This window comes from Gracilibacillus phocaeensis, from assembly GCF_900626275.1.
Lineage (GTDB): Bacteria > Bacillota > Bacilli > Bacillales > Amphibacillaceae > Gracilibacillus > Gracilibacillus timonensis.
In genome coordinates this window covers 1,095,373-1,153,043 of the sequence record NZ_LR131145.1, presented here as the reverse complement: position 1 = coordinate 1,153,043, position 57,671 = coordinate 1,095,373, and the positions used below count along the sequence as shown (strand labels likewise).

Genomic DNA, 57,671 nt, shown 5'->3' with positions numbered 1-57,671 from the left:
AAGTCTATGACTTTAATGCAAAATGATGATAATATTTTACCATTTTCTAAAGAAAATACTAAAAAAGTAGCTGTTATAGGAGAGTTAGGTAATAAAGGTAATATTGGTGACCATGGGTCCAGTAGAGTTTACCCTCCGTATATTTCTACACCTTTAGATGGTATGAAAGACGTGTTAGAAAAGTCTGAAGTCATTTATGATGATGGTAAAGACATAAATAAGGCAAAGAATTTAGCTAGTTCTGTCGATGCTGTTGTGTTTGTAGTAGGGTATGATCACGACGATGAAGGTGAGTCAATTGCAAACGAGGATGCAGACTTAACAGAAGGTGGAGATCGTAAGAATTCATTAGGTCTACATCGTGAAGATATAGAGTTAATTAAAAATGTAGGTCCATTGAATAAAAATTCCGCTGTTGTTTTAATTGGTGGAAACATGATCATGATAGATGAGTGGAAAAATTCCGTTCCTTCCATTTTAATGGCATATTATCCTGGTATGGAAGGTGGTAAAGCGATAGCTAAAACACTATTTGGTGATGTAAATCCAGGAGGAAAACTACCATTTGTTGTACCTACTAGTGAAAGCCATCTGCCACAGGTTGACTGGGATGCAGAAGAAATTCACTATAATTACTATCATGGGTATGCTAAATTAGAAAAGGAAGGAATCGAACCTTCATTACCTTATGGGTTTGGTTTATCTTATACAAACTTTAGAATAACTAAGCCAGAATGGCATGTAGATTCGGACAGCATCATTGCAACATGTGAAGTAGAGAACATAGGGAGCGTAAAAGGCGACGAGGTTGTTCAAATGTACATTGGATTTAATAATTCCAACATTGATAGACCTGTAAAGGTTCTTCGTGGTTTTGAGCGTGTTTCTCTTAAACCAGGGGAAAAATCGTCTGTTCAAATTTCTTGTCCGGTAGAAAAAATTAAGTGGTATAACCCAGATACAAACCTGTGGGAACTAGAGGATATGGAATACGATATTTATATTGGTAATAGTGGCTATGAGAAAGACTTGTTTAAGGGGACATTTACCTTATAAATTCAAAACAAACGGAATGTCCTAAAACCCTTTTAAACAAAAATGGAGTGAATCGGTTATAAATTGAATGTCACCATTTAAAAATGGTGACATTCAATTAACTTTATTAGAAAGTGCTTTCAAAATTGATGGGAGGAAAGAAAATGTCAAATGCAGACAATTATGAAACTAACCCTTCAAATAAAGTTGATTCAAGGGTTAAACAAGAGAATATTGGTTTAACAGAAAAAGTAGGTTATGGATTCGGTGATTTAGCCACAAATTTTGTTTGGGGGGCAATGGGGACCTATTTAGTATATTTCTATACTGATGTAGTAGGCATGGCAGCAGGGATAATCGGGACCATTATGTTATTTTCTCGTCTATTTGACGGTGTAACAGACATTATAATGGGTGCCATTATTGATAAAGTAAAATCAAAGCATGGAAAAGCACGACCTTGGCTCATGTGGCTAGCATTCCCATTTGCTATAGCAACAATTTTACTCTTTACTGTTCCTGATATAAGTACTACTGGTAAAATAATTTATATAGTTATTACTTATAACTTAATGACAATAATATATACTTCAATAAATATCCCATACGGAGTATTAAATGCTCTCATGACTCAACATCAATATCAGAGATCAGTATTAAATATTTTTAGAATGGTCAATGGACAAACAGGGAGTCTAATTGTAGGCGTTCTAACAATTCCTATGGTAGCATTTTTTGGTGGGGGACAGTCTGGCTGGGTATTTGCATTTGTTGTTTACGCATCTGTGGCTGTAATTCTATTCTTTATTACATTTTTTACTACAAAAGAAAGGGTAAAACCAGTTAAAAAGGAAAAGACAAAATTACCTGTTAAAGATAGTGTTAGAACTTTGATAAAAAACAAATATTGGTTTTTGTCATTGCTGTTGTTTATTTTAACTTTTATATATTTAGCACTAAGTACAGGAACTCCGGTATACTTTGCAGAATATATTTTAGAGGATGTTAATCTTGTAAGTTTATTATTGATGGCAAATACAATTCCAATTATTTTAGGAATGCTATTTTTCCTTGCGCCAATTGTGAAAAGGTTTGGAAAACGAAATGCTATCATTATGGGGTCGTTTGTAGCGATAGCTGGAGCCTTAATCATTATGATGAACCCAGAAAGTTTGTCTGTAGTTATTTTAGGCTTAGTACTAAGAGGAATTGGTCAAGCTACTGTAATAGGGACAATGTTTGCTTTATTAGCTGACACAATTGAATACGGTGAATGGAAGACTGGAATCAGAAATGAAGGGATGATATATGCTGGAGGGAGTATGGGGCTCAAGATCGGTACTGGTTTAGGAACAGCTGTAATTGGCTGGCTCTTAGCTATTGGTGGATATGTTGGAGGACTAGAAACCCAAACAAGCTCAGCATTATTTTCGATAGAATTTTTATTTATATATGCACCAATTATAGTTAATGTTTTGCAAATTATAGTAATGTACTTTTATAAATTAGACAAGGAATATCCTCAGATTATGAAGGATTTAAATGAGAGAAAACACTCACCGATATCACAATAACAGGAGTTCACTATTAACGGAATTCAGATTTAAAATGAATGGGAGGGGGAAACCCCTCCTTTCACTTGAAAAATGCCTTAAACATATCTCACTATTGTTTGGGGTGCCGACTATAAACAAGGAATGCCTGACTTTTCCTTTGCCGGTAGGCAATTTCAACCTCTTAAAAAGTCCATGATGACGTAAAATAGTTTGTGTAATAGATTGATATTATGTCAAGAAAATAGACACAGCGAATAGGGAGATTTTGCTCTTTCCCTACCGCGCTCCGCTTGCTGTCCTCTCTGTAAGTGTAAGGGCGACCCTTACACTTACAGAGAGGCTAATTTTATTCTACACAGCTTCATTTATGTTTAAACTTTTGAAATATTTCTTTTCATAAGCAATTGGAGACATATAGCCATTTGTTGAATGGATTCGTTTGTAATTATAAAAGCTGACAATATATTCAAACCTGAATTATTCATACCTCAAAGCGAGAACTTAATTGGATATCAAATCCAATGATTATTTGCTTGGGTTACTAAAATGTGAGGGTCATTCCAAGAATGATGAAAGGGTAAAGTCACCATCACCGTAAAATCCTGATTTTTGGACACACGTCTCCCTTGGTCTGTAAATAAGTTTTTGAAAATACGGTATATTTGAACGTCGTTTCTCACTCCAGCTTTAACGCTTGGATCCGCTGGAGAACTTTCCAGAAAAATGCTTGATAGACAAAACTGGACGATAGCTTGAAATAAAGGGAGCGCCCAGATTTGACCAATTTGCATGCAACCTTAATCACTCTGGTACGTATGGTCTGAATCTGCATGCTTTTCTGTTCCTCCGGAAAACATAGGCTACGCATCCAGTTGGTCAAGTTATACGCAAGCAGACTGAGCACCATCCTCGCTTCGTTGGCCTGGAAGGAATGACTGCTCATTCTATCCAGGTCGAATCCGTCTTTCGCTTCCTTGATAAAGTTTTCCATGGTGCCTCTTTTTTGGTAAGATCGGACAATTTCCTTAGGCGCAAAAGCGCTTGTAAGGTTTGTGACGAAGAACGAATGTGTAAAAAACAATTCGCCCGGCGGGCGAACGGATTGGATAATCACTTTCCTTGGTTTAGACCATGACTTCGCCTGATATTCCGTTTCTAAAAAGTGACATTCCGTCCTTGTCATATCGGACGGAAAAGTGGAAGGTTGAAGCTCATTGAGTATTGCGGACAGATTGAGCCAGTAGTGCGGAGTTTTGAGCCAGTCATTGCGGAAAAAGGAGCCACCTTTTGCGGAAGAGAGAGCCACTATAGAACAACCTCTTGTATAATATAAGTTACATGCAATATAAGCATGATACTTATATACAGGAGGTTTTTTTATGGTTAATTGTCGTAAGATTCTGGAATTATATTTTGAAGGAGTTAGCCAAAGAACTATAAGTTCCAGCACTGGTCATTCAAGAAATACGGTCTCTGAGGTTGTCCAACGTTCTAAGAAGCTTCATCTTGAAAATTTGAACGACACGATGACCAATCAATGGTTGGAAGAGCTTCTCTTTCCCGAGAAACAAGCTATTGAGAAAGGTTACTTCCCGGTTGATTGGGAAAAGGTGCATAAGGAATTACAAAAAAAGAATGTGACCTTGACTTTACTGCATCATGAATATGCAGCGGAAGCACGTGAGACAGGAAAGATTCCCTATGCTTATCGAACATTTGCCGAAAAATACGGAAAATATGCCAAAAAGTATAAATTGACCATGCCTATTCGCAGAAAACCAGGTGAAATTATAGAAGTAGATTGGGCTGGTTCTACATTGGAAATTATAGATCGTTCAAGCGGTGAAATACTCCCAGCATATATCTTTACTGCAACCCTGCCATACAGTCAATTCAGTTATGTGGAAGCTTTTCTGGATATGAAATCAGCTAATTGGCTTACCGCCCATATAAATGCATTCGAGTACTTTGGAGGTGTTTCAGAGACCTTAGTTCCTGATAACTTAAAAACAGGGGTTACAAAGACTCTTCGAGATGAACTTCTTCTTAATGAAGCCTATCGAGAACTAGCAGATTTCTACCATACAGTTATTGTTCCGACTCGTGTACGAAAACCAAAAGATAAGCCTAGTGTAGAAGGAACCGTTGGATATATTTCTCGACAGATTATTGCTTCACTAAGAAACTATCAATGTTTTCATATCGAAGATTTAAATCGGCAGATTTTTAAAAAATTGGAAGAAATTAATACGATTGATTTTCAAAAACGTCCTGGCTCACGTAAAAAGGTGTTTGAGGAAGAAGAGAAATCCTACCTTCAACAGCTTCCTCAAACGCGATACAAACTTACAGAATGGAAAACGGCAAAAGTTCAATTAAACTACCACATTCAAGTTGAACTGATGTATTATTCCGTTCCATATGACTACGTCCGTGAGTCTGTCGATGTTCGGTTAACCACGGATCTAATTGAAGTTTACTTCAATGAGGCAAGAATTGCATCCCATAAACGGTTAAAAGGTGAAATGGGTCAATTTTCTACAAATACAGATCATATGCCTGATAATCATCGATTATATCTGGAACATAACCCAGATAATAACCGAAAGTGGGCAGAAGAGGTTGGGCCTTACATGACGCAATTTGTTTCTTATATTTTGGAAATGAACGTGGAAAAGAAAGCACTAACTATTCTTAGCTCATTAAGGAATCTATCGACAAAGTATACACAGAAAGAACTGGAAAAAGCAACACAAACATTACTTGAAATAGCAACGAATCCAACGGTTTCTGTTTTAAAAGGCATACTAAAGAGAAAAAAGAAGAAAACACAAAATAGAAAGATAGATATAGATAATCATCAGACCAACAATGATAATTACGGATTTGTACGTGGAGCTGAATATTTTGGGAGGGTTAATAAATGATGAACGAAGAAACACTACGAAAATTAACTGAAATGAAAATGGGCGCAATGGCAGAACTGTACAAGTTACAGTGTCAAAACAAAGATTATCATAATATGGATTTCGATGACCGATTAAACCTCTTGATAGACTATGAATATGATCGTCGCAAATCAAATAAACTGGAACGATTAATTAAACAGGCGACATTCAATGACCCAACGGCGGCCATTGAAGATATAGAGTATCATTCTGACCGCAATCTGGATAAAAAGCTTATTCTAGAGTTAGCAACAGGGAATTATATTCAAAATCATCATAACATTATTTTAATGGGAGCTTCAGGGAACGGAAAGACGTGGATATCGAATGCCTTTGGAGTTCATGCATGTCGCCAATTTTACAAAGTAAAATATATTAGATTGCCTGAACTACTTGATGAATTAGCTATTGCGAAGTATGAAGCTGATGGCAGCTTTCGTAAATTAATTCAAAAATATAAAAAAATAGATTTATTGATTCTTGATGAGTGGTTATTAACCGAACTTTCTGAGGAAAACGTGCTTCATGTATTAGAAATTATTGAAGCAAGATTAAAGAGAACTTCTACTATATTCTGTTCGCAATTTTCACCAGAAGGATGGCATTCGAAATTAGGCCAAGCACAGATAGCAGATGCGATTCTTGATCGTATTGTCCATGATTCTTATAAAATCCTTTTAGATGGAACAATTTCGATGAGAGAACGCCATGGAATAGACAGGAAATCTTGATAGGACAACGAAAGGAGTTTAGAAATTGCGAAAACTTAAAGAAATGAGCAATGAAGAAATGGATAACCTGGATTTAATTATTAATCTAATAAGCTATTCAAAAAAGCTAGAAAGAATGATAATTCAACTAAGATCAGAAGTGAATGCATTAACACCGGAAGGTGAAAATCTTCCTTATTTTGAACTCCATAGCGATATTTACGAAAATTTCTTTGATTATCCAACTATAATAAGGTATCAGAAATATATTGAATTATATTTTGATATGGAAGATTTATAGAATAAGACAGCCCTAGAGCTATATCAATAAGCTTTAGGGCTTTTTTAGAAATAGAAAGCTAGTATAGGAAGAAAACCGGCTTTCATAAGACAGTGGCTCTCCTTTCCGCAATGACTGGCTCAATTGTCCGCAAACAGTGGCTCAAAACTCCGCACTACTGGCTCAATCTGTCCGCAATACTCAAAATGCTGCAGTTTAGTACTAACACAATAGGAAGCATTATTGATGAATATAACCTACCTTCTATTTCCTACAGAGGTGGAGTTAGGTTTAAAGAAAGTGATGTATTATTTCTATTAGAGACACAACAGAATCTATATAAAACTATTACAGCCAATTACTATACGGGAGAAGATTTAAAGAAGAAATTCAAAGTAACACCTAGTAAATTTCAATCATATTCAATTCCTTTATTAGCAAGAATAAAAAAGCTAAAAAAGATCACAGTTTACTATAAAAAAGATGAAGTAGATAAAATTTTGCATCTATCAAATGATTTTGCATCTTTAACTGAATTAAAAAAATTATTAGGTCTTCGTCAGGAAAATGTAACGTAAGCGTCAAATAATGTACACCTTCTATCATCATTCAAAGCGTGAGATAATGTCATTATAATAAATCTTGTAGGAGGTTATGCCATGACATTATCAGCTAAACGAATCGAATGGGATGCTCGTATGAAGGAATGGAAAGAGAGTGGGCTTAGCGCAGCCCAATGGTGCAGAGAACACGATGTCAATCTTCATCAAATGTATTACTGGAAGCGAAGATTCCAACAAGAAAGCATAGGTACAAAAGAAGCGGATTGGCTTCCTGTACAGGTTACAGAAAGTCCATCGACTATAAAAAACAGTTCTATTTTTATTCATGTACATGATTACGCAGTCGAAGTTCCTATTGGTGCTGATCCCGTTCAAGTAGCTGAAATCCTTCGTGTAATTTCATAATTATGATACATAATAGAAGTTACGATCGGGTTTACTTAGCAAAAGGAAATACCGATCTGCGGAAATCGATAGATGGACTAGCTGCCATTGTGCAAGAGAGTTTCGAACTCGACCCTTTCTCTCCTTGTTTATTTGTGTTCTGTAATCGCAAACGTGATAAATTGAAAGTCTTAGAATGGGAACATAATGGTTTTTGGTTGCATTACCGACGATTAGAACGCGGAAAATTTCATTGGCCTTCCGGTGAAAAAGCCGAGGCCATGTCCATTAGCCATCGCCAACTTCGTTGGCTATTAGATGGTTTACCCATTCATCAACAACATGCACATCGCGAAGTAAAAGCACGAACTATTTTATAAAATAATCGTAAATAAATATAAGAATCCGACTAGGCAATTCGGGTTCTTTTTCGTATACTTATCCTATGAAGAATTCATCCACTAACCCAGAATCAATTGAATACTTTAAAGAACGTGCCGAAAAGCTTGAAATGGAAAAGGAAGAGTTAGAGGCTAAATTAAAATGGTATGAAGAACAATTTCGCTTAAGCCAGCAACGTAGATTTGGTGCTTCTAGTGAGAAGTCCAATTCGGACCAACTATCCCTTTTCAATGAAGCAGAAGATACAGCTAATCAAGTAGCAGAGGAACCTACGGTTGAAACCATTACGTATCAACGAAAAAAGCAAAAAGGTCAACGTGACGCAAAGCTAGAAGACTTGCCTACGGAAACGATAGAGTATCGTTTATCCGAAGAAGAGCAGGTTTGTTCGTGTTGCGGTGGAAATTTACACGAAATGAGTCAACAAGTAAGAAAAGAATTAAAAGTGATTCCAGCTCAAGTAAAAGTAGTGGAACATGTTAATCACATTTATAGTTGTCGATATTGTGAAAGGCACGAGATAGAGACGCCGATCGTATCAGCGCCGATGCCACAATCGGTATTCCCTGGAAGTTTAGCTTCGCCATCGGCGATGGCCTATGTTATGTCGCAAAAGTATGTGGAAGGATTGCCACTCTATCGTCAAGAGAAAAATCTTGAGCGATTCGGCGTTTCTATTCCACGTCAGACACTAAGTAATTGGATTTTACATGGTGCTCATACATGGCTAGAACTCATCTATAATGAAATGCATGATCAACTTTTGCAGCTTGATATCGCTCATGCAGATGAGACTACCTTGCAGATTTTATCTGAACCAGGAAGACCAGCAAAATCCAATTCGTATATGTGGTTATACCGATCTGGTCATACCGATAATCCTATTATTTTATACGATTATCAACAAACCAGAGCCGCCAAACATCCACGACGTTTTCTGGATGGATTTCAAGGATTACTGCATGTTGACGGGTATCCAGGTTATAATGGATTACCCAATGTCACATTGATTGGATGCTGGTCGCATGCACGTCGCAATTTTCGGGAAGCTTTGACAGCTTTACCAGAAACAGCGACTACCATATATACAAAAGCACAAGAAGGTTTAACCTTCTGTAATAAACTTTTTGATATAGAACGTGAATTAAAGGACGCAAGTCCAGAAGAACGTTATGAAAAACGTTTAGAACGCAGTCAGCCAGTGCTGGATGCTTTTTCCGCATGGCTTCGTGAACAAACACCACGTGTGTTACCTAAAAGTGCACTAGGAAAAGCGATCAAATATTGTCGTAACCAATGGGAACAGTTAGAAGCCTTTCTCGTAGACGGGCGTTTGGAGATAGATAATAATCGTGCGGAGAGATCTATCAAACCATTCGTGATGGGCCGCAAGGCCTGGCTTTTCAGCAATACAATGAAAGGTGCAAAAGCTAGTGCCATTACATATAGCATTGTGGAGACAGCAAAAGAAAATGGATTAAATCCATTTCATTATCTATGTTATCTTTTTGAGGAGCTTCCCAATATGGATACGACAGATAAAGTAAAGTTAAATCAACTTCTGCCATGGTCACCAACAATTCCAGAAGAATGTCGTGTACCAAATAAATCTAAATAAAGCATAACATTAGTCCACATCTAGAAATAGGTGTGGACTATTTTACGCTTACAATGTAACTAAAGCTTTAGCAGAAAATCATATAAATGTTACAGGACATCCTTTCAAAAAACATGTCAAAGGTGTAACACTAACTGATTGTGATAAATTATTAAAAAAACAAGAAGTGCTATATTCTTCCTATGAAGAAATGTATTATCCAGCAAGTAAGAAAAGGGAGTTAGGGTTGTCTTATGATGATCTATCAAAAAGAGGCATTCCAATTCCTGCTCTGATCAAAATAAAAAAATTTACAGGTGAAACATTTGTTTATCCTAAGAAGGAAGTTGACGCTTTAGTAGAAGAAAGAATGCACGAACTAGCACAACAATTGCCTAATATAAGCGAAATACAGGACGCACACCAAAAACAATCGTTATCCGAATTAAAAAAAATTCGAGACAACCTACGAGTTAAAATGAAATCCATTTTTAAACATACTCATGACCCCTATCAAGCATACTTAGACCTATTAGATTTACAAAAAATCAAGTTTTCTTCAAATGGAAAACTAACAGAAAAATACTGGAATAAGTTTGTACGTGATAAATTATTCTCAACAAAAGCAAGCAACCAATCCGTAAATAATAAGGTAATTTCTTACGTTTCAATTACAGAGTTGTTAGTAGAATTCACAAAAACTAAAGAGCTATTTTCTTATACAGCGAGAGAATTAAATCTAGGGATATTTAATCATAATATCTATCAAACATATCAAGAGGTAATTTATGCCTTTATAAATAAGATCAACAGTAGTTTACCCCAGAGTTTTATAAAAATTGATAATATAAACAACCCACATGAAAGAGCAAGGAAAAAGAGAGAAAATAAAGAACAAAAAATATATTCACCTAGTCAGTACATTGATTTATTAAACTTTGTCACAGATATTCCTTTGCATAAGGAACAAGCCATTATAGATGTTGAAACAGCTATGAGTAATGCTGAGGCTTACAAATGCTATGATTCAGCATGGTTATATGTTTTACTTCATATGAACAACGGATGGAGAAGTGCTGACGTAATAGATTTTCCAAGAATAGATTTGAAGAATTTATCCATTAACGAGCTTAATGACTTTAAAAACAAAGAATTAAGTTATGAAGAAGCTAAGAAGATAATTCAAATGGTAAAGGTAAAGTCTTCTACCTTTATTCATTCAAAAAACAAGAAAAGACGACATTTTTTTTGTTCCGAAGAATTAACACTACCACTTGCAAACGCAATTGTAATATGTGAACTGAGGGTTAGAAAGACCAATCCTATTTCCGATTCTTTAATTGACTTTAATAGTGAAAGAAATACCATGAAGCCAATAACGCATAAAGCATTTTTCACACAATTCAATCCTAATTTTAAGTTCGGTTCTTTGATTATGAATAGAACATTCATAACATTAATGGAAGATGTCGTTAAAAAGAAATTCAACAGAAACTCATTAGAAATATTAAAACATATACGAAATCATTCAGATATATCCACGACAAATATTTATGTAGATATTCCTAGAGAATATCTCGACTTCATCTCAAAACAATTATTTGACCTTGGATATTTTGGTTACATGTACGACACAATGGCAACTCTACTTTTGCAGGGAAATGTTGATGACAGAGGAGGACGAATTCAAAATTCTCATCTTGTCAAAGAGGTATTTGGAGATATTTATAAACTTGAAAACCTAGCTAATTATATTAACTCAATAGAAAAAGAAAGACTTACTATAAAGCAATATATTGAAAGTTTGGACAAAATGGAATTACAAAAAAAATTTGATTTAGTAAACTTAGGACTTCTTCCTTCTAAAGAAGAAAATTATCAATGCATTTATGGGAAGTGTATATTTGAAGAAAGAGATTGTTATAAATGTCCTCTCTCTATACCCCATTTTTATGCCATAAGTCAAATTTGCAGGAGAGTGAGTAAGACGATTAAATCATATGAAAAACTCTTTAACAATACATCTTACGAGGGAGAAAAAACAAGGTTAGCCAATTTGTTATATTCAGACTTATTATTACTAAAACAAGCAAAAGATCGATTTGGTGAACAGGTTATTGATGACTTTATTGGTGAGGAGTTTAAAAATTATCAAACTTTAATTTCTGAGATTCGTTCCCTCCCTAATCCAAGTGACTATATAACAATTAGAAGGAGTGAGTAACATAAACTTATTTAATGTTGATTATAGCGATTTTGAAATATTAGAACCATTAAGTGATACAAATTACGATATCGAATATTCCGTAGAAAGAGCCGTCCAAATACTTGATGGTTTTACAAGCCGCCACCAATTAAACGATTGTGATTTTAATGAAAATCATTGGGTACTTCATGACAATACAGTAAAAAATAGAGTGCACTTGAATTTCAATGATATTCAACAACTATCGATTTTTAATTCCAATACTGATTTTGTCTCTATCGTAAAATGCTGGGTATCTACGTTTTTAGAAAAAGATTACGCTCCTAGAACTATATCTGATTATTTAAATAACCTTAAGAAAGTTTTAATAGTATCGAAAGGATTTAATGATGAGATTTTAGATGAAATAAAAGATTATTTCAAATTTGACATATCATCTAGAACCAGAATGGACTATTGTTTGGCTTCGTTAAATTTTTTAGACTATTTTCCTTTAATTGACACGAACGGTCATTATGCCGAATACTTTTGGGAAACAAAACACAATACCAATATTGAGGATAATGTTCGTATTCTTCCAAGCTCGCATGATGTATTAAAGTTTTCTATGATTATAGAAAACTATTTCAATTCTACCTTAAAGAATGAAGATTACCTACGGTATTTTCCGATATTTTTATGGTGGAACTTAACAAATATTATTCCTATTAGAATATCGGAGTTTTGCGGAATAGAAAGGAATTGCTTAATTGAAGAAGGGCAAAATGTATATATTAAACTACCAAGAAGTAAGCAACACCTATCAAGAAAAAAGGTCATAGACGAGATTTTGATTCCAAAATATCTGTCTGAAGAAATTAAACAATACATTAAGAAGTCAGAACTTTTTGGCGACACAAATACTTTAATTTCATATATATCCATACCTAAGTATAGTGAAGGATATAAATATTTAAAAACTGAACTAAATGTTTTTAACTCTACAAATATGAAAAGCCTTTTAGAATCATTTTACAATGAAGTAGTTTTTGATAAATATGGATTTGTGTCTTTAGAAAGTGATGCATTAACAACTAAACAAGAATCTTTAATTTCCAATAAAATAATTTATAGAAAAATTCGATTAAACGATACAAGGCATTTTGCTTTTTTAAATTTACTTATACAAGGTTATCATCCTGTAGAAATTGCAAGATTAGGTGGTCACAATTCAATACAATCCCAATATCATTACCACGCACATATGGAATATTGGGTAGATTCCGAGGTTATGAAATTAGCATTGAAATTTAATACCAAAACTAATACCACCCCAAGCGTTAACTCCATGAAAGAATATATTAATGATGATGACATAAATTTCAAAGAAAAATTTATATTAAGACCTCCTGCTACCGATGCAAAAATTGATTTAGACATTGGCTATTGTACTGATCCAAATCAATCTTGTTACGTTTATGAATGTTTTTATTGTGAAAATTGGCGAATTTCTTTTGATGAATACAAAATAAAATCAGAATATATTCAGGCTAAAATAAAAGAAATGCAAAATGAAACAACTGTTCTTCTTGACTCTTTAAGAAAATTGCATATCTTAGGAGTTCAACAATCTAAAAACAGTTCATACTCTGAAAATAGTACGATATATAATAAACAGCTTTCGGAAACTTCTAAGGAACTAAGAAAAGCATTGCGTGATCTCGCAAGGGTTAAGGAAAGGGTGATTGATTTTGAGCAATAAACGAGGCAGGAAAGCTAAAATATACCCACAAAAAGAAGTTGATAATATCATATATATGTACTCACAAGAAAATAAAGGGAATGGATTGATAAAATATCTAGATGTTTATCGGTACTCAGTACAATTATATGAGCAAAAATTAATTCCATACAAATTAAGCGAGGACTTTTGGAGAAAATCAGGTCGCCAAGGTCGAGAAGCGATTGATAAGGCAAATGAAATCTATGATTATTCACCTCTTCCAAATGATGAAACAAATACAGAAAAGATTATTGATTCTGTAGATGCCATAGATAAATTTTTCGAAGGTAGTAATTCTAATAAAGAAAAGCTACGAGGTGCCCTGTTAATAAATGAAAATAAACTAAAAAAGTACATTCAAAAGAATGGGTTACTTATAGAACGACTAAACAAACAGGAACATACCGTGAATGATTTAAAACTAAAAAATAAAGAACTTCAAGAACGACTCGTTGAATATGAAGAGATCTTTTTCAAATGGTTAGATGCAAGTAGTAACAAAAATGTACCCCTAATAAATTTAGTTACTACAGGTAAAACTCGAAATCCAATTGTTGATAAGTTGTTTCAATCTATGTTCTCAGACAATCCATTGAAGGGATATGAAGAGTTTGAAAACTATAGAAGTGATTTAAAACCACAGGCTACACAAAAGGATAACATTTACCAATTAACTCAAGTTTCGGAGTTTAAAAAATGACCTGACTCCTTGTTGCACTTAGTCTTGGAATGAAATAATTATCATTAAAATACAAAAAACACCCTATTCTTTGGTAAAATATAGGCACCACACCAACCAAAGAAAGGATGTTTTCCGTGTCTACTATTTTACCAAATTCTAATGAAAATGAAAAATCAAATTCCCGTATGCTGCAGTTTTTTACTCAAGCTAAGATTGGAACTTTTCTTAATCAGGCCCATGTTCACAAGGAAAAAGGATTTTCCCCACGTCTTATTATGCAATTTATTTTCGCACTTGTACTTCATGGAATGAGTTTTTCCAGGGCGCTTGAATCAGAACGTGTTTCAAAGGATTTTGAAAAGGATACGGTGTATGAGTTCTTGAAAAACCCAACTTATAACTGGCGTAAATTCCTTTCCAATGTTGGCTCTAATCTTGTTATGAAATTCTTGCTCCCTTTAACTTCCGAGGATCGTGACCGAGTTCTCATATTTGATGATTCTTTGTTCAGCCGCAATCGCAGTAAAGCGGTCGAACTGCTTGCCAGAGTGAAAGACCATACAACCGGAAGATACTTTAAGGGATTTCGTATGCTCACGCTTGGCTGGTCAGACGGAGCTTCTTTTATGCCACTTGCTTTTTCGCTTTTAAGTTCAAAAAATGAGAAAAATCGTTTTCAAGACGTCGATTCAAATATAGACAAGCGAACAGTCGGTTATAAAAGACGCCAAGAGGCAACGAAAAAAAGTACAGAGACGATGTTTGATCTTCTCGATTCCATTAACCCAAATAAGCTAGGTGCGAAAACGGTTCTTTTTGACAGTTGGTTCGCATATCCAGCTATCATATCGAAAATCATAAAAAACTATTCGCTAGATGTTGTTTGTATGATCAAACGTTCACCTAAAATTCACTACACCTATGAAGGTGAATCTTACACATTGAACCAGCTTTACAAGAAAGTTCGTAAAAAGCGTGGACGTGCTAAGATCCTTGCGAACATTGTAGTTGGACTTCGCCATGACGATAAAAATGGGAATGAAATTCAAGCACGCATTGTATTTGTTCGTGATAGAAATCGTTCCAAACAATGGCTTGCGCTTTTAACAACCAACCTCGAACACACGGAAGAAGATGCTATCCGTATTTATGGCAAGCGCTGGGAGATCGAGTGCTTTTTCAGGGTGGTCAAATCCAATTTGCGACTGGCAAAGGAATTTCAATGCCGTAGCTATGATTCCATGACTGCACACACTACAATTGTTTTCCTGCGTTACATGATGTTGTCACTTAGCGTACGGGAAGAAGAAGACCATAGAACAATTGGTCAACTTTTCTATGTGTGTTGTGATGAGATAGAAGATATCCGATTTGCACAAGCATTGATGACTATCCTAGAATTAATCGGTTCAACAATGGTAGAAGAATATCTACTAACTGATGAACAAATCAACGAGTTTTTTAATCGGTTCTTCCGCAAATTACCTGATTATTTGCGGAAATCGCTGCTTCATACTGATGTAGCCTGATAATAAAAACTATATTATCCCTTTAGTACCAAGTATTGAAGCTTATTTGTCTTGTCCGAAACTTGAGCAATTAAATAAAACTACTAGTAAAAATTCACTTGTTGATGATCTAGGGCTTTAAGATATTCAATATTCATGTTTCATAACCGAGCTCTGTTATATTAAACATATAAAGTAATTAAAGGAGATAGTAAAGTATGGAAAAAAGCCTGGTTTTAGCTGAAAAACCTTCAGTTGCTAGAGATATTGCAAAGGTATTAAAATGTACCAAAAATGGAAAAGGATTTTTAGAAGGGGATAAATATATTGTGACCTGGGCATTAGGTCACTTAGTGACATTAGCTGATCCGGAGATTTATGATGTGAAATATAAGACATGGAAACTGGAAGATTTGCCAATGCTTCCAGAACGGTTAAAGTTAACAGTCATTAAACAAACAGGTAAGCAATTTAATGCAGTGAAATCCCAAATGGTGCGTGGAGATGTTACGGAGATTATTATTGCAACTGATGCCGGACGTGAAGGAGAATTAGTAGCACGTTGGATTATTCAAAAAGCAAAAGTAAAGAAACCTATTAAACGTCTTTGGATCTCTTCTGTGACTGATAAAGCCATTAAAGATGGATTCAATCATTTAAAGCCAGGAAAGGCTTATGATGATCTTTATTATTCTGCTGTAGCTCGTTCAGAGGCAGATTGGTATATTGGACTTAATTCCAGCCGTGCTCTTTCTACAAAATTTAATGCGCAATTGAATTGTGGTCGCGTTCAGACACCAGTTGTAGCAATAATAGCTAAACGTGAAGATGAAATCAAAAACTTCAAACCACAGACTTACTACGGAATTGAAGCACAAACAGAAAATGAGCTAAAGCTAACATGGCAAGATGCTAAAGGAAATGATAGGAGTTTCGATAAAGATAAAGTTGAACGAATTGTGAAACAAATCGGCCATAGAAATGCCACAGTTTTTGATATCGATCGCAAATCTAAAAAAACATTTTCACCCGGCCTTTATGACTTAACAGAACTGCAACGAGATGCGAACAAGGTTTTTGGTTACTCCGCGAAAGAAACATTAAACATCATGCAAAAACTGTATGAGCAGCACAAAGTATTAACATATCCTCGTACAGATTCACGGCACCTCTCATCAGACATCGTAGAAACGCTGCCAGAACGTTTAAAGGCTTGTGGGGTAGATGAATATCGTTCACTAGTAAATAAGGTGCTTAAAAAGCCTATTAAGGCTTCTAAAGCATTTGTAGATGATAGCAAAGTAAGTGATCACCATGCTATCATCCCAACCGAAGGTTATGTGAACTTCTCAGCCTTCACCGATAAGGAACGTAAAATTTATGATTTAGTCGTAAAACGATTCCTAGCCGTACTATTCCCTGCGTTTGAATACGAGCAGTTAACGCTCCGCGCAAAAATAGAAAATGAATACTTCGTTGCACGCGGGAAAACAATCGTGAATGCCGGTTGGAAAGAGGTTTATAAAAACCAATTTGATGAGGTGGAATCTCCAGATGATTTAAAAGAACAAATATTACCTCACATTGAAAAGGGTGAAATATTAAACATTAAACTAATCTTACAGACATCAGGCCAAACAAAGCCACCTGCACGCTTTACAGAAGCGACATTGTTATCGGTAATGGAAAACCCTACGAAGTATATGGAGACTCATAACAAACGGCTTACAGACAAATTAAAATCGACTGGTGGCCTTGGAACTGTTGCAACTCGTGCAGATATTATCGATAAACTAATTAATTCCTTTTTAATCGAAAAACGAGGAAAAGAGATCCACATCACATCAAAAGGGGTACAATTATTAGACTTAGTACCCGAAGAATTACGTTCACCTTTTACAACGGCAGAATGGGAACAAAAGTTGGAATTAATTGCAAAAGGAAAGCTAAAAAAAGAAGTATTTATAAATGAAATGAAAATACATACGAAAGAAATCGTTGCTGAAATTAAAGCAAGTAACAAAAAGTTTAAACACGACAACATTTCCACAAAAAAATGTCCCGACTGCGGAAAACAAATGCTGGAAGTTAACGGAAAAAAGGGCAAAATGCTTGTTTGTCAAGACCGTGAATGTGGACATCGTAAAAACGTCTTAAAGGTCACGAATGCACGCTGCCCACAATGTCATAAAAAATTAGAACTCAGAGGTGAAGGTGAAGGTCAAATCTTCACATGTAAATGTGGCTATCGTGAAAAACTATCTGCCTTCCAAGCACGACGTAAAAAAGAATCTAACGGAAAAGTAGATAAACGTACTGTGCAGAAGTATTTGAAAAACCAAAACAAAGATGTTGAACCATTAAATAATTCCTTAGCAGAAGCATTAAAAAAATTAAAACTTGATTAAATTCATTAAAGGATTTCTTTATAATTAGTAATCCTTACCGCTACTTGTTATTAGAACTTTCATTAATATTGTTGATTTTTATAAAAAATGGACTTCCATAATATTGGAAGTCCTTAGAATTTTTATCCGCCTTGTTGCACTAACGCTCTCCGTTACTTTAAGTACATTCTTTCACAAAGTTAGTACGATAGATGTCGTTTGAATGCGTAGTATCGTTGTACTGCGCAGCAGAATGACTATGTTTTGTAAATCGTTCATTCTCGGCATAAAGCCACTTTTGAATAAGGAATATTTTAAACATAGAGAGAGAATACTATTTATAAAAGCACATTATTGGAGGAGCTATGGCATTTTCAATATTTTTTGCATTAACAGTGATAATAAATCTGACGTATGGTGTATCCAAAAAAACCTCCATTTATTTGAAATATTCTTCATTTGGATGATAATTAACATTATTCATCATAATTTTATGACTATCTTCATATTGAACATGGAGATGATCCATTTTAATAGCGATCCAACTAGTTATTGGACAATGGCACTTATTAGGGTCTTCCTTATTCCTATTTTTATTATTTGGTATATAGATAAAACTCAGGGGGCTAATAACAGGAATAATTGGATTATGCTATTTATTTTAATACCCCTTTTAATAGGGATTGAATATCTAGCCAACCTCCTTTGTGTATATGATTTTGTAAAATGGAATCTTTTTTATTCCACAATAGAGTGGGTTGTCATTTTACTTATTATAAGCTTCCTCTCAAACCGCTTTAGAAAAATACTTAGAAAAGAGATGAGCTAATTGTTACCATTACCAGAACAGTTTAACGAAAATGAATGGTTTATAATTTTTACCACTGTTTGTGGTTTCATATTGATTTTGTTACTCCCAAAAAGATATCCTCATGTAGTGTCTATCTTAATGGTTTTGTTCACTGTAACTATTGCTATTATTATGGACCATCTAATAGCAACGCCACCCTTGGATTTATATGACCTTAATGACCTTGAAAAATATGAGATAACAGACATCATAACATATTTGATGTATTCGCCCTATGCATTACTATGTGTATATTTATTTGACAAGTTTGATCAGATCCAAAGGGTAAATACATTACTACATATGTCGTCTTTTGGTCTTTTTTTGCTCTAGGCTTTGAATGGCTAGCTGTGTTTTTTAATGTTTTTAAGTTTAGTGGATGGACTTTCCTTAATTCATTTGCTTTCTATCTTCTTGCTACATCCATATACATACTTTTTTTTAGATTTATAAAGGACTTGTTTAAAAAGTAAAAGAGGTATGAAGATAAATTTTAATGAAGTCAGGAAGCTTACTGAAACTTGTAGAAGGAGCGTCGATCCACTCTGATCAAGATCAAGGATTTTATTATTACACATCCGATGTATCAAAAAATGGTTAGAACACATGGTTTAAGGTAATCCATGTCCACAAGAGGAAACTGTTGGGATAACGCTCCACAGGAATCATTCTTTGGATATTTTAAAGATAAGACATACTTAAAACCTTGTCACACATTAGATCAATTAAAAAAGACATCACATCATATATGACCTACTACAACAAGACTCCTGCAATACAGAAATCACCTTCTAAATGTAGCATAGTCTTTGAAAGTGGTTTTTTATAAAGAGTAGACATTAGGTTAACCTAGTTTTTCTTAGATTTTTTCTTTAGCGAGTATGTTCTTAATGATCGCAATATGAAAAGCTGCCCATGCTTTTTCACGAAAGTGAAGAATAACACTTGTACTCAGTAGTATTACAAAAAATAGAGTGAAAACAATAGCTCCAAACATACCATCTTTTAATAAGAATTTTTGTAATGGTTCTAAAAATAGAAACAATAGCCATGGTACAGTAGAAACAAAAATAGGAATGATTCCTGATCCATTTTTCTCTTTAATCATACGATAAAGGATTTTTTCTAATGTATCCGTATTAATGTTGGAGTAAAAACGTCTGATCTCAGTAACCTCTTTAATTTCTGCCATTTCATTTAAGGAGAGCTGTCCTTTCTTGTATGTTCTTTTTAATTTGAGATACAATTTATGGGCATCACCACGAATCAAAAGTTATCGATCCCTTCATTCGAATTGCCATTCAAAAACTAATCTTTAAGATAAGGTGTCAATTTTTGTATTGAACCTTCTATTTTTGTTGCGTTCTTTGCATAAAGACGTTTGGCGTTTTCGGATGCTGTTGCTAAGGCAAACAACTCTAAGTCGGCTTGACATTTTTTTAATTGAGCAAGCATTAAAGGTCTTTCTATGGGCTCTGGCACTTGAATCTTATCATCAAATAAGTCGACGGTAAGCGCACCATATGTATCAACCTGTCCAAGGAATACATTTTCAATCGTAATATTTTTCTTATCTAACTCTGTTTTTAACCATTCAAGGTTTTTCCCGGTGGCGGTTAGTGATTCTTTTAATATTTCACCGTCCATTATGACAGTTTGTGTTTCTTTTTCATTGACACTCGCTAAGCCAAGGTCTTTACGTGTTACCGGACGAAAATCTTTCTTTGGTAGGACGCTGACTGAACCTTTTGCTTCCAAAACGGCATATTCTACTTCGGAAAGGTCAAAAATATCTTTTCCTCGTAGTAATTGTAGTAACTCGTCCGTTGTATAGTGTTCTTTTTTCAGGTTTTCCTCCAGTACTTTTCCATCTTTAATAATGACGGTCCCAGACCCTTCCACAAAATCACGGAATTGTTTACTATGCACAGAAAAAATTTCCACAAGATAAATGAATAAAGAAAACACGCAGATTCCGATAATACCGTGCCAAATTTTATTGTCTGTATTTATAATAACTTCTGCTGCAATACTACCAATCGTAATGCCTGATACATATTCGAAATAGGAAAGTTCTGATAATTGTTTTTTTCCTAATAGCTTTGTTAGAAGAAACAGAGCTATTAAAAAGAGTATGACTCTGACAGCTACATCTAACCAATCTGGCATATTGATCACTCCTTTTGTTTAAAATCCTTTATATTGTTCCTCTTCTCGTTCTAACTCACTAATCCGTTTCATGATATCTTGTTTAACTTCTCCCATAACGAGCATTTGTTCATGAAAGAGACGCTTTGCCTCCTCATCACTTGAGTTGATGGCAAGTGTGGAAAGTCCAGCTTCTAGTGATTTTACTGTAGCAAGACATTGTTTCACATTAGAACTTACTGTCATAATAGTTACTCCTTATCCCTTTGGTTTAAAAACGATCGCTGCAATGGTTCCGAACACAATCGCTGCTGATATACCAGCACTAGTCACTTCGAACATTCCTGTTACGACCCCGATAATCCCGTGTTTTTCAGCTTCTTCCATGGCACCATGCACTAATGAATTCCCAAAGCTTGTAATAGGAATTGTCGCTCCAGCTCCGGCAAAATCAATCAAGGGCTCATATAATCCAAAACCATCTAAGATAGCTCCTGCTACCACCAAAGTACTTAACGTATGGGCAGGCGTCAGTTTGAAAACATCAAACATAATTTGGCCGCATAAACAAATGATTCCACCGATAACAAAGGCCCAGAAAAAAATCATGCTATTTCACCTCCATATTCAATGGAAACGGCATGTGCAATACAGGGTATAGTCTCATTTTGTTGGGTAGTTAAGGGAGACAGCAAGGCGCCAGTCGCTACAACAAGCATTCGTTTTATTTCTCCTTTTTTCATACGATTTAATAAATGACCATACACAACGACGGCTGAACATCCTGATCCACTAGCACCAGCCAAAACTGGTTGATCTTCACGATAAATCATTAACCCACAGTCTTGAAATTGTGCTTCGGTGATGTTCGTATGATGCTTCTCAAATAAGTCTAATGCACATTCTCTCCCAATATGGCCAAGGTCTCCTGTCACGATCAAGTCATAGTAAGAAGATTCAATGTTTCGTTCTTTCAGGTGTGTTTCGATTGTATCGACGGCTGCAGGAGCCATCGCACCACCCATATTAAACGGATCTGTCAGCCCCATATCGATCACTTTCCCAATTGTCGCTGAAGTAACACGGGGTCCTTCCCCTTCGTTCTTGAGTAATGCTACACCTGCACCTGTTACAGTCCACTGTGTGGTTGGCGGTTTTTGTACCCCATATTCTGTCGGATAACGAAATTGCTTTTCCACTGCTGCATTGTGACTAGATGAGCCGGTTAATACATAGTTAGCTCCGCCATGATTAACAAGAAAACCTGCTAAAGCTAGCCCTTCCATTGATGTCGAGCAAGCACCAAATAAACCTAAGTATGCAGCACCAATTGTTTTTGCTGAAAAACTAGTTGGCGTAATCTGGTTGATTAAATCACCACCAAGAAAAAATTGGACATGCTCTTTCGTAATTTCAGCTTTTTCTGTTGCTCTCAACAATGCTTCCTCTAGCATTACCTTGTGGGCTTTTTCATACGAATCTTCCTTAATCCACAGGTCTTGATGTAATATATCAAAATCATCAGCTATTTTTCCTTTGGCCTCGAACGGGCCGCCAACTGTACCCGTTGAAATGATCACTGGCTTGTTTTCAAAGATCCATGTACGCATCATAGTCCACCCCACTTGATTAATATCGTTTTAATTAAGGCGATAATAAAAGCAGCAAATACTCCAGACATGATAACTGATCCAGCCAGTTTAAACATATTTCCACCTACTCCAAGGATAAATCCCTCGGTACGGTGTTCAATAGCTGCTGATATGATAGCATTACCGAAACCTGAGACGGGTACTGCTGAACCTGCACCCGCAAATTGCGCAATCCGATCATAGACGCCAAACCCAGTTAATAGCATGGTAATAAAGATCACCACAGCTACGGTAGGATTGCCAGCGGTTTGCTCGGTAAAGTTGAAATTATATATGAAAAAGGTTTGGATCGCTTGTCCAATCAAACAAATCAATCCCCCGATTAAAAAGGCTTTTATGCAATTGGTGAAAATTGGTCTTTTCACTTCGCGTTGCTTTTGAAATTTTTGATATTCTTGTTGAACAGGGGAAAGATTCTTTTTCTGATTATTGGACATAAGAACACCTACTTTTATGTTTTTTCTTTAGAAAGTTTAATAATTCGATCAATTTCTTTCTTTAATTTCTTGTTAACGAGTTTACCTTTAGCTAATTGTTCCTTTAGATCTTTTATTTCTAAGTGGATTTTTTTATCGAGAGAAAGAGTGATCTCACGGTCAGGAAATTGTTTTTCAACTTGTTTGGTTAGTTTCTTCTCAATTTTTTTCATTTGGAAGCGATCATTATGTGGCAATTGTGCAGCTATCAGAAGCTTTTTGTCATCATTAATTGCTTGGACATCCATCAAATTGTTTTGCTTTTTCAAAACTTCTTCGGCATGTTTCGATGCGTTTTGACCTATTTCCCCAGAAGTAGAAAGTTGTAGTATGGGGTGAGAAGTTTCTGTTTTTTTAGTCTCATCTTCTAATTGACAACCTGTTGCCATTACCACTATTAAGATCATTATATTCAATAAAGATTTCATATGCATTTTCACCCCTTTAGTTAAAGCGGTTGATGAAGAAAAGGCTAACTTTTGTAGCCTTTTCAGTTCAATATTATTGTTCTTTGTATTGAGGCTCTTCTTGTTCAATTTCAGTGACACGAGATTCTAAGTTATTGATAATGGATTGTGTATCTTGCGCTGACTGTTGATAAAGTTGTTTCGCTTGTTGATTTTCAGTCCCAAGCGCAAAGGTTTCAAAGCTCGCTTGTGCACTTTTCAACCCTGCTAATGTTGTTTTCACATCATTTATAACGGTCATTTTTGTCTACCTCCTTCTATATTCTTCTCATACATTTTGTGCACATTTTCATTATTTATTCATTTAGGACAAAGAAACTGGTGCGGGAACTCTCCCCTCCGCATTTTCAGCGATGAATTAGGCTTTTGCTCTTCCACAAACGTGTCCGATGCTTCAAGAAAGTAGCCTGTTTCAGAAAACATACCCTTCAAAAATAAGGGAGAGATTAACTTTTCGAAACTACAGTTAGTTTGGTAACAATCCAAAATGTATATTCACTACAAAGTTAGTCAATGATAAGAGAAAAACAAGGGAGGAATTTTAAGTTGGAGTGGATTTTTTATCTATACCTATTCAATACAATCTTAATGTTAATCATAGCGATATGTGAGGTACGCCGACCTGCTAAGGCTTTGAATTGGCTTGCCTTAAGTCTCATTTTACCTATCATTGGTTTCGGTCTTTATCTCAGTACTACAAACCCACTAGGTATTCGTCGGAAAAGGCTAACATCTAATGGGAATGTATCGAACAAACTTCCTGATTCATTTAGCCGCTCAGCCTTAGTCATCGCTAATGCTTTAAACCAGTTCAGTGTACATGGGCTTCGTTCTGGTAGAGTCCAAGTCCTGATAAACGGAATTGAAACCTATGAAAAACTCATCAAATTCTTAGAGAACGCCAAAAACACGATTGATCTTGAATATTTCATATACAGGGATGACCAAATTGGCAGGCGCATAACGAATGTGCTGGTGGAACGGGCGTATGCGGGTGTGAAGGTCCGTTTTGTAAGAGATGGTTTTGGGAGTTGGAATTTCCCCCGAAGTCAAATCATTCGGATGATAGAGGCAGGGATTGAATGCCGGACGATTTTTCCCTTGCGATTCCCTTGGATCCTTTCGAATTGGAATTACCGGGACCATTGCAAGATTGTAACGATTGATGGAGATGAAGCATTTACAGGTGGAATCAACATCGGCTATGAGTATACAGGATTGAAGCCAAACGTAGGTTTCTGGCGTGACACCCATTTGCGTATAAAAGGCGAAGCTTCGGAGGATTTGCAAACCATTTTCGACGTTCATTGGAGAATGGCAACACCCGAACAAAGGAAAAGACACGGGGGTGAAAAAAACTCTCGAAGCAGGGTGCCTTCTGTCAAGGAAGCACATCCCAACTTGTTAACAGAATTGGGTACTGAGTTTCAAAGTGAAAAGGACACACATCGAAACAAAGAATCGTTGCACAAAGCTTATGTCCAGACGTTGGAAGGTAATCCAGGTCTTCCTACGCCAATCGTTCGAACGACCTACTTCATTTGCCTAAGTCAAGCGAACCAGACCGTTGATATAACCACCCCGTTCTTTATTCCAGATGAAGACATCCTGATGGCGATAAAGACAGCCGTGGCAAGAGGTGTACGCGTAAGGTTACTCGTCCCCCGACATGTAGCAAATAAAATCGTCGGGGCTGCCAAACGAACATATTATGGTGAATTGGTAGAGGCAGGTGTCCAAATTCACGAGTACGATAAAGGTATGCTCCATGCGAAACAAATGATCATAGATGATGAAATCGCAGTTACTGGTGCTGCAAACTGGGATATGAGAAGCTTCCGGCTGAATTATGAGACGTGTGAAGTCATTTACAGTGATGATGTTGTTAAAGAACTTACTAGTCAATTCGAGCGTGATCTTAGTGATTCATTGCCGGTGAAGGTCGACGATCTGGTGCAGCGCTCCATAACTCAGCGCATGATTGAACAAAGTGCACGTGTGTTTTCTCCTTTATTATAAGTTAAATGTATAAAACGGAATAACAAAAAGGCTGCTTAAAGAGTATGAATTCAAAAATAGCTGTTCCTTTTAATTTAAATTTAATGATGATATCAATAGATAATATATTTGAAAATCTTAAAGTAATACGTTTTTTAGAAGATATGCTGTATTATTTAGAATTAAATGGTTGGCTAAAAATGAGTTTTTAACTCGGGAATGGTGGATGTTAGTCAGTTTTTTAGTTATGCCTTGGGTTATATGGGTTGAACCTGTTAAACGAAACATTATTTTAGAAATTTTATTATTTGATACCATAATTATGATGATAACAACCTTATTAAATAGTTGGTGCACAATATAGTTTTTTGGATTACCTCATCGCACTCTACCAATTATTACCAGGGCCTTTCCTTTTGATTTTTCAATGGTACCTGTAGCTTACATGTTGTTATATCAATATTTTAGAACATGGAAATTTTATTTTACGCAGATTATTATGGCACTAACATATGCCTTTATTGGTGAACTTTTTTGTGAGTGATTCAATCTTGTTAATTATGTAGAGTGGAGTTACATATCTTCATTCATGTATCTCCCTACTACTAAAATAACTTGATACTTATCACCATCTAATCTGTATGGAATGTGTATCCTTTCATATGTTAGCAAAATTAATCTAGAGGATTCAAAAAAGTATAATTTAATGGGAGGAAAAGCACCTTGGAAGAAATTAATATTGGCGTCCTGACGATCAAAGTTATCGTAGGTTTTGTTGCTTTATTTTTTATTATTATCATAACAGGCAGAACATCTATCTCTCAGTTAACCCCGTTTCACTTAGTTTTTGTATTAGTACTTGGGGATTTTTTAGGAAACACCATTTATCAAGATAAGATAAGTACTTTTCATTTTTTATATGCCATTGGATTGTGGACGCTTCTCATGTTGGGGATAGAGTTTGTAACTCTAAAAAACAAATCGGCACGTTCTCTCTTTTTAGGCAATCCTAACATCATCATTCGAAATGGTGTCATCAATAGAAAGTTACTTAAAAAGAACAAACTAGATATAAATCAGGTACTGAGTTTGCTTCGACAAAATCATGTTTTTTCAGTTCGGGAAGTCAAATACGGTATACTAGAAGCTAATGGACAAATAAGTACATTATTAAAATCCAAGTATCAAAAACCAGAAAAGCAAGATCTTAATCTTCCAGAAAGTCCAGTTGATCTCCCAACATCGTTAATAATAGATGGAGAAATTTTATGGGATAATTTACATGAACTAGGCTTCGATAAACAGTGGTTACAGAACAAATTAGTTGCTAATGGGTATGAAAATGAAAAGTATATACTTTACGCAGATTGGCGAAAGAGTGAAGGTATACATATAAGTCCCAAATAATTTTTGGTGAATATAATGTGGATTTAAAAGAGATTCACTGTTTAAAACTAAATTGAACGTTTCCCATAGAATGGGTGTTAAGAATTTGTCTGATAGAGTGTTTGTTACTCTTGGGTCTTCCATAATCGGACGCTTTAATGTAACAACGAAAAAAGCCTAATTTCTCAATTTTTATGCTGAGAAATTAGGCTTTTTAATATTAGAATTTCCATAACGTTGTAAATCCGCATTTTCCTGACACTCCCCCATTCCCATCAAGCTACACATTAATGAATGGGTAGAATAGAGCCGTTTTTGCAAAGCAATGTCTTTGCTATTGAAAAAAGGCAAGGCACAATAATTGAAAAGGAACCGGTCCAGATAAATAGCCCTCATCTGGGCGGGTAGTTAATCGCGTTAGCGATTTTGTTCTTACTAGCCTATTTATTGTTTTCTTTTACTTCCTCTATATACACCAGAATGATAGGGAGAAACACAAGACAGGTCAAGCAAGCGTATAGAAAGAGCTTTGCAGCCAGTTCAACTAGAAAGAAAGTAGACAGGAAAAATAATACTAAAATAATCAAGGGGCTCAAGTATGCCACTAACATATATTCTTTTCTCCTCCATTTTTATTTATAAAATTCTAAAACTATCTTGCCCTATAAGGGTATAACTTATAATTCATGTGGCAAGAATGAAGACAGAAAACAGTCCTCTACAAGGAGATTTCATATGGGAAAATGGGAAAGAAGGGGAAGAAACCAACAACTTAATAAAGCAGGCACAATACAAACCCTTTATGAAAAATTGAAAGAATCAAAGGACTTTGTGGTCTATCATCATACAGGGCCAACCCCTTGTGTCATTTCTTATCTCAAAACTATGGCTGATCCCAAAATATTAAATGAATCTATTTTACCAGGCTTAAAAAACGCTGATTTACACTCTCTGGAGAAAATAAAAGAAGCCATTACTGTTGAAAACATTTCTATTACAGACCAAGCAGAGAAAATAAAAGAGAAAGTTTTACAAGGTTATGTCGTTATACAGATGACAGAGAATGACAATCAGGTACTTCTTATACCAGCAAGTACAAAGGTAGGTCGAAAGGTAAGCATTCCTGAAATAGAATTCAGTGTCGTCGGACCGAAAGAGGCATTTGTCGAGTCCTTGGATAAGAACATGAATTTAATACGTAAGCGTGTTCCATTACCTGAGCTTACAGTAAAAGAAATATCCATAGGTAAACTGACAAACACCCGTGTTGCAGTGGTTTATATAGACGGGATAGCTAATGAGATAAATATAAATACAGTGATGCAGCGCTTGAAAGAAATTGATTATGATCAAATGATTGATAGCTCTTATATCACGCAAATGATTGCAGACAACTCCAATTCTCCATTTCCTCAATTATTAGATACAGAACGGCCAGACAGAATGACAGAGGCTCTCGTGGAAGGGAAAATAGCCATACTTGTGGACGGTTCTCCTCATGCACTAACATGCCCAACGACTATTGTTGAATTTTTCTCTGCTTCAGATGACTACTTTATGCCGTGGCATTTGGCTACAGTTTTTCGGTTAATCCGATTGTTCGCTGTATTGTTTTCTGTTTTAAGTACATCACTTTATGTAGCTATACTCACACATCACCATGAGATGATTCCAGAAGAATTATTAGCTACCATCATATCTTCAAGGGCTGATATTCCATTCCCACCAATACTCGAAGTGATTATTTTAGAGCTCACCATCGAGTTACTAAGAGAAGCCGGGGCACGACTGCCTACAAAAATCGGCCAAACAATTGGTATCGTCGGTGGTATCGTTATTGGAACCGCCGCCGTAGACGCAGGGCTTACGAGTAATGTATTGCTAATCATCGTAGCATTAAGCGCTTTGGCGTCATTTACTACACCGGTCTATCAAATCAGTAACACGATACGCCTGGTTCGATTTCCATTCATTATTGGGGCGCAATTATGGGGATTGATTGGTGTTTCCATGGTGATGGCACTCTTTATCGGTCATTTAATAAAGCTACAATCGATAGGTACACCATTTTTTGCACCGATTTATCCATTAAGATTCACAGATTTGAAGGATGCATTCATTCGTTTGCCATTCAATAAACAAACACAACGGCCTATACAGACACGACCATTAAAATCAGAGCGGTTACAACCGTCTGATGCCAATAAGAAGAGGGATATCGATGAATAAAAAGAGGCAATCCAAGATCGATCTTCATGTTCCTGAAAACCTATTGGTTACCCCGTTTTTTGTTTTCTTCCTGATTCATGCTATGCAACTCGGGGTAGGAATACTTAGTTTTGAAACGTATATTGCCAGAGACGCTGGTTATGATGCCTGGATCAGTCTTTTGATTGCCGGGGCAGCTATTCATCTGCTGCTTTGGATAGTTTATAACATTCTTCAGAACAGCAAAGGTGATATCGTATCTATACATGAAGAGACGTTTGGCAAATATATCGGTGGATTTTTAAGCATTATTTTCTGTTTATATGTACTGCTATTGACATTAACGGTGCTTCGAACCTTTATTGAGGTCATCCAAACATGGGTTTTTCCTCAATTAAACGTATGGTTTTTCACATTGGCTTTCCTGTTGTTGATCTATTATTTGGTAGCTGGAGGCTTCCGTTTGATCACCGGTCTATGTCTGATCAGTGTCCTGTTGGCACTGCCCCTTCTATGGCTCAAATTTTTTCCTATTCAAGCTGGAGATATAAATAATGTATTTCCAATTATCGACCATACCTTAGTCGAGCTGCTTAGTTCAGCTAAAACGAGCATTTTAGGCTTTCTGGGGTTTGAGTTATTATTGGTCTTTTATCCTTTTATCAAAAACCCCGAGCAGTCTAAGAAATGGGCGCACTATGGCGTTTTTTTTACCACTATCATCTATGTGATCAGTGCTATCACAGCTTTCATTTATTTCAGTGAAAAACAATTGGATCGAGTGAATTGGGCAACAATATCGCTTTGGAAAATTGTAGAATTTCCTTTTGTTGAACGTTTTGAGTTCATCGGTATAGCCCTTTGGCTGTTTGTAGTCATACCAAACATATGTCTCGCCTTGTGGGCGGCAAGCCGTATCCCAAAAAGAATGTTTAATATAAGGCAAACCTATATGGTGGGGATTTATTGTCTCATTCTTTATGTGGCTACAATCATGTTGGACGAGCGCCAACAAATCAAGGAACTGAATGACATTGCAAATATGATAGGATTTTATGTCTTAATGTATATTCCTGTCCTCTTTCTTTTTAAAAAGGCAAGAGATAAAGTGAGGGATACAAATTGAAAAATAATATTAGTGTAATGGTGATAATTGGCATCATGTTCCTCACTGGTTGTGCCGAAACATATAGTGTAGAAGATCGGGTTATCATACGGGTTGCAGGGTATGATTTTGTGGACGAAGATCGGTTGAAAGCTACAGTAGCTGTTCCACAATACGGAAGGGGTGAATCTAGTGGAACACCTACTGAAAAATATCAGTCTGCTGTTGATCACTCTGTGAAAGAGGCCCATGAAAATATTCAAAGAAAGTTATCTAAACCGATATCTATTGGTAAATTAGAGCTTTCTTTATTCAATGAAGAGCTTGCTAAGAATGGGCTGAAAAATATGATCGATTTCTTAGGGAGGGACCCTATAATCGGCCGAAATATTTTACTCAGTGTCGTAAAAGGTGAGACACAAGGACTTATTGAGGCTAAGTACAGTGAAAGTGAAACAACCTCTAAATATATAACCGGCTTGATTAAACAAAATATAAATCAAAGTAACTTTCCTGAAACAAATTTGCATAAGTTTTTATATGCTTATTATGCTGACGGCATGGATCCCTTTCTCCCGCTCATTAAAAGAACAGACAGTCAAGTTGAAATAGATGGAATCGCTTTTTTCGATGGGGCAAAGATGGTCCACAGTTTACCTTATTCGGAAGCATTCAATTTTAAAATTATGAAACAAGATTTTAATAGAGGAACAAAAGGAATCAAATACAAGGAAGAACATATAGTTTTGGAGAACATCGGTTCCAGAGTGACTTATCATGTCATAGATGGGATAGAACATCCTAAGTTCCTGCTGGATATTAAAATTAAAGGATTTATAAATGAAGTGCAAAACATCAATTTAATGCTGAATGGACCCGTAATTAAAAGTATGGAAAAGGATTTTGAGAAATCGTTACAAGCTCAATGTATCGAAATGATCGAGCGGTTCCAGGAATTAAAAATCGATCCCCTGGGTTTGGGTAATGAGCTGAAAAATCGCAGGGGAAATTTTGATTTAAAAAAATGGGAAGGTGTTTATCCTACCGTTCCCGTAGACGTGAAAATTGACGTAGAAATAATTGAAACAGGAATTACTTCCTAAATGATGTCCTGGGAATAAATTTTTCTGGGACGCTTTTTTTGTGTACTTTACTTATTCATTTCTGGCTTTTTTTTATCCTGGTTAGTATTTCTTTTTTCTAAGGGATAACCTCTCTTTATTCGCAGTATAGTAACATTTACGATATTTTGCAGCTATTGCTTTGTGTTCCAAGTAATAACTCCAGACATGGAACACGCAACCTCTCAGACACATTTTAAGCGTTTTATTATAAACATTTAGTTTTGACACCGCCTAAAATGACTAAAACGGGCTTATAAGGAATGTTAAGTGATTTGCTTTCTTTTTTGTCATTCTTTTTCTATGAAGTGACCAGTAGTTTAAGTACAATATTTCATAAACTTGTTTTCTTGGATAGATATAATAACTTAATAAACACTGGGACATGTTCCAGCTGCTGGTTCATAATAACAATGATTTTTATATTGACCAGCAAAAGGCTGACCGTACCATGTTGGAGGACATGGACCATATGGATTGAAATACCAAAGAGAATATTTCGCCGGGTGTTGCCTCCAAAAATCCAAATTCTTTTTTGCTAATCTTTTTTCAACTGATCTCGCTCTTTGATAAAATACATTACCTTTTTGGACAGCTTCAAAAGAATAATTTCCTCCTTGTATTTGAAAAATAACTTGTCGAATTGTTCTTACATCTCTAAAATCTAAACAATCCGCTACGCCACGATTAACAATTACATTTCCGACATACAACATTCCTTGTTTCCCTTCTCCTACGGCTTCCGCTCTCATCATTCTTGCCATTAAGGCAACGTCGGTACTTGTGTATTTTATTCTCGGCATTTTTTCACCTCCAAAATATTGTATGAAAAAGTTCCCCTCCTCATTCTCCGGAAGACTTGATATCAAGATATAGGCCTTAATTAATGGCAATAAATACTGAACTGAGTCCTGGAGTCATCATCATTAAAAACGCCTGCCACATCTTCGAACCGGTATTCCTTCTTCATCTGTAATCGCGGTATCAACGATCGTTTCGTTAGTGTTGATTAATACCACTACCGTTCCGATAATAGGAAAAATGGTTTCAGTATCCACAATCTGGCCAATCCCCCTTCTGCCACTTAAATATACCAGCGTTGACATAGATTTTATTTACTACTAAGTGACAAGGTATGTACCAGTTAATGACAGGGCTTTTCCACTCGTAGGTTTAGGATTCTGTCGGTCTAAGGATCTTAAAGGGCTAAGTCCTGTCATTCTTTACACTGCTTACGACCCACAGTAGCACCATTGGCATTAATTGAGGGGACCAGACTCCAGGAAGTACAGAACATGCTCGGACACGCAAACATTAATACAACAATGGTCTATGCTCACAACTTAAGGTATACAGGTTACATATGGCTATAGGAGATGTTAATTAACTCTTAATAAGCTAAATAGCCTATGGTAGATATCAAACTTACAATTATCTCGAAAACAAGTCTTCCGCAATAGGGCTCAAATCTAGGCAGCAAAACGCAGAAAACGTACGCTAAGAGTTATGTTGCGTTAAATTTGTGACTTAACGATTAAATTGTGTTGCATAAGAGCACTAATAACGATGAAAATGGCTATTTAATACAACACAATTGTATTTATGTTGTATAGAACGAACGAAACTCATGACAGATAAAAAAGCCTATGTGATAAGTAAAGAGGGGGCGAAGTCGAAGACTTACTCCGTCACAATTAAATCCTCCGAACATATGGAGCAGCAAGTCTTTCAGGAAAGTCCTCATTTTCGTGAAAAAGCAAAGAACGTTACAAAATTGAAGCGAAAAATAGTGAACTAAAACACAGACACGGGTATGATGTAGCATCTTCCTCGGGTCTCGTTGGCATGGAAATGCAGTGAGCAATGTCGATTTTCACCGTGAACTTGAAACGAATTATCAAACTAATGGACGAACCAAAGGAATAAAAGCAAGGAAAAAAGGAGCCTGTCCGTTCAATTCTGAACGGACAGACCCCTTTTCTTTATATTTTTCCGACACCATAAAACTAAAACGTTAGTTTTTCAGTGGCCTCCATAGAATGGCCTTCTTTTTTATTAAACGTAAAGATTACGCTTTTCTACTTATTGCATTACATTGCCTCTATAAGGATCTTGGCTTTCCAAGTAGTTAGAAAATTGCTGAACGGATGTTTGAATATTTTGTGGAGTTTCTTTTACAATACCGTACCAGCCGTTTTTAAACATTAAGTTATATAGATTGCGCTGACAGTTTTGCGTTTCTTGGGAAACAGACGCAATTGTACGATACAACGATTCATGGCTTGCTTCTTTCAAAGCAATCGAGTAAGAGGACGTTAAATATTTTTCCGTAGTTAAGGCATCGTTTAGAAAATCTCTATCGTTCATTTGTGGCGTCTTAGGAACTGGTGTTTGAGGATTTTTAATCCCGTTTGGAGTATTTTTGTTCACTAAAGTCTCCTCCTTATTGACTTATATTTTGTGAAGGTTGATTTAAATACTGTTGCATTTGTTGAAGCAGCTGTTGATAGTGTCGATCGTGCATTAGTCCAGCTTGTTCAAGTGCTTCTTTTACATCCGGATTTTGACATTGTTGAGCAAAAAAATGCATTTTCTTCATCGCAAGTAAATTCCAGCTTAGCATATCCTTTACATACAGATGATCCTTTGTTGACATTATTTCAGGCGGTTCCATCATTACAGCTTGTTGATTATCTATACCCGTCTGCTGTTGTTGCATTATGTTTCCTCCTCGTTATCATTGTTTTAATCTCGTAGTTAGATTGCCACACAATGGTCAAAAATATTCGACAGGGAATGAAGACTAGTTTTAAAGATCCCGTGACCCTCAACGTATCATTAGCACTTATAATATCTTTATACCCTGCTGTATCCGTCATAACCTCTTTTGGTTGTAAAGCGGCCTGGTGTTCTAAAATTCCTGCTGGCTTCGTTAATGTAACTTACAAATATACATCAAAAATGTATGGAGCTTCTTCCCTATTGCTAATAACTCGTGGGTGATTCCATAGTTTTCTTTTCTGTAATCTCAATTCCTTGTTTTAATTCTTCAATCATTAGAGAAAAATCCGTAACAATATCTTTCCATATCTTCAGCAGTATCTTTTTTAAGTCTAATTTATTCTAACATCAATATGTGAATTGGCTTGATTATATAATTCCTGGAATTTCTTATAAATATGTAATTTTACGTATAGTATATTCCAGTTCGATAGCTGCTGATTTAAGACGTAATATATGATTTGTCTGTTTAACCCTCCTCCTAATACTCCGGCTGTGCTGCATTAGGCATTTCCGTATGGAACTGGTAAACTCCCCCTTTAATAGCAAATTTATTATCTTAAATCCAGGACCCCCTTTTTGAAGCTCTCCAAGCTTATAGTACGATTCAGTTTCTAAATTCATTTTATTAACGATATGACTTATCATCATATCCTTTTTTGTTTATCCCAACGTTCCCGACTAGTAACAGTAACATCCCTTTATCACCTTCAGCTCTTAATAATCTTCCTAAAAAGAGGCAATATCTGATTCCCTAGCATTAACTACTCCCAAAACTTCACCTCATTGTATTGTACAACTTAATGGAGGCTTTTAGCTTGGGTAATGCTTATAACCTGTAGAATAAAAATTAGAATAAAAAAATAATAAACGGAGAAAATAATTTAGAATATAAAATGACGATAGAAAGGGCGGTAAAAAATGAATCTAAAGTGGTTAAGACTATTAACAGCAGTTTTTCTATCTGCCATCATGTTAATGGGGTGTAATAATGTAGAAGAGGATAATGATCCACCACCATCTGATACAGAAGAACCAATTGAAGATCCTGAAGATGTAAATGACCCGGATAATATAGATGAAAATGATGTGGACCTTGATACAGAAGAGCCAATTGAAGATCCTAAAGATGCAAATGACCCAGATAATGTAGATGAAAATAAAGATGATGAAGCTGATTTAGTGCCTGATGCAGAAGAACCAATTGAAGATCCTAAAGATGTAAACGACACAGATGATATAGATGAATAATGATTTAAAAAGGAACCTTTTGGAAGGTGAACCTGTCCTTCATAACTACCTAATGTCACATAAGAAATGGTTGTTTTTCGTACCATTTAAATTCCTCCTTTGTCCCCTGCATGTTCCATGCAGGGGCTTGTTTTTGGTTTATGAGAACTCCACGCCTAAGATATGGTCACTTGCTTTTTGCGCTTTCTGAGCCGCTTTTACGATCAGGGTTTTATCATCTTTAAGTTTTCGTAACCAGGAATGAATATAAGAAGCGCTATTATCGATTGTGTGATTTTCAATTCCGGTCACTCCACAAAGCATCGAAGCTCCTAATTCTGCGATTAATTCCTCTTTACTGTAATTTTCACTTCCGAAGCTGTTTTTCCCGTTACGCCTTCTCGATCTAGTCGATCTTTATTCCCTGTGCTGTGGACCATTTCATGAAATAAAGTGCTGTAATATTCGTTAATTTCTTGAAAGTCTTTCTTAGGTGGCACATTGACACGATCTTCAAAGGGGACATAATATGCACGACCACTTTGAAAGCTGTAAGATGGACCATTAAAATAATCTTTTTTTATCTTTTCAGCTTTTTCTATAGGGTCATGATCGAACGTTTCATAGGTTCGTTTTGTTTCTAATCCTTCTACTTGAGTAAAACCCTCGAGTATTGCACACCGTGTTCGTTTTATTCGATCTTATTTCCGTTGGTTACATGAAGAAGGACATATAACAGCTAATCCAGCTGCCAAGATTAAAGAACCAAAAGTGGGAAAACGAATCCCAAAGTTCTTAACAGAAAGAGAAATTGAACATTTAAGGGAAGGTTGCTATACGTCAATGGAAAAAGCTGCCTTATTTGAATTTATGTTCTCAACAGGCTGTCGAATTGGAGAGATTGTTTCATTAAATAAGAATTGTATAAATTGGGGGAATCGTTCAGCGATTGTAAGAGGGAAAGGTGATAAGGAGCGAGAAGTGTATTTTAATATCAGATGTGATATTTGGTTAAAGCGTTACATTCAAGAGCGAACAGATCAAGATAAAGCCATATTTGTGACGGAGCGAATTCCTCACCGAATGAGCATTGCCCAGATGAGATACGTCATAAAGCGAATATCCAAGCGAGCAGGGATTGATAAAACAATACATCCTCATCAACTTAGACACAGTTACGCAACTCATTTATTAAATAACGGGGCACCTTTAGATGTTATTCAAAGTCTTCTAGGACATGAGAAGAGTGAAACGACACGTATTTATGCACAATTAAGTGGAAAGCTTAGACAAGAATTTTATCAGAAATATTTTTAGAAGCACCTTTCAAAAATTAAAATTAAATTATTTCACCCGAATATGTTTGGGTGAAATTAGTACAAGTACTATTAATAAAAGTTAAACTATTTTCAACCATGTATTGACACGGATACAACTGCACCGTGTTAGACCGATTCATCCAACAAGCAATCGCACAGGTTCTTACAACCATTTATGACCCAACCTTCTCAGAGCACAGTTATGGTTTTCGTCCAAATAGACGAGGTCACGACGCAGTAAGAGAAGCAAGAAGCTATATCAAAGATGGCTATCGGTGGGTTATCGATATGGATTTAGAGAAATTCTTTGATAAAGTACATCACGACAGATTAATGCGAACGTTGAGCCAACGAGTCAAAGACGCGAGAGTGCTTAAACTGATTCGCAGATATCTCCAAGCTGGTATTATGGACGGTGGGATTGTACAGCCGAACATGGAAGGAGCACCTCAAGGTGGACCATTAAGTCCACTACTTTCTAATATTGTTTTAGATGAACTAGACAAGGAATTAGAGAAAAGAGGACTTCGCTTCGTCCGTTATGCGGATGACTGTAATATCTATGTCCGTTCCAGGAGAGCTGGTTTACGAGTGATGAAAAGTACTACTGAATTTATCGAAGGAAAACTAAAGTTAAAAGTAAATGAACAGAAAAGTGCAGTAGACCGCCCATGGAAACGTAAATTCCTTGGATTTTCTTTCACTTTCCATAAGGTGAACCCAAAGATTCGGGTCTCTAAAGAGAGTATCAAACGGTTTAAACACCGTGTCAGAGAACTAACCTCCAGAAAGAGATCTATGAATATGAGGGATAGAATCGAAAAGCTAAATCGATATTTAGTAGGCTGGCTTGGTTATTATCAGCTAGCAGAAACACCTACCATATTTGAAGCTCTAGATGGCTGGATAAGAAGAAGACTTCGAATGATACGCTGGAAGGAATGGAAGAAAGTCAAAACAAAATACAAGAATCTCATGAAACTTGGAATTAAGAAAGGAAAAGCGTGGGAATGGGCAAATTCAAGGAAGGCGTATTGGCGTATAGCCAAGAGCCCCATCTTGTCTAGAGCCCTTGGCAACCAATATTGGTTAGAGTAAGGGTTGAAGAGTCTATCCAAGCGATATCAGACCATGCGTTGGACCTAAATGAAACCGCCGTATACGGAACCGTACGTACGGTGGTGTGAGAGGTCGGGGGTTAGTCACCCCCTCCTACTCGATTTGCAGTTTATAATGCTTTTCTAAAGCCTGCTGAATAAAGAATGTACAATATAATGTTTTTTTTGATTGTATGTTCGATAATATATAAGAGTTATTCAGTTATTCAGTAAAACAGTTGGATTTGTTTTGCTGTTCTTTTATAATTTTTCACTTTTACAATAGAACTTGATCCTAATCAATTTTTATTTCATAGAAACATCCTATACTAGAGTCATCAACAAGGAATACAAATGAAAATGAAATTGGAGGGAATCAACATGCAAAGATATATATTAAGTAAAAAGAATTCCATTACACTGATCAGTGCAATTTTGATTGCACTTGCATTCTTCGGACGATTTTCCTTAGACAACATGGCCATTTTCAATTGGTCGCTCATCATTGCATCTATTCTTGGTGTAGCACCAATTGCGATTCAAGCCTTTCAGGCATTAAAAGTAAAAGTTGTCAGTATTGATGTTTTAGTTACCATTGCAGTAATTGGGGCAGTATTGATTCAAAATTATGAGGAATCAGCCATCGTTACTTTCTTATTCTTATTTGGTTCTTACTTGGAGCAACGTACCTTGAACAAAACACGTTCTGCCATTAAAGAATTAACAGAGCTGGCACCAGAAAGTGCTTTAAAGCAAATGGAAAATGGAGAATTTGAAGAAGTTGATGTCGATGATGTAGATGAAGGTGACATTTTATTAGTCAAAACGGGTGCAAAAGTCCCCGTAGATGGAACCGTGTTAACAGGTGAAGGTCACATCAATGAAGCAAGTATTACCGGAGAGTCTGTTCCAGTAAGCAAAAGGGTCGATTCTGAAGTATTTGCGGGAACAATCTTAGAAAATGGAACGATTCAAATTCGATCTGACCGTGTAGGGGAAGATACAACATTTGGTAGAATTATCGAATTAGTGGAAGAAGCACAGGATTCCAAATCAGAAGCAGAGCGGTTTATTGATCGATTCTCTAAATATTATACACCAGCTGTTTTAGTCCTTGGTTTTATTGTTTGGCTATTCTCAAAAGATATTGAACTAGCTATCACGATTCTTGTTTTAGGATGTCCAGGTGCATTAGTTATCGGGGTTCCTGTATCCAACGTTGCCGGTATCGGAAACGGTGCACGTAATGGTGTCCTCCTAAAAGGTAGTGAAGTTATCAATGACTTTAGCAGAGTAGATACTATCGTTTTTGATAAAACGGGAACATTGACAGTAGGAAACCCTGAAGTTGCCGAAAAAGAATTTTACGGCAACAACACTGAAGAAATTCTAGGATACTTAGCAAGTGTGGAGCGCGAATCGGACCACCCACTAGCAAAAGCTGTCTTACAGGATATTGGCGAGACAACTTTCTATACTGTTGAAGAAACCGAAGTCGTTAAAGGTGGCGGAATTGTAGCAAAAATAGGTGTTCATCGTATAGCCGTTGGTAACGTAGCTTTAATGGAAAAAGAAAATGTGAAATTAAGCGAAAAAGCTAAAAAAGACGTCGAACGCTTTGAGAAAAATGGGAATTCTCTTGTGTTAACTGCGGTTGACGGAGAATTAAAAGTTCTGATGGGTATTCGGGATCAAATCCGTCCAGGTGTTAAAAAAGATCTTCAAAACCTAAAAAAACTTGGAGTCAAAAACCTAGTCGTTCTTTCAGGGGACAACCAAGGAACCGTAGATTTAGTTGCTCGAGAACTTGGATTAACAGAAGCACACGGTCATATGCTTCCAGAAGGAAAATCCGCATATATTGAAAAAATGCAAGCAAAAGGCCAACTCATTGCCTTTGTCGGTGACGGAGTGAATGATAGTCCTTCATTAGCCTTAGCAGATATCGGAATCGCAATGGGAAGTGGAACAGATGTTGCAATTGAAACATCGGATGTCGTTTTAATGAATTCTGACTTTAGTCGTTTACCACACGCATTAGGCTTAACAAAATTAACTTCAAGAAACATGAAACAGAACATCACCATAGCAGTTGGTGTGGTATTAGTCTTACTTGCTAGCCTACTATTTAGTGAATGGATGAATATGTCAATCGGGATGTTGGTTCACGAAGCAAGTATCTTAGTAGTCATCTTGAATGGTATGAGATTGCTTCGATACCGTTTGAGAGGATAAATTTAATAGAAAGCGGTCTTGACGAATGATAAAGGGGAAGTATTCAGGTAGGAAGAACAAAATACTCCCCTACTTTTTTCTTAAAACTTGATTTGCGTCAATTTCATTTCGTTGAACCTCAGCTATACTTAAATTGTAAAGAAGAAGAGGGAAAATAAAAAAGTCAAAGATAAGATGAAAGGAGAAATAATTCATGCAAAAAGCAGTTATTCAATTAGAAACATTATCTTGTCCATCTTGTATGCAAAAGATTGAAAATGCGGTGAAAGGATTAAATGGGGTTAATCAAGATAGCTTAAAAGTATTATTCAATGCCAGTAAAGTAAAAGTAGATTTTGATTCAGAAACGATCACCGTTAACGATATCAAAAAGGCAATTGAAGACTTAGGATATCCCGTTGTTAAATCAAAAGTAAAATCTGCCTAAGACAAACACACATAACAAAAATTATATATAGAAAGAGGGAAATAATAATGTCTGAACAAACATTTAACGAAGTAATAACAAACCATTTTGAAAAATTGGATTTATACACTACTGCGATTACACGGGCCCATGGTAAGAACCATCCAGAAGCCTTTGAAGTACGTGAACTATTTGAAAAACTCAGTAAAAAGGTAAAAGATGCTGGTGCAAACAAACCAGACTTGGATGTTGAATTTGCTCAGTTACGAAAAATCACAGACAACTACGCCATTCCTGGAGATGTATGTGAAACATATGCAGGCACCTACGAAATGTTATCAGAAGTAGACAAAGCATATCAGGCTTAAAAGTAACCCAAAAACAAAAGAATAAATTGGTTTACGGTCGTTAAAAAATGAAGGGAGAAATGATTTATGCAAAAAGCAACGATTCAATTAGAAACCTTATCTTGCCCATCTTGTCTCCAAAAGATTGAAAATGCGGTGAAAGGAATAAACGGTGTGAATCAAGATAGCTTGAAGGTAATGTTCAATGCTAGTAAAGTAAAAGTAGATTTTGATTCAGAAGCAGTCGTTATTAACGATATCGAAGAGGCAATTGAAGACTTAGGATATCCTGTTGTCAAATCAAAGGTAAAACCTGCTTAATCGAGTGAATAGAAAGGAAGCCTAAGATGCCCTCTTAGGCTTTTTATAAAAAGGAGAGGTTATTTTGGAACAAAACCAATGTTGTCATCACCAACATGGACATGCAGAATGTATTCGTATTGTTCCCATTTTCAACCATCTGGAAGACTCACAAATGGATTTGATTGCGGAATCTGCCAAGACACTTCATCTACAAAAAGGGGAAATGTTATTCCGTGCAGGTGAGAAAGGTGATACCTTATATATTATCAATTCAGGTAAGGCTCGGATTTACCGCTTATCGGATTCTGGAAAAGAACAACTTGTTCGCATTTTAAATCCCGGTGATTTTACAGGTGAAGTCGCCATTTTCCAACCTGGAAGTATTCATGAGAACTATGCGGAAGCACTACAAAATACATCCATTTGTTTAATTAAACGAGAGGATTTACAAGAGTATTTGGTGGAATATCCGCAGATCTCATTAAAAATACTGTCAGAAGTAACGATGCGTTTGAAGGATTCTGAAAAACAAACCACACAAGTAGCGATTGAAAATGTAGAAACCCGCATTATATCCTTTTTAGCTGAGAATGTTGAAAAGGGAAGTGGCAATAGTCCAACGATTATCTTACCAATGTCCAAAAAGGATTTAGCCTCGTATCTTGGTACCACACCAGAAACAATCAGCCGTAAATTTACTACTCTAGAAGAACTTGGATTGATTAAACAGTTACCGAAAAAGAAAATTAAAATAATGGATTTAGATCAATTGTTACTTCATACTGAATAAATATAAGAGAGTAGCGTGCCATCATCTAACGGGTTAAGTTTAATAGTACAAAACATAAAATAACAAACCTTTTAGCAATCCAATTAGCATATAAAATGGATTGCTAATTTTTGTTGGTTTAACAATGTCTATCTACAAAAAAGAAAGAAAAATGGCTCCTTATTTGGCACTTATTTTACCAAGATGACATAAATTTGTGTCAACTTCATTATTTAGCAGAACAACTCCCTAATAACTTAGCGAATTCCTCTGATAAATAGCTAAGGAATTGGAAATTTATGTTAAAATTATAATTTGGATTGTGAATTAGTGTACTTAAAGTAAAGGGTGCATTAGCGAAAGAAGCAATATTGATGTAAAGGGCAGTAGAGTTGAATAAGATGAAACTAAAATCTTTTGTCAACCGTCTAATTTTGTAAAGGGGTGATTTGGGATGTTTAAAAGAAAGGTATTGTTAATTTTATTATTATCAATGGTATTGGTAGCTTGCAATAACCAAACAACACCCAAAAAATCGGGAAACGATATTGGCAACCCTACTGCTGAACAAATTTTATTAGAGAATAAGGATGCAGATATATTTGTCTTGAATGGCATTGTATATACTAATGCCGAAGATATTGAATGGGTTAATGAAGAGGAATTAACATTGGGCGAAGAAGTTGGTGAGATTAAAAAACAAACCAACGATAGTGACGCATTTGAGGATTATACAGCTACCAAACTGACAGTTGGAACTAAAATATACGAACCTGTCGAAAATAGCGACATTTATATAGTAAAAGTGGATGATAAGGAAATAAGGTATTTAGGGTTGAGAGAAGGATAACTCACTTATATTTGTGCTAAACCAGCTAATAGTTGTCAATATTTTTCTCTAAAAAAATTAATTCTCTCATGATATACTAAAATTACGTATGCCAAATAACCCTCCACTACTTAGTGACTGGAAGGTTTTGTTATATTTAGTTAGATATAGGTATTATGCTATATCTTGGAATGTGGTTCTGTTTTTTAGTAAGGCGTAAATCCAATGTAAGAGCTTATTAACGCATGCAATAACGGCAACTCTAAAGGGTTTACCTTCTTCACGTTTCTTATCATAAAACTCTCTTAGTCTCTTATTGCGTGCTATGATTTCATCGGTTGTTTTCTTTTTACGAGAATCACGAATGCCACTTTGAACAGCCATATATAAAGCGTGCCGTAGTCTATTCGAGCCTCGTTTAGTGATTCGATTTACTGATGCTGTAAACTTACCAGAAGAGTAAACACTCGGATCCACACCAGCGAATGCAACGAGCTTTTTGGCACTATCAAATCGGTTAATCTCTCCAATCTCGGAAATAATCGTTGCAGCGATTTTTTCTCCGATTCCAGGAATAGATTGGAGGAGATGATATTCTTCAACTTCTTTAGCGAGGGCATCTATTTCGTCGCAATCTTAGATAGATGCTCTTGGTATTGAAGTACAAGATGAACTAACATCTCAAGATTAAAGATATTACTCTGATACAGGTTGTTCTGAAATGGGTTGCGGAGGGCATCTTCTTTTAATTTTTTGGCCCTTTCTTGTGCCCAAAGCTCAGAACGACTCTTACATAGTGCACGTATCTTCTCAGCTATTTCCCCCTCACTTGCACTTAATACAGCCTGAGATGTTGGGAATGCTAGTAAAGTAAGCAATGATACCTTTGAATATAAACTTCCAAACACCCCCCTATATTCAGGGAAAACCTGATCTAACAGGGAATGTAACTGTAGCTTAGTCTTGGCTGATATTTCTGCAATACTTTCTTGTTGTCTAGTAAGGTTGCGTAGATTTAAAAGTTGAACACCTCGCTTTTTATAAGGCTCTAACTCTTCTTTATAAAACAGCTCACAAAGATGATAAGCATTTATTGCATCAGTTTTAACTTTACGCAGACTTGAACTTTTTGCCCGATGTGAAATAAGAGGGTTAACAATAATATAAACGTAATTTTGTTCTTCCAAAAATTGAGTAACTGGATAATGATAGTGACCAGTTGATTCCAACACGACCGTAGGCTGGTTGCCGTTAGCCAATTTTTCAACTTCATGAAGGAATTCTAGTAAATTTCCCAACCCTTTAATATCATGCTTAATACTAAAGCTCTTTCGATAAGGTTTGCCTTTATCTAAAAATGCTTGAATCTGACTTTCTCCTTTAGAAACATCCAGACCAATTACTGGATTCATATACTATCTCCTCCTAGAATATAAATTTGTCGGTATCCCCTAAGGCTTCTTGTAATGTCATAGGTTCGCTTGTTAAACGGGATCAAGTTGTCCCAACCAGCCTGAAACATGTTTATACAAGTAGGGGGTGAACAGTTTAGCTGACGGGATCTAGTCCCACGGGTGCGACGTTCTACCCCGACTACCGTAATAATAAAACCTTATAAAAAAAGGTCAACCAGTAAATTCTGGCTAACCTTATATTACGAACGGGTGCAAGAGTTAAGCAAGGTGATCCTTATGGGGTCACCTTGCTTTATAAAATTCGAGTTTTATCATTGGAATATTATGTTAGTATTTAGATAGGTGTTATTTAGCTAACGGGGCAGGTTAGTTCAAATTCTGTTTTATATAAATAAAAGACGGTGAAAACGCACCGTCTATAATTAGCTATTTATTTTGTGTTAATTCTTTGTAATAAAGGTAATCGACTTTATGCTTGGTAGCCATTAACTGTGAAGCCAAAACCGCCGTATAAACAGTGGTTAGTACAATTGCTCCAACACCAAGACCTGAAAGGTTTATCTTATTAGATGTACTCATTCCATTATTGCTTGTGTTCATTCCATTATTACTTGTAGGTGCTTCTTCCATTTTATTAACCCCCTCATTTGTTATAGGGGTATTATTTGTAACGGCATTTAAACTTATACTCAAAAAATAACAGGCAGGTTCTAAAAACTTTAAACTTGTGAACAAATGTACTTAAACTAATGGGTGCGATAGCACAATAAGAGCAGTCGCCTTTTATTGTGCTATTTGGCAGTTTTGTGGAATAAGCGATAACGAAATTTATCTAATGAAAATTGAAAGAAAGGGTGAAAAACATTAGCCTTAATAAAGTTATTAGTAGTATTTTACTTCTATTGAGTTATGCTTTGATAATTCTTATCGTTTCTACTATTTGGACCGAATCATATATTCAGCCGCCCGAATTTGGACCAATGCCAATCGGAATTTTGTACCAATTTGGAATACAAATCAAATACGCCTTTATGGTAAGTGTTGTAAGTTCAACCGTTGTTCTTCTATTGAATAGAAGAATGGTTTGGAACCCGTTTATGTTTTTAGCTATTTTAGGATTAGCGATTTTAGTTGTTCCAGCTATACTGTTATATTTAATCGATATTTTTACGTTAATAAAGCAGATATAGGAAAATTGTGGTTAGTAATTTGGAATATTTTTTTATTATACTATATGGTGCGATAACACAATAAGAGCAGTCGCCTTTTATTGTGCCATTTGGTAGTTTAGTTTAAGAGTGTGGTCTGATAATCTTTTCAAAAAACGGGCCAGTTAGCTTAACTAACTCAAAAATACTGTCCGACCAAAGCACGGAAAGACAGGATTAATTGATGATGCTCTGTTAGGATTTTAAATAAGGAGTGAGTGACATGACGTGGGTTGAATCATTACAGGCAGCAATAGACTATATGGAAGATCATTTACTTGATGACCTTCCGATAGAAAACATTGCCCAACAGGCTAACTTTTCGGTTTTTCACTTTCAGCGTACATTTGCGATATTAACTGATATATCTGTTGGTGAATATCTTAGACGTCGTCGCCTAACATTAGCTGCCTATGAGTTAACAAGATCAAACACAAAGATTATTGATATCGCCTACGAATATGGTTACGACACTCCTGAAGCTTTCTCGAAGGCCTTCAGGCGGCAACATGGTGTAACACCAAGTGAAGCACGAAAGTACACGGGAAAGCTAAAATCTTATAACCGCCTGGTAGTACAGGTGAGTCTGAAGGGAGCAGAACCAATGCAGGTCAAAATTGTTGAACGTGAGGGATTTCAGATTGTGGGGTTTAAACAGGAATTTTCACTGGTTAATGAGGAGAACCTAGTGGGTATCCCCAAAATGTGGGATAAGATAAACGGAGAGGACACAGACGAGCGATTGTTTAAATTGAACAATGGTCCAGTTGAAGGTGTAGTGGGTGTATGTGTTGAAATAGATTCCGGGTCCATTGATTATTGGATAGGTACAGCACACGAGGGCAGTGCTCCTAATGGATTATCAACTTTGGAAATCCCCGAATCCAAATGGGCCGTATTTGAGGTTCACGGGCCGATGCCGGATGCTATGCAAAAAGCGTGGAAACAAATTTTTTCAGAATGGTTTCCTTCAAGTGGTTACAAACATGCAGGTGCACCAGAACTAGAGGTATATTCAGATGAAAATCCATCCAGTCCTGATTTATATTCAGAAATCTGGATCCCTGTAAAATAGGAACCTATATAAGCAGTGGATTTCATCATGAATCCACTGCTTCAAGAAATTATTTTAATCCGCAATACGATCGGGCGCGATTCTGAAATGAAAGTCTCTTTTTCATTTTCAACTATATTGGTGCAAAAATTGAAAAGAGCAACGCAATATCTTGTTGCTCTTTAACCTCTAAAAGTATTTTCTATAAAACTCTTGTCGCAGCCTCCCAGTTAATTGAGCATAGATTCGTGTTGTTTCGCTTTTCTCGTGTCCCAGCAAACTTTGTATAACTTCAAGTGGGGCTCCATTGTTCAATAGATGAGTTGCGTAACTGTGCCTTAATTGGTGGGGGTGGATGATTTTATTAATTCCAGCCCGATTAGAGATACGTTTAATGACGTATCTCATTTGAGCTATGCTCATTCTATGTGGATTGCGCTCCGTGACAAATATAGCTGGATCATTATCATCTCGTCTATCGAGGTATTTTTTTAGCCAAATATCACAACGTATATTGAAATATACCTCTCTCTCCTTATCTCCCTTCCCCCGAACAATTGCGGATTGACTTCCCCAGTTAATACTATTTCGGTCAAGTGTAACAATTTCTCCAATTCGACATCCTGTAGAAAACATATATTCAAATAAGGCTTTCTCCATTGAGGTAAAGCAAGCATCTCTTAAATGTTCAATCTCTCTTTCTGTTAAAAACTTTGGAATACGTTTACCAACTTTTGGTTCTTTTATTTTACTAGCAGGATTAGTCTCAATAATTCCTTCCTCGTGTGACCAACGAAATAAAGATCGAATAAACCTTATTCGATGAGACAAACTCGATGGTTTCAATTCTTTGCTTGATTCACCTAAATACTGCTTTAGATGCTGGGTTGTAATGTGCTTTATTTTGGTGTTGCCAAAATAATTCATTAACAACTTTGCTTGAAGCTTATAAGCAATCAATGTTTGTGGCGAAAATCCTTCAATTCTTTTATCAGATTCATAAGATTTTGCAGCTTCAGACATCAACAATAAAATTCACTCCCATATTGATCTTTGTTATACATTTTTACCAGATAAGTAGAATTAAATAACTATTTTTACAATTACGATGAATGTAATAAAAATTAATGATCAAATTAAATTAATATGAGTTATTCAATAAAGTTGTGAAACTCGCTGAATTGTTGTATTAAGTCGATGATCTCTATGGAAGGACGGATACAAAATGAACCTGGAAGCAAAATAGCAGGGTATTGAGGATTTAGTTAAGATTGTGGATGATTATTTTGAAAGACAAAAAATTAACCCCTTTATGCACTGGGGGTTAATCAATAGCGACATCTATTAGATCATTCAAATTAATTTTAGTACGTTCTTCGTTATCAATTTTGATGTATTTATTCACGATATCAATTTTATACAGTTTCCCTTTAGCCATATGAAAATAACGATCTTTATAATGCTTAATTTCTACAGTTAAATTATTGTGTATAGCCAGCTGGAGCTTCATACTGTTTTCTTCTATTTGTTGTTCATCCAGGATAGGCTTAGTTTTCCAATTATCTTCTTCCGTCCATTCATTTAACATTTGGACATGTTCTGGCAGCATTAGTGATGTCCATTTGATTGTTCCTCTTTCGTTCATTTAAGCACCTACCCTTTTTCTTGAAGGTCCAGCAGAAAGGATATTATCTAACCTAAATGTTCGCACCTTTTCACGGTAATAACAATACGCAAGTATGTAATTATCATGTACCTGCAGTACCCTTATATAACGCTGTGTGACCTTATTATTGCTATCCATATAAAAAATAACAATCTTTTCTTTAATTTCAATTGAGTTTAAAAACAATGTCTTCATGTTGAACCCTCCCATAATAGGAATCTTCTTTCGGAACACTTGTTCTTATTATAGCAAATAATTGTATAATGTAAACAAAAAAATAAGCCGTCCTATTGGATAGCTTTTCATTTTAAATATGTTATTACTATGCATTCAAGTCTTCCGCAGTCCCTCTTCGACACTCTAATCAAATGAAAACATTTTTCATGAGCCAAAGTATGAAATTCACTGATAACTACAGATGATCTTGCTTTAACCACTTGGATACATCCATTACAATGAAGTCTGCCAATAACCATTAAAATTAATATGATTTACGAACTTTTTGCGAACATTTACCGAACAAATGACGAACCAAATTCCATAAAAACGGTGTTAAAGTATTAGTATCAGGAAGTTTGATACTTCCTATTAACTCTTTTCTTTTACGAGAAAAGAGTTTTTATTTTGCTCTTTTTTAGGAGGTGAAACAGAATGTCTGATCATACACAAAAGGAAAATCAACAAGTCGAAACATTGAAAGTTAAAGAGAAACATTCACCTGATTCACAAAAGAAGGCTTCACAATCAAAAAAGAAGAAACCAGCAAAACCAGCCGGCTTTAAAGAATTTGAAGCATTGGCAATGGAAATTGTTGAAGCTAATGGCGGGTCTTATTACGAATGGCTTCATAAGCAGCATCAGGAAATCATTTTGAATTTTAATGTTCATAATCAAAAACAAATTACAGAGGTAGCAAAACAATCTTAAAAATAGCTCTTGAGGAAAGGGGTTGAAAATCTATGCAAGATGCAATTCAAACAATCACAAATATCACGAACGGAATTAAACCAATTGCACCAGTTCTAGCCGGACTGGTGCTAGTTGTTATTGGTCTGCTTTGGACTTTTGCAAAAGATCCTCAAAAGAAAGAGATGTATACCGGATGGATGGTTAATGTTGCTATCGGTTTTGGTATTGTTTACTTGGCAGCAAGCCTTGTTAGCTGGCTTGGTGGTCGTGTCGTCGGGTTTTAAATATCGTTTACATGGGAGATGAAGCAATGGCGAAAGAGCATAAGTACTTTGTCAGTTACGTTTATTCTGAAGGGTGGGGGAACATTGATGTTACTTTACCTGAACCGATTCAAAATATTGGTGATATACGATCTATGGAACAAGCGATTGCTGAAAATCAAGAGTTGGATGAATCGGTTTGTGTGCAAAATTTTCAAGCATTATAAGGAAATTAGTTTATGGCTTCTCTTTATAATCGGGAAGCCTGCTTTATTTAAATTGGAGGTAGTGCAATGAATACAAAAGAACTTGCAAACAAATATGCTGAATTACTGGCTGCAAAAGAAAAGGCGACAATGCACCCTGATAATAAAGGCTATGAGTGGAAATATAATCAATTAAGTACGTTTTATCAAGATGCGGTATTAAAAACAAAATTGCCAAATGAGAGGTTAGCTGAAATTGAGAAAGAAGGAGAATCCTTGTATGAACAATACGAAAGAGAACAAGAAGAAGCTAATCAATTTAAAGAAACGTATAAAAATAATGTGCTAAACAATCTGGAAGGTTCAAAAGAAGAACAGGACTTCAAAAAAGCCTATAAACATAAGGTATTAGCATTTCTTGATAAGGAGCAGGATGAAAAGCAAGAAATAGAAGTGAACAAAGATAAAAGGGATCAACAAATGGAAGCATTTGAATCCAAATATGGTTATGAAAAAGTGTATGCATTGAAAAAGGAAGTATTGGATGATATACGTGAAATGGATTTAACGCCTTCACAACACGAAAAATTGAAAGAAGTAGAACGAGATCTAGAGGACGAAAAGAAAATCAAGCTAGGAAAAAGTAAGAAAAAGGATACAGAATTTGAGATGGAGATGTGAGGTGATTAAGTGGCATTAAGAACGTTGAAAACCGATAACGCTATTAACTCTTTTACAGCGTTTCAAAATCGTTTTCGTAAAGTAATGTGTGATTCATCGAAAAGAGACATTCCATTAGAACTACATGATGAACAGTTAGAAGCCCTTTACAATGCGTTCACGCCTGTTATTGAAACAAGCATCTATGCAGAAATGGAACATGTGATGACTGCTATACGAACTAGTTTTGATGCTGTGACGGATGGAAAGGGTGAAAATATAAAGCCAGATGCATATATGAGTAATGATAAACATTTTAAAAGGTTCATTACTCATGTAGTAACGAATTATCAATCATTACAGGCCCAGCGGATTAACATAATAATGGTTCACAATAAAACGTACCAGAGACTAGAGGATGGTTTGTTTGGGGAAGCTTTTGTTAGTGAAAATGGGTTTCAAACAGCGTACGAGCTTCATAACCAATTAATCCAAGCATTTCATGATGGCTACCATGACTTATTGTTTGAAGGCACGATACTAGATACAGGTAAAAAAATAGAAGATAAAGTCATTGAGCCGGTTGTCCAAAGATATGATGTGAAAATGCAGGAGTTGTTAGAAGGTGGTGAAGATGGATAAACAAGACTTGTACAAAAAATTGGTTTATCAAAATATTGAGGATGCGCTAGCTGAGTTGAATGCAGAAGATAAAGGACGATATTATATCTGTAATTGTCCTGAATGCAATGAACATGAGGCGTTCATATACAAGAACAATACAAACTTTATTCAATGCAACCGTGAGAATCATTGTGGTGAACGGATGTTATTGCAATTTCATGAGAAAGAGGATGTACATCCCGAAAGAGAAAAGATACAAAAAACCTTTCCAAGCCTTTCAGATGACCAAAAGGAGGCACTAACTTGGTCAATGAGGCTTTTTTCTTTTGCGAAAACAGGAACAAAAAGTGAAGTCTTGGATAATGGCTACCGTGGTTTATCAAAGGAAAATGCAAGAGAACATATTGTAGACTTACAAAATGAACAGGTGACAAGTTATTTTTTTAACAAAGTAAGCAGCTTGTTAGGAAAAGATTACTCTAATAATAGTTGGATGTGTAAACGAAATTTAGTTTTTCCTCTATATGATGAAAATAATGTTTTGAATCGGGTGTTGCTTCGGTCTAGTATTGATCCAACATTGGAGCCTAAAGAAATACAGTTGATCATGAATCCTTCTAAAGAAACGAAGGATTTTTTTATGGAGATTCCAGATGAGGCGAAAACGATTGTATTTAGCGAGTCGCTGCTGGATGCTCTTTCTTTTCGGGAGATAGATCCAAATTGTGGCTTTGTAGCGTTAACAGGTGCATCAAAAACACGGCAGGTGCAAGCATATATTAAGGAGAACAATGACACATTTACAGATAAACATATTTTAATGGCAATGGATGATGATAAAGCTGGTTGGAAGGCAACACAAAAGTTGGTTGCCACGCTTAGAACTGAGGGATTAGACGAAAATATCTCGTTGTTCCGTTATGGTGACGGTTTTAAAGATGCGAATGAATTTTTACAAGGCAACAGGACGCAATTTGCAAAAAGATATTTACAAGATACTAATCAATTGCAGCGGACAAAACAGCCAGAAAATGAAATACCACTTCCATAATGCTTAGTGGGAGAGGAGGTAATGATTTTGTATTCCAACGATAAAAAGTCATTCACAGAACGTTTGAGCAACTGGAAAGTCATGAGTTTATGTATCGCATGTGTCACCGTTATAGGCTTTTTCGTTGCTAATTTCCTGCTGCACTTTTTGCAGCAAGTATTATATTTGGTGGAAGGTTTTGCAACGAATCCTGAAGAGGTGAATTTCCATACGTTCTCGGTTGATTGGCACTACTTCTTTATTTTCCAACGGCAGTGGATTGAGTTCTATGTAGGATTTTATATACTGATTGGAATTAGTGTTCTGAAGCTCCTATACAATGTGAAAATGAATTATCAATCTATTAATAAGGGGCAACATGGAACGAACGAATTTGAAAAAGTGAAGAACATGAAAAAACAGTATGTAAGTATTCCTTCCAAAACGAAAGAATACAAGGGGAAGGGCGGCACCATTATTGCCGGAATGCAAGAAGGTAATAACTATCAATTATTAATTGATGATGCCCCAGTCCATACGATGGTGATTGGTATTACTCGTAGTGGTAAGGGTGAAACATTTGTTGTACCAATGATAGACGTGCAAAGCAGAGCGAGTGAAAAACCTTCGATGGTTATCAATGATCCAAAAGGTGAACTGGCTGGCGCTTCTTATGAAACGTTGAAAGAACGGGGATATGATGTTCATGTGTTCAATCTTATTCAGCATGATATGAGTATGGGCTTCAATCCTTTGCAGTTGGTGATTGATTCATGGAGGAAAGGGCTTCATAGTGATGCACAGAAATATGCAAATAGTGTTGCATATAGCTTATATCATGATCCAAACGCCAAAGATCCTTTCTGGTCAAACAGTGCGAAATCACTTGTGACAGCAATTATCCTAGCATTAACAGAAGATATGGTCAATCAAGGGAAAGAAGAACGAGTGACGATGTATTCCGTGGCAAACTTCCTTTCAACAAAAGGAAGTGACAATGACGAGGAAGGAAATAATGCCTTGGATTTGTTTTTTCAAGCAAGAGATGAAAATAATTCAGCAAGAATGATGTATGCGACGTCGAACTTCGCAACAGGAAATACAAGGGGAAGTATTTTTAGTGTTGCCATGGATAAGTTGCAGATATTTACGTTAGAACCGAATGCGAAAGTAACTGGGTATAATAGTTTGGATCTAACGGATATAGGGTTTGGTGTTAAACCAATTGCATTATTCATAGCAACACCTGATTCTGATAAGTCAAATGAGGTATTGGCAAGCATTTTAATCAGTCAACTTTATAGAATAAATTCTGAGAAAGCAACAAAAAGCCAAAGCGGGAAAATGAAGCGAAATGTTCACTTCCTATTAGATGAATTTGGAAATATGCCAACGATTGAAGGAATGGCCGGAATGGTGACAGTTGGTGCTGGGCGAGGTTTTCGCTATCACTTAATTATCCAAGCTTACTCCCAGGTTAAATCAATGTATGGCGAAGAATCAGACACCATCATTGGAAACTGTTCCAATCAAATATATATTCTAACGGAAGATAAAAGCACTGCCGAACATTATTCGAGTATGTTGGGAACAAGAACGATTACAGATGTGAGTCGAAGTGGGGAATTGCATTCGTTTGATAAATCGCATAGTGAATCAACCAAGGAGAGGGCATTGTTGACCTCAGATGAATTGATGAGATTACAAGAAGGACAATCCGTTGTGATTCGAGTAAACAAACGACAAGATACGAAACGAAGAAAAATTGAACCGAAACCGATTTTTAATAAAGTCCAAACGAAGCAGAAATTCCGTTATGAATACCTAGCAAATGATTTTGATACAAGCAAGTCCATTCTATCCTTGCCGATTGCTTCTGATGCTTATTATGATATGAATTTAAATGAAATGGTATATTCAGCCAAAGTACGGGACGATTTATATTTACGAATGGCAGATGTAATGGAATCCGATGACTTTATCAGACTGAAACGTAATTTTATGCAAGTGGAAGGGCTGTCGAAAAAAGATAGAAGTACATCGCAGCAACAAATGTTGGAGGTGGATGAATGGTCATTTTTACACTATTTAAGTTATCTTGTTTTTCATCCAAGTCTTGAAGCATTGCATTTGAAACTGATGGAACCATTAAATAAATATTTGCCTCAGGATACTATGGCGGGCTGGCAAGAAAAAATAAATGAGAGAATGGAACATCAACTTGAACTAAGGAAGCAAAAAAAGGAAAGTGAACAAGAAGATGAGGAGGATGAAGAGGATGCGTTAATACAAAAGTAAGCGGGAAATAATAGACCGCATTCTATTATAACGGAACTACCTCTATACTTGGATTTAACAAGTAACAGGAGGTAGTTTTTTCATGAAGGAAAACCCGATTGTTCCCGTAACGATTCCAGCACCATCTTCCTCTACGCCTGTAAATCCAGTAGCGGAAGTTTCTTGTCATTCTCTACAGCTAACAATCTTTGAAGGTTGTCAGGAATCTTTGGCAGTAGCCTTGATAAAGGAGGTGTGCCGTCATGCTCGTTGACTTCTCCCAGATGAAAAATTGTTATTTAGTCTGTGGCTATACAGATCTTCGCAAAGGCATTGATGGTCTGGCTTCCGTAATCACCAGTCAATTTCAATTAGATATTTTAGATGAATCTGTTTTCTTATTCTGCGGGAGAAGAACGGATCGATTTAAAGCTCTCTGGTTTGATGGAGAAGGTTTTTATTTGCTTTATAAGCGATACGATCAGGGAAAGTTAACTTGGCCGCGTTCGCAAACCGACGTTGAAAAACTGACACCAAAACAAATCGAGTGGCTGTTTGACGGTTTTTCCATCTATCAAAAACAAAAAATTCAACCTGCCAAATTAGGTGTCCTCACTTAATCATGGGGGAGAGAAATTGTTTTTTAAATTTTTTCTTCCCTTTTTGATAAAGTGTGGTACGATAAAAGAAATTATTTGGACACAGGGGGTGAATACGTTGACAGAATTGGAAAAGAAGCTGATGAAACAAATCGAACATTTGACAATTCAAAATGAAAAACAAGCAAAACAAATTGAACAGCTGATTAACCAGCTGACCAATATGAATCGTCGACTATTTGGAACATCATCCGAAAAGAATTCTCAAGGTCAACTCTCCTTCTTCGAAGAAGACAATAATCCCCCTTTTAGCGAGGCAGAGCAACCTGCAGACAAAGCCGTTGAAATAGAGACCATCTCTTATCAGCGAAAAAAATATCAAGGGCAGCGGGCCGATATCACAAGAGACTTGCCTATCGTGGTGGAAGAGCACACTCTTCCGTCCGATAGCCAGGTCTGTTCGTGCTGCGCCAGCCCATTAAAACATCTTGGGAAGCGAGAAGCTCGAACGGAGTTAGAGTTTATCCCAGCTCATTTAGTAAAACATGTACATTATGAACATGCTTATGAATGCTTAGCCTGTAAGAAAACCGGTCAGAATCACATTCTCCGACAAAAAGCACCGGAACCAGCCATAGCTAAAAGTTTAGCTGGACCGAGCGTGTTAGCCTGTAATCTCTATCAAAAGCTGGAGATGAGTATTCCTTATCATCGTCAGGAAAAAGAATGGGCAAGATATGGGTTGAAGGTTTCCCGGCGAACGTTGGCAAACTGGGCGATTCGAAGTTCCGAAGAATGGCTGGAGCCATTGTACCAACAAATGAGAGAAAAATTACTTCTAGAACCTGTGCTCTCCGCTGATGAAACGACCTATCAAATTTTACGCCGGGCAGACGAAAAGTCAGCTACAGCCGATGCGAGGATATGGTTATTTCGAACAGCGGAAGCTGCCAAACATCCCATTATTCTCTACCATTCTTCCGAGACACGCCGGTTTGAAGTAGCAGAAACCTTTCTCAAAGGATTTCAAGGACTTCTTCATTGTGATGGATATTCCGTCTATCAAAAATTAGAAGATGTGCAACTTCAAACGTGCTGGGCGCATGTTCGGAGAAAGTTTTTAGAGACCAATGATTCAAATGGACAAGGCGCCGTCGGCGTCCATTACTGTGACCAGCTTTTCAAGCTGGAAAGGCAATGGAAAGATTTATCTCCAGAGGAACGCCTGCAGCAACGCCAGCTGGAAAGCAAGCCGTTACTGAAGGAGTTTTGGGGATGGCTGGACGCTCTCGTTACAATGAAAGGTCCTTTACAAAAAGCTGTGGATTATACACAAAAGTTAAGGGATTCCCTTCAACGCTTTTTAACAGACGGACGCCTTTTCATTAGTAATAATCTCGCAGAACGTTCCATTCGGCCTGTCACCGTCGGACGTAAAAACTGGTATTTTTCAACCAGCGTAGCTGGAGCTCATGCGAATACCATTGGATACAGTGTTATCCAAACAGCTAAAGAAAATGGAATTGATCCGTTTGAATACTTAACCGTTTTATTTACGGAACTTCCCCAGCTTAATATTTTTCAAGACTCGGAACAATGGGAAAACTATTTTCCATGGAGTCCTTATATCCAAGCCAAGGTGAAGCCACTTTCAAAACATATAAAACGAGCATAATAGCCCTAATGGAGCTTCTTTACAAAAAGTTTACTCCTTTCAGGGCTATTTGTCATGGCGTCATATTATTTCCCGCTTACATACAAAAGGCTATTAGCGCAAATTAAAGAGGGAGGAGATTGTTTTGAATGAAGGAAAAGAGCTATCGTGTGGATTGGGAAGTTATTGAGGAAATTGTTGTATTGCATAGAAGCCAAGGAGGATGGGCAAAAGAGCTGAATTTGATTAGTTGGAATGGAGATAATCCAAAGTTTGACGTGAGGTGGTGGAATTCTGATAAAACAAGGGTTGGCAAGGGGTTCACTTTTACCAAAGAGGAATTAAAAATACTGTATGACACTTTACCAGAAGCACTTCATATATAATAGGCAAATATTTTCTACCGCAGACCATTATTGTTATACTGAAAAAAATGAACAAAAATGGAGTTGATGGGTGAAGATGAGAAAAAGATGGTGGATCAGCTTGATACTATTGTCATTTCTGCTTGTTTTAAGTGCTTGTGGCAATAAAGTAGAAGTTGGCATGAATGAGATTAGTCTAAAAGAGTTAAAGGAAAAATTGGATAGTGATGAATCATTTCTTTTAGTAACATTCACAGCAAGTAAGGAAGATGTGGAAAAATCGGAACTAGTAGAGGCATTTGATAAGTCATTGAACAAAGAAGAACAGACGGCTTTTTATGTGAATTTCGATGGGGAAAGTCAAGACACCCTTGATCAATTAGGTGAAAAAAATACCCCTTCTGACTATAAAGGGGATGTATGGGAGCCAAAAGATGATGGATTAGTTTTAATTGAAGATGGTGGAGTGATGAAAAATCCAAGAGAAACATTGCTTGGGCAGTCTTTAATTGAAGGTACAGCAAATGGTGATGACGGCTATGAAACAAGTTTCATGGAATACATGGAGGATATAGATGCTGGGGTTGCTAGTACACTAGATTTTGCACGACAAAATGATATCGAGTTGAGTTACTGACAATATAGTAGGGGGGGATATCAGTGGTAAATGATGATTTAAAAAATTCTATTACTAAACTTTATCAAAATAAATGTCAAGTAAGCTGTTGTAAAAAACACAGTAGTGGACTAACTTATATTCAACCACCAAACCATTATGGAGAAATCAAATCAAATAATTCGTTGGTTCTATGTGAAGCGCATAAAGACATGTGGGAAAAAGGTGAAATAACTATTGATGTAAATCAATCAATAATCCTTCATATTAATCAAGGCCATATATTACACAATAAGAAAATCCATATAAAGCATAATTTGGATAAAGGGGCGATTGATTGTCATCATTCCTTTATTTGGAAAGGATTGAACACCTATA

General features: G+C 36.2%; 59 protein-coding genes and 6 pseudogenes (2 of these 65 only partly in view). 45 read left to right on the top strand and 20 right to left on the bottom strand.

Translation table 11 applies throughout. The features are described 5' to 3' along the window. On the top strand, nt 1–1,056 hold the 3' portion of the coding sequence (locus E0E32_RS21545; RefSeq protein WP_286172025.1) for a beta-glucosidase. The gene continues 999 nt to the left of window position 1, outside the view; the window shows 1,056 of its 2,055 coding nt (coding positions 1,000–2,055); its start codon lies off the left edge, out of view; its stop codon occupies nt 1,054–1,056. 143 nt (nt 1,057–1,199) lie between these two features. After that, complete coding sequence (locus E0E32_RS21540) at nt 1,200–2,609, top strand: MFS transporter (RefSeq protein ID WP_130860871.1); 1,410 nt, start codon at nt 1,200–1,202, stop codon at nt 2,607–2,609. A gap of 658 nt (nt 2,610–3,267) precedes the next feature. Here E0E32_RS21540 and E0E32_RS21530 read toward each other — a convergent pair. Further along, nucleotides 3,268–3,798, bottom strand: a pseudogene (locus E0E32_RS21530) (transposase); the annotation flags it as partial. A 172-nt stretch (nt 3,799–3,970) separates the two neighbouring features. Here E0E32_RS21530 and istA point away from each other — a divergent pair. The 12 genes from istA (at nt 3,971) to E0E32_RS21470 (ending at nt 18,041) form a co-directional block, all read left to right on the top strand. Next, the gene (gene istA / locus E0E32_RS21525; RefSeq protein ID WP_130859140.1) at nt 3,971–5,518 is read left to right on the top strand and encodes an IS21 family transposase; all 1,548 of its coding nucleotides are present in this window, start codon (nt 3,971–3,973) and stop codon (nt 5,516–5,518) included. Continuing rightward, nucleotides 5,515–6,270 carry an IS21-like element helper ATPase IstB gene (istB, locus tag E0E32_RS21520; RefSeq protein WP_130859139.1) on the top strand — a complete coding sequence of 252 codons (756 nt, stop codon included), beginning with the start codon at nt 5,515–5,517 and terminating at the stop codon, nt 6,268–6,270. Before istA ends, istB begins: the two co-directional genes overlap by 4 nt. Before the next feature lie 25 nt (nt 6,271–6,295). Next, entirely contained in the window at nt 6,296–6,550 is a 255-nt protein-coding gene (locus tag E0E32_RS21515; protein WP_130859138.1) for a hypothetical protein, read from the top strand. Nucleotides 6,551–6,660: 110 nt separating this feature from the next. Continuing rightward, nucleotides 6,661–7,107 (top strand): hypothetical protein, encoded by a 447-nt coding sequence (locus E0E32_RS21510; RefSeq protein WP_130860870.1) that lies wholly within the window; start codon nt 6,661–6,663, stop codon nt 7,105–7,107. An 81-nt stretch (nt 7,108–7,188) separates the two neighbouring features. Further along, nucleotides 7,189–7,497, top strand: coding sequence for an IS66 family insertion sequence element accessory protein TnpA (gene tnpA / locus E0E32_RS21505; protein WP_130860868.1), 309 nt, complete (start codon nt 7,189–7,191; stop codon nt 7,495–7,497). 2 nt (nt 7,498–7,499) lie between these two features. Next, nucleotides 7,500–7,856 (top strand): IS66 family insertion sequence element accessory protein TnpB, encoded by a 357-nt coding sequence (gene tnpB / locus E0E32_RS21500; RefSeq protein WP_130860866.1) that lies wholly within the window; start codon nt 7,500–7,502, stop codon nt 7,854–7,856. 65 nt (nt 7,857–7,921) lie between these two features. Then, nucleotides 7,922–9,496 carry an IS66 family transposase gene (gene tnpC, locus E0E32_RS21495; RefSeq protein ID WP_130860864.1) on the top strand — a complete coding sequence of 525 codons (1,575 nt, stop codon included), beginning with the start codon at nt 7,922–7,924 and terminating at the stop codon, nt 9,494–9,496. Between the two features lie 190 nt (nt 9,497–9,686). Next, complete coding sequence (locus E0E32_RS21490) at nt 9,687–11,699, top strand: hypothetical protein (RefSeq protein WP_165445124.1); 2,013 nt, start codon at nt 9,687–9,689, stop codon at nt 11,697–11,699. Continuing rightward, nucleotides 11,692–13,422 (top strand): site-specific integrase, encoded by a 1,731-nt coding sequence (locus E0E32_RS21485; protein WP_130860861.1) that lies wholly within the window; start codon nt 11,692–11,694, stop codon nt 13,420–13,422. The genes E0E32_RS21490 and E0E32_RS21485 overlap by 8 nt, the downstream gene beginning before the upstream one ends. After that, a complete protein-coding gene (locus E0E32_RS21480; RefSeq protein ID WP_130860859.1) occupies nt 13,412–14,143 on the top strand; it encodes a hypothetical protein in 732 nt (243 codons plus the stop codon). Before E0E32_RS21485 ends, E0E32_RS21480 begins: the two co-directional genes overlap by 11 nt. 116 nt (nt 14,144–14,259) lie before the next feature. Then, nucleotides 14,260–15,654, top strand: coding sequence for an IS4 family transposase (locus E0E32_RS21475; RefSeq protein WP_130859979.1), 1,395 nt, complete (start codon nt 14,260–14,262; stop codon nt 15,652–15,654). 197 nt (nt 15,655–15,851) lie between these two features. Next, nucleotides 15,852–18,041 (top strand): DNA topoisomerase III, encoded by a 2,190-nt coding sequence (locus E0E32_RS21470; protein WP_130860858.1) that lies wholly within the window; start codon nt 15,852–15,854, stop codon nt 18,039–18,041. Between the two features lie 1,688 nt (nt 18,042–19,729). On the opposite strand, the gene E0E32_RS21465 is transcribed toward E0E32_RS21470, so the two are convergent. The 8 genes from E0E32_RS21465 to E0E32_RS21430 form a co-directional block, all read right to left on the bottom strand. Beyond that, nucleotides 19,730–20,062: a hypothetical protein gene (locus E0E32_RS21465; RefSeq protein ID WP_286172024.1), complete on the bottom strand. Its 333-nt coding sequence runs from the start codon at nt 20,060–20,062 to the stop codon at nt 19,730–19,732. A 116-nt stretch (nt 20,063–20,178) separates the two neighbouring features. Further along, nucleotides 20,179–21,039: a DUF421 domain-containing protein gene (locus tag E0E32_RS21460; RefSeq protein WP_130860854.1), complete on the bottom strand. Its 861-nt coding sequence runs from the start codon at nt 21,037–21,039 to the stop codon at nt 20,179–20,181. 18 nt (nt 21,040–21,057) lie between these two features. Next, nucleotides 21,058–21,264 carry a DUF1657 domain-containing protein gene (locus E0E32_RS21455; protein WP_130860852.1) on the bottom strand — a complete coding sequence of 69 codons (207 nt, stop codon included), beginning with the start codon at nt 21,262–21,264 and terminating at the stop codon, nt 21,058–21,060. A 12-nt stretch (nt 21,265–21,276) separates the two neighbouring features. Further along, nucleotides 21,277–21,627: a stage V sporulation protein AE gene (gene spoVAE, locus E0E32_RS21450; RefSeq protein WP_130860850.1), complete on the bottom strand. Its 351-nt coding sequence runs from the start codon at nt 21,625–21,627 to the stop codon at nt 21,277–21,279. Next, nucleotides 21,624–22,628, bottom strand: coding sequence for a stage V sporulation protein AD (spoVAD, locus tag E0E32_RS21445; protein WP_434059224.1), 1,005 nt, complete (start codon nt 22,626–22,628; stop codon nt 21,624–21,626). Before spoVAD ends, spoVAE begins: the two co-directional genes overlap by 4 nt. Next, entirely contained in the window at nt 22,628–23,107 is a 480-nt protein-coding gene (gene spoVAC, locus E0E32_RS21440) for a stage V sporulation protein AC (RefSeq protein ID WP_130860846.1), read from the bottom strand. The genes spoVAD and spoVAC overlap by 1 nt, the downstream gene beginning before the upstream one ends. A gap of 14 nt (nt 23,108–23,121) precedes the next feature. Continuing rightward, nucleotides 23,122–23,574 (bottom strand): YhcN/YlaJ family sporulation lipoprotein, encoded by a 453-nt coding sequence (locus E0E32_RS21435; protein WP_165445123.1) that lies wholly within the window; start codon nt 23,572–23,574, stop codon nt 23,122–23,124. A 73-nt stretch (nt 23,575–23,647) separates the two neighbouring features. Further along, a complete protein-coding gene (locus E0E32_RS21430; RefSeq protein WP_054860092.1) occupies nt 23,648–23,854 on the bottom strand; it encodes a DUF1657 domain-containing protein in 207 nt (68 codons plus the stop codon). Between the two features lie 305 nt (nt 23,855–24,159). Between E0E32_RS21430 and E0E32_RS21425 the strand changes: the two genes are divergently transcribed. The 5 genes from E0E32_RS21425 (at nt 24,160) to E0E32_RS21400 (ending at nt 31,413) form a co-directional block, all read left to right on the top strand. After that, nucleotides 24,160–25,632 (top strand): phospholipase D-like domain-containing protein, encoded by a 1,473-nt coding sequence (locus E0E32_RS21425; protein WP_130860841.1) that lies wholly within the window; start codon nt 24,160–24,162, stop codon nt 25,630–25,632. 702 nt (nt 25,633–26,334) lie between these two features. Beyond that, nucleotides 26,335–27,018, top strand: coding sequence for a DUF421 domain-containing protein (locus tag E0E32_RS21415; protein WP_130860840.1), 684 nt, complete (start codon nt 26,335–26,337; stop codon nt 27,016–27,018). A 714-nt stretch (nt 27,019–27,732) separates the two neighbouring features. Then, nucleotides 27,733–29,226, top strand: a complete 1,494-nt coding sequence (locus E0E32_RS21410) for a spore germination protein (protein WP_130860838.1) — start codon at nt 27,733–27,735, stop codon at nt 29,224–29,226. Next, complete coding sequence (locus tag E0E32_RS21405) at nt 29,219–30,331, top strand: GerAB/ArcD/ProY family transporter (protein ID WP_165445122.1); 1,113 nt, start codon at nt 29,219–29,221, stop codon at nt 30,329–30,331. Before E0E32_RS21410 ends, E0E32_RS21405 begins: the two co-directional genes overlap by 8 nt. After that, entirely contained in the window at nt 30,328–31,413 is a 1,086-nt protein-coding gene (locus E0E32_RS21400; RefSeq protein WP_130860834.1) for a Ger(x)C family spore germination protein, read from the top strand. Before E0E32_RS21405 ends, E0E32_RS21400 begins: the two co-directional genes overlap by 4 nt. 386 nt (nt 31,414–31,799) lie before the next feature. Here E0E32_RS21400 and E0E32_RS21395 read toward each other — a convergent pair whose 3' ends face one another. Both E0E32_RS21395 and E0E32_RS21390 read right to left on the bottom strand, forming a co-directional pair. After that, nucleotides 31,800–32,234: a cell wall hydrolase gene (locus tag E0E32_RS21395; protein ID WP_130860833.1), complete on the bottom strand. Its 435-nt coding sequence runs from the start codon at nt 32,232–32,234 to the stop codon at nt 31,800–31,802. 123 nt (nt 32,235–32,357) lie between these two features. Further along, nucleotides 32,358–32,537 (bottom strand): hypothetical protein, encoded by a 180-nt coding sequence (locus E0E32_RS21390; RefSeq protein WP_130860831.1) that lies wholly within the window; start codon nt 32,535–32,537, stop codon nt 32,358–32,360. A 129-nt stretch (nt 32,538–32,666) separates the two neighbouring features. Between E0E32_RS21390 and E0E32_RS22860 the strand changes: the two are divergent. Together E0E32_RS22860 and E0E32_RS21380 are read left to right on the top strand one after the other, a co-directional pair. Next, nucleotides 32,667–32,804 (top strand): annotated as a pseudogene (locus E0E32_RS22860) (tyrosine-type recombinase/integrase); the annotation flags it as partial. Nucleotides 32,805–33,085: 281 nt separating this feature from the next. Next, nucleotides 33,086–33,357 (top strand): annotated as a pseudogene (locus E0E32_RS21380) (transposase); the annotation flags it as partial. Between the two features lie 156 nt (nt 33,358–33,513). Here E0E32_RS21380 and E0E32_RS21375 read toward each other — a convergent pair. Further along, nucleotides 33,514–33,798 (bottom strand): spore coat protein, encoded by a 285-nt coding sequence (locus tag E0E32_RS21375; protein WP_130860929.1) that lies wholly within the window; start codon nt 33,796–33,798, stop codon nt 33,514–33,516. Between the two features lie 76 nt (nt 33,799–33,874). Beyond that, a complete protein-coding gene (locus E0E32_RS21370) occupies nt 33,875–34,150 on the bottom strand; it encodes a hypothetical protein (RefSeq protein ID WP_130860827.1) in 276 nt (91 codons plus the stop codon). A gap of 983 nt (nt 34,151–35,133) precedes the next feature. On the opposite strand from E0E32_RS21370, the gene E0E32_RS21365 reads away from it, so the two are divergent. Beyond that, nucleotides 35,134–35,463: a hypothetical protein gene (locus E0E32_RS21365; RefSeq protein WP_130860825.1), complete on the top strand. Its 330-nt coding sequence runs from the start codon at nt 35,134–35,136 to the stop codon at nt 35,461–35,463. 138 nt (nt 35,464–35,601) lie between these two features. Here the strand turns inward: E0E32_RS21365 and E0E32_RS22770 are convergent, their stop codons facing one another. Together E0E32_RS22770 and E0E32_RS22765 are read right to left on the bottom strand one after the other, a co-directional pair. Then, nucleotides 35,602–35,787, bottom strand: coding sequence for a zincin-like metallopeptidase domain-containing protein (locus E0E32_RS22770; RefSeq protein ID WP_286172036.1), 186 nt, complete (start codon nt 35,785–35,787; stop codon nt 35,602–35,604). Next, entirely contained in the window at nt 35,787–35,942 is a 156-nt protein-coding gene (locus E0E32_RS22765; RefSeq protein ID WP_286172023.1) for a zincin-like metallopeptidase domain-containing protein, read from the bottom strand. The genes E0E32_RS22770 and E0E32_RS22765 overlap by 1 nt, the downstream gene beginning before the upstream one ends. 157 nt (nt 35,943–36,099) lie before the next feature. Here E0E32_RS22765 and E0E32_RS21355 point away from each other — a divergent pair. From E0E32_RS21355 to E0E32_RS21320, 8 genes and pseudogenes are all read left to right on the top strand, one after another. Then, a pseudogene (locus E0E32_RS21355) lies at nt 36,100–36,759 on the top strand (tyrosine-type recombinase/integrase); the annotation flags it as partial. A 122-nt stretch (nt 36,760–36,881) separates the two neighbouring features. Beyond that, nucleotides 36,882–37,859, top strand: a pseudogene (ltrA, locus tag E0E32_RS21350) (group II intron reverse transcriptase/maturase); the annotation flags it as partial. 380 nt (nt 37,860–38,239) lie between these two features. Beyond that, nucleotides 38,240–40,093: a heavy metal translocating P-type ATPase gene (locus E0E32_RS21345; protein ID WP_066189335.1), complete on the top strand. Its 1,854-nt coding sequence runs from the start codon at nt 38,240–38,242 to the stop codon at nt 40,091–40,093. Between the two features lie 193 nt (nt 40,094–40,286). Then, the gene (locus tag E0E32_RS21340; protein WP_066189340.1) at nt 40,287–40,520 is read left to right on the top strand and encodes a heavy-metal-associated domain-containing protein; all 234 of its coding nucleotides are present in this window, start codon (nt 40,287–40,289) and stop codon (nt 40,518–40,520) included. Between the two features lie 47 nt (nt 40,521–40,567). After that, a complete protein-coding gene (locus tag E0E32_RS21335) occupies nt 40,568–40,867 on the top strand; it encodes an iron-sulfur cluster repair di-iron protein, ric (protein ID WP_066189342.1) in 300 nt (99 codons plus the stop codon). Nucleotides 40,868–40,933: 66 nt separating this feature from the next. Next, on the top strand, nt 40,934–41,167 hold the full coding sequence (locus tag E0E32_RS21330; protein WP_066189344.1) for a heavy-metal-associated domain-containing protein: 234 nt from the start codon (nt 40,934–40,936) through the stop codon (nt 41,165–41,167). Nucleotides 41,168–41,231: 64 nt separating this feature from the next. Further along, the gene (locus tag E0E32_RS21325) at nt 41,232–41,939 is read left to right on the top strand and encodes a Crp/Fnr family transcriptional regulator (RefSeq protein WP_130860822.1); all 708 of its coding nucleotides are present in this window, start codon (nt 41,232–41,234) and stop codon (nt 41,937–41,939) included. A 433-nt stretch (nt 41,940–42,372) separates the two neighbouring features. Further along, the gene (locus E0E32_RS21320) at nt 42,373–42,768 is read left to right on the top strand and encodes a hypothetical protein (protein ID WP_077706733.1); all 396 of its coding nucleotides are present in this window, start codon (nt 42,373–42,375) and stop codon (nt 42,766–42,768) included. A 153-nt stretch (nt 42,769–42,921) separates the two neighbouring features. Here the strand turns inward: E0E32_RS21320 and E0E32_RS21315 are convergent. Together E0E32_RS21315 and E0E32_RS21310 are read right to left on the bottom strand one after the other, a co-directional pair. Then, a pseudogene (locus tag E0E32_RS21315) lies at nt 42,922–44,159 on the bottom strand (IS110 family RNA-guided transposase). A gap of 429 nt (nt 44,160–44,588) precedes the next feature. Continuing rightward, nucleotides 44,589–44,792: a hypothetical protein gene (locus E0E32_RS21310; protein ID WP_078989028.1), complete on the bottom strand. Its 204-nt coding sequence runs from the start codon at nt 44,790–44,792 to the stop codon at nt 44,589–44,591. A gap of 284 nt (nt 44,793–45,076) precedes the next feature. On the opposite strand from E0E32_RS21310, the gene E0E32_RS21305 reads away from it, so the two are divergent. Further along, a complete protein-coding gene (locus E0E32_RS21305) occupies nt 45,077–45,352 on the top strand; it encodes a hypothetical protein (RefSeq protein ID WP_130860820.1) in 276 nt (91 codons plus the stop codon). A gap of 241 nt (nt 45,353–45,593) precedes the next feature. Beyond that, on the top strand, nt 45,594–46,445 hold the full coding sequence (locus tag E0E32_RS21300) for an AraC family transcriptional regulator (protein WP_130860818.1): 852 nt from the start codon (nt 45,594–45,596) through the stop codon (nt 46,443–46,445). A 168-nt stretch (nt 46,446–46,613) separates the two neighbouring features. Here the strand turns inward: E0E32_RS21300 and E0E32_RS21295 are convergent, their stop codons facing one another. From E0E32_RS21295 to E0E32_RS21285, 3 genes are all read right to left on the bottom strand, one after another. After that, nucleotides 46,614–47,453, bottom strand: coding sequence for a tyrosine-type recombinase/integrase (locus E0E32_RS21295; protein WP_066189356.1), 840 nt, complete (start codon nt 47,451–47,453; stop codon nt 46,614–46,616). A gap of 295 nt (nt 47,454–47,748) precedes the next feature. Then, nucleotides 47,749–48,069, bottom strand: a complete 321-nt coding sequence (locus E0E32_RS21290; protein WP_066189359.1) for a YolD-like family protein — start codon at nt 48,067–48,069, stop codon at nt 47,749–47,751. After that, entirely contained in the window at nt 48,070–48,285 is a 216-nt protein-coding gene (locus E0E32_RS21285) for a WYL domain-containing protein (protein ID WP_066189362.1), read from the bottom strand. It abuts the gene before it with no gap. A 456-nt stretch (nt 48,286–48,741) separates the two neighbouring features. Here E0E32_RS21285 and E0E32_RS21280 point away from each other — a divergent pair, with 456 nt between their 5' ends. From E0E32_RS21280 to E0E32_RS21225, 13 genes are all read left to right on the top strand, one after another. Then, nucleotides 48,742–49,017, top strand: coding sequence for a hypothetical protein (locus E0E32_RS21280; RefSeq protein WP_130860816.1), 276 nt, complete (start codon nt 48,742–48,744; stop codon nt 49,015–49,017). A gap of 32 nt (nt 49,018–49,049) precedes the next feature. Further along, nucleotides 49,050–49,283, top strand: coding sequence for a pilin (locus E0E32_RS21275; RefSeq protein ID WP_130860814.1), 234 nt, complete (start codon nt 49,050–49,052; stop codon nt 49,281–49,283). Nucleotides 49,284–49,309: 26 nt separating this feature from the next. Next, nucleotides 49,310–49,489: a hypothetical protein gene (locus E0E32_RS21270; protein ID WP_130860812.1), complete on the top strand. Its 180-nt coding sequence runs from the start codon at nt 49,310–49,312 to the stop codon at nt 49,487–49,489. A gap of 66 nt (nt 49,490–49,555) precedes the next feature. Continuing rightward, a complete protein-coding gene (locus tag E0E32_RS21265; protein WP_130860810.1) occupies nt 49,556–50,149 on the top strand; it encodes a hypothetical protein in 594 nt (197 codons plus the stop codon). A gap of 9 nt (nt 50,150–50,158) precedes the next feature. Next, a complete protein-coding gene (locus E0E32_RS21260; protein WP_130860808.1) occupies nt 50,159–50,770 on the top strand; it encodes a hypothetical protein in 612 nt (203 codons plus the stop codon). After that, on the top strand, nt 50,763–51,803 hold the full coding sequence (locus tag E0E32_RS21255; RefSeq protein ID WP_130860807.1) for a toprim domain-containing protein: 1,041 nt from the start codon (nt 50,763–50,765) through the stop codon (nt 51,801–51,803). Before E0E32_RS21260 ends, E0E32_RS21255 begins: the two co-directional genes overlap by 8 nt. A gap of 27 nt (nt 51,804–51,830) precedes the next feature. Then, nucleotides 51,831–54,080: a VirD4-like conjugal transfer protein, CD1115 family gene (locus tag E0E32_RS21250; protein WP_286172022.1), complete on the top strand. Its 2,250-nt coding sequence runs from the start codon at nt 51,831–51,833 to the stop codon at nt 54,078–54,080. A gap of 82 nt (nt 54,081–54,162) precedes the next feature. Further along, on the top strand, nt 54,163–54,333 hold the full coding sequence (locus tag E0E32_RS22470) for a hypothetical protein (protein ID WP_165445009.1): 171 nt from the start codon (nt 54,163–54,165) through the stop codon (nt 54,331–54,333). Continuing rightward, a complete protein-coding gene (tnpB, locus tag E0E32_RS21245; RefSeq protein WP_042528993.1) occupies nt 54,323–54,679 on the top strand; it encodes an IS66 family insertion sequence element accessory protein TnpB in 357 nt (118 codons plus the stop codon). Before E0E32_RS22470 ends, tnpB (E0E32_RS21245) begins: the two co-directional genes overlap by 11 nt. Before the next feature lie 97 nt (nt 54,680–54,776). Beyond that, the gene (gene tnpC / locus E0E32_RS21240) at nt 54,777–56,333 is read left to right on the top strand and encodes an IS66 family transposase (RefSeq protein WP_130859703.1); all 1,557 of its coding nucleotides are present in this window, start codon (nt 54,777–54,779) and stop codon (nt 56,331–56,333) included. Between the two features lie 128 nt (nt 56,334–56,461). Further along, complete coding sequence (locus tag E0E32_RS21235) at nt 56,462–56,698, top strand: YdbC family protein (RefSeq protein WP_130860803.1); 237 nt, start codon at nt 56,462–56,464, stop codon at nt 56,696–56,698. 70 nt (nt 56,699–56,768) lie between these two features. Further along, entirely contained in the window at nt 56,769–57,314 is a 546-nt protein-coding gene (locus E0E32_RS21230) for a hypothetical protein (RefSeq protein WP_130860801.1), read from the top strand. Between the two features lie 23 nt (nt 57,315–57,337). Beyond that, on the top strand, nt 57,338–57,671 hold the beginning of the coding sequence (locus tag E0E32_RS21225; RefSeq protein ID WP_130860799.1) for a hypothetical protein. It continues 566 nt past the right edge of the window; 334 of the gene's 900 nt are visible here — the first part of the coding sequence; it begins with the start codon at nt 57,338–57,340; the stop codon falls past the right edge of the window.

Bases quoted from the DNA above. Each gene is read 5' to 3' on its own strand.
- E0E32_RS21410 (WP_130860838.1), top strand. From the start codon at position 27,733: ATGGGAAAATGGGAAAGAAGGGGAAGAAACCAACAACTTAATAAAGCA.
- E0E32_RS21370 (WP_130860827.1), bottom strand. From the start codon at position 34,150: ATGCAACAACAGCAGACGGGTATAGATAATCAACAAGCTGTAATGATG.
- E0E32_RS21340 (WP_066189340.1), top strand. From the start codon at position 40,287: ATGCAAAAAGCAGTTATTCAATTAGAAACATTATCTTGTCCATCTTGT.
- E0E32_RS21330 (WP_066189344.1), top strand. From the start codon at position 40,934: ATGCAAAAAGCAACGATTCAATTAGAAACCTTATCTTGCCCATCTTGT.
- E0E32_RS21320 (WP_077706733.1), top strand. From the start codon at position 42,373: ATGTTTAAAAGAAAGGTATTGTTAATTTTATTATTATCAATGGTATTG.
- E0E32_RS21265 (WP_130860810.1), top strand. From the start codon at position 49,556: ATGAATACAAAAGAACTTGCAAACAAATATGCTGAATTACTGGCTGCA.
- E0E32_RS21540 (WP_130860871.1), top strand. From the start codon at position 1,200: ATGTCAAATGCAGACAATTATGAAACTAACCCTTCAAATAAAGTTGAT.
- tnpB (WP_042528993.1), top strand. From the start codon at position 54,323: ATGCTCGTTGACTTCTCCCAGATGAAAAATTGTTATTTAGTCTGTGGC.
- E0E32_RS21405 (WP_165445122.1), top strand. From the start codon at position 29,219: ATGAATAAAAAGAGGCAATCCAAGATCGATCTTCATGTTCCTGAAAAC.
- spoVAE (WP_130860850.1), bottom strand. From the start codon at position 21,627: ATGATTTTTTTCTGGGCCTTTGTTATCGGTGGAATCATTTGTTTATGC.
- E0E32_RS21470 (WP_130860858.1), top strand. From the start codon at position 15,852: ATGGAAAAAAGCCTGGTTTTAGCTGAAAAACCTTCAGTTGCTAGAGAT.
- tnpA (WP_130860868.1), top strand. From the start codon at position 7,189: ATGACATTATCAGCTAAACGAATCGAATGGGATGCTCGTATGAAGGAA.
- istA (WP_130859140.1), top strand. From the start codon at position 3,971: ATGGTTAATTGTCGTAAGATTCTGGAATTATATTTTGAAGGAGTTAGC.
- E0E32_RS21490 (WP_165445124.1), top strand. From the start codon at position 9,687: ATGTATTATCCAGCAAGTAAGAAAAGGGAGTTAGGGTTGTCTTATGAT.
- E0E32_RS22470 (WP_165445009.1), top strand. From the start codon at position 54,163: ATGAAGGAAAACCCGATTGTTCCCGTAACGATTCCAGCACCATCTTCC.
- E0E32_RS21335 (WP_066189342.1), top strand. From the start codon at position 40,568: ATGTCTGAACAAACATTTAACGAAGTAATAACAAACCATTTTGAAAAA.
- E0E32_RS21510 (WP_130860870.1), top strand. From the start codon at position 6,661: ATGACTGGCTCAATTGTCCGCAAACAGTGGCTCAAAACTCCGCACTAC.
- E0E32_RS21290 (WP_066189359.1), bottom strand. From the start codon at position 48,069: ATGAACGAAAGAGGAACAATCAAATGGACATCACTAATGCTGCCAGAA.
- spoVAC (WP_130860846.1), bottom strand. From the start codon at position 23,107: ATGTCCAATAATCAGAAAAAGAATCTTTCCCCTGTTCAACAAGAATAT.
- E0E32_RS21255 (WP_130860807.1), top strand. From the start codon at position 50,763: ATGGATAAACAAGACTTGTACAAAAAATTGGTTTATCAAAATATTGAG.
- E0E32_RS21395 (WP_130860833.1), bottom strand. From the start codon at position 32,234: ATGCCGAGAATAAAATACACAAGTACCGACGTTGCCTTAATGGCAAGA.
- E0E32_RS21285 (WP_066189362.1), bottom strand. From the start codon at position 48,285: ATGAAGACATTGTTTTTAAACTCAATTGAAATTAAAGAAAAGATTGTT.
- spoVAD (WP_434059224.1), bottom strand. From the start codon at position 22,628: ATGCGTACATGGATCTTTGAAAACAAGCCAGTGATCATTTCAACGGGT.
- tnpB (WP_130860866.1), top strand. From the start codon at position 7,500: ATGATACATAATAGAAGTTACGATCGGGTTTACTTAGCAAAAGGAAAT.
- E0E32_RS21270 (WP_130860812.1), top strand. From the start codon at position 49,310: ATGGCGAAAGAGCATAAGTACTTTGTCAGTTACGTTTATTCTGAAGGG.
- E0E32_RS21430 (WP_054860092.1), bottom strand. From the start codon at position 23,854: ATGACCGTTATAAATGATGTGAAAACAACATTAGCAGGGTTGAAAAGT.
- E0E32_RS21235 (WP_130860803.1), top strand. From the start codon at position 56,462: ATGAAGGAAAAGAGCTATCGTGTGGATTGGGAAGTTATTGAGGAAATT.
- E0E32_RS21300 (WP_130860818.1), top strand. From the start codon at position 45,594: ATGACGTGGGTTGAATCATTACAGGCAGCAATAGACTATATGGAAGAT.
- E0E32_RS21275 (WP_130860814.1), top strand. From the start codon at position 49,050: ATGCAAGATGCAATTCAAACAATCACAAATATCACGAACGGAATTAAA.
- tnpC (WP_130860864.1), top strand. From the start codon at position 7,922: ATGAAGAATTCATCCACTAACCCAGAATCAATTGAATACTTTAAAGAA.
- E0E32_RS21455 (WP_130860852.1), bottom strand. From the start codon at position 21,264: ATGACAGTAAGTTCTAATGTGAAACAATGTCTTGCTACAGTAAAATCA.
- E0E32_RS21390 (WP_130860831.1), bottom strand. From the start codon at position 32,537: ATGTCAACGCTGGTATATTTAAGTGGCAGAAGGGGGATTGGCCAGATT.
- E0E32_RS21435 (WP_165445123.1), bottom strand. From the start codon at position 23,574: ATGAAATCTTTATTGAATATAATGATCTTAATAGTGGTAATGGCAACA.
- E0E32_RS21310 (WP_078989028.1), bottom strand. From the start codon at position 44,792: ATGGAAGAAGCACCTACAAGTAATAATGGAATGAACACAAGCAATAAT.
- E0E32_RS21375 (WP_130860929.1), bottom strand. From the start codon at position 33,798: ATGAACGATAGAGATTTTCTAAACGATGCCTTAACTACGGAAAAATAT.
- E0E32_RS21465 (WP_286172024.1), bottom strand. From the start codon at position 20,062: ATGGCAGAAATTAAAGAGGTTACTGAGATCAGACGTTTTTACTCCAAC.
- E0E32_RS21460 (WP_130860854.1), bottom strand. From the start codon at position 21,039: ATGCCAGATTGGTTAGATGTAGCTGTCAGAGTCATACTCTTTTTAATA.
- istB (WP_130859139.1), top strand. From the start codon at position 5,515: ATGATGAACGAAGAAACACTACGAAAATTAACTGAAATGAAAATGGGC.
- E0E32_RS21280 (WP_130860816.1), top strand. From the start codon at position 48,742: ATGTCTGATCATACACAAAAGGAAAATCAACAAGTCGAAACATTGAAA.
- E0E32_RS21365 (WP_130860825.1), top strand. From the start codon at position 35,134: ATGAATCTAAAGTGGTTAAGACTATTAACAGCAGTTTTTCTATCTGCC.
- E0E32_RS21345 (WP_066189335.1), top strand. From the start codon at position 38,240: ATGCAAAGATATATATTAAGTAAAAAGAATTCCATTACACTGATCAGT.